47 protein-coding genes and 1 pseudogene (1 of these 48 only partly in view) are annotated in these 57,671 nt (G+C 65.4%); 27 read left to right on the top strand and 21 right to left on the bottom strand.

Features of this window, described 5'->3' with window-relative positions; genetic code table 11:
- From NMP03_RS07435 to NMP03_RS07420, 4 genes are all read left to right on the top strand, one after another.
- A protein-coding gene (locus NMP03_RS07435; protein ID WP_256507845.1) for a FadR/GntR family transcriptional regulator crosses the window boundary here: on the top strand, positions 1-165 show its final stretch. It extends 540 nt beyond the left edge of the window; only the last 165 of its 705 coding nucleotides appear in the window; its start codon lies off the left edge, out of view; the stop codon is at positions 163-165.
- A 255-nt stretch (positions 166-420) separates the two neighbouring features.
- Positions 421-3,501 carry a TonB-dependent receptor gene (locus NMP03_RS07430; protein WP_256507844.1) on the top strand — a complete coding sequence of 1,027 codons (3,081 nt, stop codon included), beginning with the start codon at positions 421-423 and terminating at the stop codon, positions 3,499-3,501.
- Between the two features lie 90 nt (positions 3,502-3,591).
- Positions 3,592-4,761 carry a mannonate dehydratase gene (gene uxuA, locus NMP03_RS07425; protein WP_256507843.1) on the top strand — a complete coding sequence of 390 codons (1,170 nt, stop codon included), beginning with the start codon at positions 3,592-3,594 and terminating at the stop codon, positions 4,759-4,761.
- 82 nt (positions 4,762-4,843) lie between these two features.
- Complete coding sequence (locus NMP03_RS07420) at positions 4,844-6,136, top strand: MFS transporter (RefSeq protein ID WP_256507842.1); 1,293 nt, start codon at positions 4,844-4,846, stop codon at positions 6,134-6,136.
- A gap of 100 nt (positions 6,137-6,236) precedes the next feature.
- Here the strand turns inward: NMP03_RS07420 and NMP03_RS07415 are convergent, their stop codons facing one another.
- From NMP03_RS07415 to NMP03_RS07400, 4 genes are all read right to left on the bottom strand, one after another.
- Entirely contained in the window at positions 6,237-6,503 is a 267-nt protein-coding gene (locus NMP03_RS07415; protein ID WP_256507841.1) for a hypothetical protein, read from the bottom strand.
- Positions 6,500-8,203: an arginine--tRNA ligase domain-containing protein gene (gene argS / locus NMP03_RS07410; RefSeq protein ID WP_256507840.1), complete on the bottom strand. Its 1,704-nt coding sequence runs from the start codon at positions 8,201-8,203 to the stop codon at positions 6,500-6,502. The genes NMP03_RS07415 and argS overlap by 4 nt, the downstream gene beginning before the upstream one ends.
- 177 nt (positions 8,204-8,380) lie before the next feature.
- Positions 8,381-8,515, bottom strand: a complete 135-nt coding sequence (locus NMP03_RS07405) for a hypothetical protein (RefSeq protein WP_256507839.1) — start codon at positions 8,513-8,515, stop codon at positions 8,381-8,383.
- An 89-nt stretch (positions 8,516-8,604) separates the two neighbouring features.
- Complete coding sequence (locus NMP03_RS07400; RefSeq protein ID WP_256507838.1) at positions 8,605-10,227, bottom strand: M28 family peptidase; 1,623 nt, start codon at positions 10,225-10,227, stop codon at positions 8,605-8,607.
- A gap of 230 nt (positions 10,228-10,457) precedes the next feature.
- Between NMP03_RS07400 and NMP03_RS07395 the strand changes: the two genes are divergently transcribed.
- Together NMP03_RS07395 and NMP03_RS07390 are read left to right on the top strand one after the other, a co-directional pair.
- Complete coding sequence (locus tag NMP03_RS07395; protein ID WP_256507837.1) at positions 10,458-10,805, top strand: DUF6152 family protein; 348 nt, start codon at positions 10,458-10,460, stop codon at positions 10,803-10,805.
- 7 nt (positions 10,806-10,812) lie between these two features.
- A complete protein-coding gene (locus NMP03_RS07390; RefSeq protein ID WP_256507836.1) occupies positions 10,813-11,280 on the top strand; it encodes a hypothetical protein in 468 nt (155 codons plus the stop codon).
- Between the two features lie 68 nt (positions 11,281-11,348).
- Here the strand turns inward: NMP03_RS07390 and NMP03_RS07385 are convergent.
- From NMP03_RS07385 to NMP03_RS07370, 4 genes and pseudogenes are all read right to left on the bottom strand, one after another.
- A pseudogene (locus tag NMP03_RS07385) lies at positions 11,349-12,380 on the bottom strand (glycoside hydrolase family 43 protein); the annotation flags it as partial.
- Positions 12,381-12,392: 12 nt separating this feature from the next.
- A complete protein-coding gene (locus NMP03_RS07380) occupies positions 12,393-13,427 on the bottom strand; it encodes an arabinan endo-1,5-alpha-L-arabinosidase (RefSeq protein WP_406698355.1) in 1,035 nt (344 codons plus the stop codon).
- A 14-nt stretch (positions 13,428-13,441) separates the two neighbouring features.
- Complete coding sequence (locus NMP03_RS07375; protein ID WP_256507835.1) at positions 13,442-14,608, bottom strand: glycoside hydrolase 5 family protein; 1,167 nt, start codon at positions 14,606-14,608, stop codon at positions 13,442-13,444.
- Positions 14,609-14,633: 25 nt separating this feature from the next.
- The gene (locus NMP03_RS07370; protein WP_256507834.1) at positions 14,634-15,767 is read right to left on the bottom strand and encodes an aldose epimerase family protein; all 1,134 of its coding nucleotides are present in this window, start codon (positions 15,765-15,767) and stop codon (positions 14,634-14,636) included.
- Positions 15,768-15,986: 219 nt separating this feature from the next.
- Between NMP03_RS07370 and NMP03_RS07365 the strand changes: the two genes are divergently transcribed.
- Entirely contained in the window at positions 15,987-18,818 is a 2,832-nt protein-coding gene (locus NMP03_RS07365) for a TonB-dependent receptor (RefSeq protein ID WP_256507833.1), read from the top strand.
- Between the two features lie 11 nt (positions 18,819-18,829).
- Positions 18,830-19,801 (top strand): family 43 glycosylhydrolase, encoded by a 972-nt coding sequence (locus tag NMP03_RS07360; protein WP_256507832.1) that lies wholly within the window; start codon positions 18,830-18,832, stop codon positions 19,799-19,801.
- Between the two features lie 118 nt (positions 19,802-19,919).
- On the opposite strand, the gene NMP03_RS07355 is transcribed toward NMP03_RS07360, so the two are convergent.
- Positions 19,920-20,315 carry a VOC family protein gene (locus NMP03_RS07355; protein WP_256508051.1) on the bottom strand — a complete coding sequence of 132 codons (396 nt, stop codon included), beginning with the start codon at positions 20,313-20,315 and terminating at the stop codon, positions 19,920-19,922.
- A gap of 164 nt (positions 20,316-20,479) precedes the next feature.
- Complete coding sequence (locus NMP03_RS07350; protein WP_319937632.1) at positions 20,480-20,845, bottom strand: hypothetical protein; 366 nt, start codon at positions 20,843-20,845, stop codon at positions 20,480-20,482.
- A 186-nt stretch (positions 20,846-21,031) separates the two neighbouring features.
- Here NMP03_RS07350 and NMP03_RS07345 point away from each other — a divergent pair, with 186 nt between their 5' ends.
- Entirely contained in the window at positions 21,032-21,637 is a 606-nt protein-coding gene (locus tag NMP03_RS07345) for an alpha/beta hydrolase (RefSeq protein WP_256507831.1), read from the top strand.
- 14 nt (positions 21,638-21,651) lie between these two features.
- Here the strand turns inward: NMP03_RS07345 and NMP03_RS07340 are convergent, their stop codons facing one another.
- The 3 genes from NMP03_RS07340 to NMP03_RS07330 all read right to left on the bottom strand — a co-directional run bounded on the left by NMP03_RS07340 (position 21,652) and on the right by NMP03_RS07330 (position 24,967).
- Positions 21,652-21,939 carry a hypothetical protein gene (locus tag NMP03_RS07340; RefSeq protein ID WP_256507830.1) on the bottom strand — a complete coding sequence of 96 codons (288 nt, stop codon included), beginning with the start codon at positions 21,937-21,939 and terminating at the stop codon, positions 21,652-21,654.
- A gap of 66 nt (positions 21,940-22,005) precedes the next feature.
- A complete protein-coding gene (locus NMP03_RS07335) occupies positions 22,006-24,051 on the bottom strand; it encodes an NAD(+) synthase (RefSeq protein WP_256507829.1) in 2,046 nt (681 codons plus the stop codon).
- A 175-nt stretch (positions 24,052-24,226) separates the two neighbouring features.
- The gene (locus tag NMP03_RS07330) at positions 24,227-24,967 is read right to left on the bottom strand and encodes a murein L,D-transpeptidase catalytic domain family protein (RefSeq protein WP_256507828.1); all 741 of its coding nucleotides are present in this window, start codon (positions 24,965-24,967) and stop codon (positions 24,227-24,229) included.
- 106 nt (positions 24,968-25,073) lie between these two features.
- Between NMP03_RS07330 and NMP03_RS07325 the strand changes: the two genes are divergently transcribed.
- A complete protein-coding gene (locus NMP03_RS07325; RefSeq protein WP_256507827.1) occupies positions 25,074-25,781 on the top strand; it encodes a L,D-transpeptidase family protein in 708 nt (235 codons plus the stop codon).
- Positions 25,782-25,925: 144 nt separating this feature from the next.
- Here NMP03_RS07325 and NMP03_RS07320 read toward each other — a convergent pair whose 3' ends face one another.
- The 3 genes from NMP03_RS07320 to hppD form a co-directional block, all read right to left on the bottom strand.
- Positions 25,926-26,306: a Rieske (2Fe-2S) protein gene (locus NMP03_RS07320; RefSeq protein WP_256507826.1), complete on the bottom strand. Its 381-nt coding sequence runs from the start codon at positions 26,304-26,306 to the stop codon at positions 25,926-25,928.
- Positions 26,303-27,583: a homogentisate 1,2-dioxygenase gene (gene hmgA, locus NMP03_RS07315; RefSeq protein WP_256507825.1), complete on the bottom strand. Its 1,281-nt coding sequence runs from the start codon at positions 27,581-27,583 to the stop codon at positions 26,303-26,305. Before hmgA ends, NMP03_RS07320 begins: the two co-directional genes overlap by 4 nt.
- A gap of 134 nt (positions 27,584-27,717) precedes the next feature.
- Entirely contained in the window at positions 27,718-28,785 is a 1,068-nt protein-coding gene (gene hppD / locus NMP03_RS07310) for a 4-hydroxyphenylpyruvate dioxygenase (protein WP_256508049.1), read from the bottom strand.
- A 138-nt stretch (positions 28,786-28,923) separates the two neighbouring features.
- On the opposite strand from hppD, the gene NMP03_RS07305 reads away from it, so the two are divergent.
- The 5 genes from NMP03_RS07305 to NMP03_RS07285 all read left to right on the top strand — a co-directional run bounded on the left by NMP03_RS07305 (position 28,924) and on the right by NMP03_RS07285 (position 37,208).
- Positions 28,924-29,700, top strand: coding sequence for an ImuA family protein (locus NMP03_RS07305; RefSeq protein WP_256507824.1), 777 nt, complete (start codon positions 28,924-28,926; stop codon positions 29,698-29,700).
- On the top strand, positions 29,594-31,147 hold the full coding sequence (locus NMP03_RS07300) for a Y-family DNA polymerase (protein WP_406698349.1): 1,554 nt from the start codon (positions 29,594-29,596) through the stop codon (positions 31,145-31,147). The genes NMP03_RS07305 and NMP03_RS07300 overlap by 107 nt, the downstream gene beginning before the upstream one ends.
- Entirely contained in the window at positions 31,144-34,554 is a 3,411-nt protein-coding gene (locus tag NMP03_RS07295; protein WP_256507823.1) for an error-prone DNA polymerase, read from the top strand. The genes NMP03_RS07300 and NMP03_RS07295 overlap by 4 nt, the downstream gene beginning before the upstream one ends.
- Before the next feature lie 93 nt (positions 34,555-34,647).
- Positions 34,648-35,322: a hypothetical protein gene (locus NMP03_RS07290; protein ID WP_256507822.1), complete on the top strand. Its 675-nt coding sequence runs from the start codon at positions 34,648-34,650 to the stop codon at positions 35,320-35,322.
- Positions 35,323-35,510: 188 nt separating this feature from the next.
- The gene (locus NMP03_RS07285; RefSeq protein ID WP_256507821.1) at positions 35,511-37,208 is read left to right on the top strand and encodes a hypothetical protein; all 1,698 of its coding nucleotides are present in this window, start codon (positions 35,511-35,513) and stop codon (positions 37,206-37,208) included.
- Positions 37,209-37,239: 31 nt separating this feature from the next.
- On the opposite strand, the gene NMP03_RS07280 is transcribed toward NMP03_RS07285, so the two are convergent.
- Positions 37,240-38,178 carry a 3-keto-disaccharide hydrolase gene (locus NMP03_RS07280; RefSeq protein ID WP_256507820.1) on the bottom strand — a complete coding sequence of 313 codons (939 nt, stop codon included), beginning with the start codon at positions 38,176-38,178 and terminating at the stop codon, positions 37,240-37,242.
- A gap of 83 nt (positions 38,179-38,261) precedes the next feature.
- On the bottom strand, positions 38,262-39,620 hold the full coding sequence (locus tag NMP03_RS07275) for an Nramp family divalent metal transporter (protein WP_256507819.1): 1,359 nt from the start codon (positions 39,618-39,620) through the stop codon (positions 38,262-38,264).
- Between the two features lie 68 nt (positions 39,621-39,688).
- Here NMP03_RS07275 and mntR point away from each other — a divergent pair, with 68 nt between their 5' ends.
- The 12 genes from mntR (at position 39,689) to NMP03_RS07215 (ending at position 51,403) form a co-directional block, all read left to right on the top strand.
- Positions 39,689-40,159, top strand: coding sequence for a manganese-binding transcriptional regulator MntR (gene mntR / locus NMP03_RS07270; RefSeq protein ID WP_256507818.1), 471 nt, complete (start codon positions 39,689-39,691; stop codon positions 40,157-40,159).
- 74 nt (positions 40,160-40,233) lie between these two features.
- A complete protein-coding gene (locus NMP03_RS07265) occupies positions 40,234-40,887 on the top strand; it encodes a DUF1275 family protein (RefSeq protein WP_256507817.1) in 654 nt (217 codons plus the stop codon).
- Between the two features lie 131 nt (positions 40,888-41,018).
- Positions 41,019-42,092, top strand: a complete 1,074-nt coding sequence (locus tag NMP03_RS07260) for an AI-2E family transporter (protein ID WP_256507816.1) — start codon at positions 41,019-41,021, stop codon at positions 42,090-42,092.
- Between the two features lie 77 nt (positions 42,093-42,169).
- Positions 42,170-42,508, top strand: a complete 339-nt coding sequence (locus NMP03_RS07255; RefSeq protein WP_256507815.1) for a hypothetical protein — start codon at positions 42,170-42,172, stop codon at positions 42,506-42,508.
- Between the two features lie 92 nt (positions 42,509-42,600).
- Positions 42,601-43,497 carry an ABC transporter ATP-binding protein gene (locus NMP03_RS07250; protein WP_256507814.1) on the top strand — a complete coding sequence of 299 codons (897 nt, stop codon included), beginning with the start codon at positions 42,601-42,603 and terminating at the stop codon, positions 43,495-43,497.
- Positions 43,498-43,513: 16 nt separating this feature from the next.
- Positions 43,514-47,101 (top strand): ABC transporter permease/M1 family aminopeptidase, encoded by a 3,588-nt coding sequence (locus NMP03_RS07245; protein WP_256507813.1) that lies wholly within the window; start codon positions 43,514-43,516, stop codon positions 47,099-47,101.
- Between the two features lie 660 nt (positions 47,102-47,761).
- Complete coding sequence (locus NMP03_RS07240; protein ID WP_256507812.1) at positions 47,762-48,781, top strand: restriction endonuclease; 1,020 nt, start codon at positions 47,762-47,764, stop codon at positions 48,779-48,781.
- Between the two features lie 121 nt (positions 48,782-48,902).
- The gene (locus tag NMP03_RS07235; RefSeq protein WP_256507811.1) at positions 48,903-50,168 is read left to right on the top strand and encodes a hypothetical protein; all 1,266 of its coding nucleotides are present in this window, start codon (positions 48,903-48,905) and stop codon (positions 50,166-50,168) included.
- Between the two features lie 100 nt (positions 50,169-50,268).
- Complete coding sequence (locus NMP03_RS07230) at positions 50,269-50,469, top strand: hypothetical protein (RefSeq protein ID WP_256507810.1); 201 nt, start codon at positions 50,269-50,271, stop codon at positions 50,467-50,469.
- A gap of 12 nt (positions 50,470-50,481) precedes the next feature.
- The gene (locus tag NMP03_RS07225) at positions 50,482-50,613 is read left to right on the top strand and encodes a hypothetical protein (protein ID WP_256507809.1); all 132 of its coding nucleotides are present in this window, start codon (positions 50,482-50,484) and stop codon (positions 50,611-50,613) included.
- 17 nt (positions 50,614-50,630) lie between these two features.
- Positions 50,631-50,834: a hypothetical protein gene (locus NMP03_RS07220; RefSeq protein WP_256507808.1), complete on the top strand. Its 204-nt coding sequence runs from the start codon at positions 50,631-50,633 to the stop codon at positions 50,832-50,834.
- 104 nt (positions 50,835-50,938) lie between these two features.
- Complete coding sequence (locus NMP03_RS07215; protein WP_256507807.1) at positions 50,939-51,403, top strand: hypothetical protein; 465 nt, start codon at positions 50,939-50,941, stop codon at positions 51,401-51,403.
- 390 nt (positions 51,404-51,793) lie between these two features.
- On the opposite strand, the gene NMP03_RS07210 is transcribed toward NMP03_RS07215, so the two are convergent.
- The 3 genes from NMP03_RS07210 to NMP03_RS16175 are packed head-to-tail and all read right to left on the bottom strand — an operon-like array spanning position 51,794 to position 56,924.
- Positions 51,794-54,928: an AAA family ATPase gene (locus NMP03_RS07210; protein WP_256507806.1), complete on the bottom strand. Its 3,135-nt coding sequence runs from the start codon at positions 54,926-54,928 to the stop codon at positions 51,794-51,796.
- Entirely contained in the window at positions 54,925-55,617 is a 693-nt protein-coding gene (locus tag NMP03_RS07205; RefSeq protein WP_256507805.1) for an ABC-three component system middle component 1, read from the bottom strand. The genes NMP03_RS07210 and NMP03_RS07205 overlap by 4 nt, the downstream gene beginning before the upstream one ends.
- Positions 55,614-56,924 carry an ABC-three component system protein gene (locus NMP03_RS16175; RefSeq protein WP_319937635.1) on the bottom strand — a complete coding sequence of 437 codons (1,311 nt, stop codon included), beginning with the start codon at positions 56,922-56,924 and terminating at the stop codon, positions 55,614-55,616. The genes NMP03_RS07205 and NMP03_RS16175 overlap by 4 nt, the downstream gene beginning before the upstream one ends.
- Between the last annotated feature and the right edge of the window lie 747 nt (positions 56,925-57,671).

Raw genomic sequence — 57,671 nt, 5'->3', positions numbered from 1 at the left:
CGAGCGCTGGAGGCCCGGTCGCCGATCGATGCGCGCAATGCCATGCGGGACCACCTCGCGCGGCTGATCGATCATCTGCTCGACGTCACCGAGACCGAGGCGGTCGAACGTGCGCGCGCCGAAACCAACAAGCGTCGGCGCGCGGTTGCCCGCCGATCGGTCTGAACCTTCCCATCGCTGTCGTCACGCGAGCATGTTCGCCAGGCTGCTCTGTCATTCCAGTCTGACGGGTCCGCGCGCCACCTAGCCAGATCGAATCGCCTCCAGCTGCCGCTTGGTCATACCCTCACGACCATCTTGTAAGACACTATTGTCATGCAGTCGGGGCTGGGGTAGCAAATCGGCAAGGCGCGGCATCAAGCCGTCTGCCAGCGAGCTGGGCACCGCATTCTGCGCAACCGGCCATAAAGGGGAGAGGGCATGATGACACCGATCAGCGGGACCAAGCGCCGATTGCTTCTCACGACCAGCGTCACGGGACTATTGATTGCGTCCCCCGCCGCCGCGCAGACGACCATAGCGGCGCCTTCGCCGACAACCGCCCAGACTGCCGAGCAACCGTCCGCCGAGCAACCGTCTGCCGCCTCGCCCGCGGGCGATACCGGCACCCAAGAAAGCGATATCATCGTCACCGGCTTCCGCGCCTCGCTGAGCAGCGCGCTGAACCAGAAGCGCAACGAAACCGCCGCGGTCGACAGCATCGTCGCCGAGGATATCGGCAAGTTTCCCGACTCGAACCTTGCCGAATCGATGCAGCGCATCCCCGGCGTCGCGCTGTCCCGCGGCGATGGCGGCGAGGGGCGCAATATCTCGGTTCGTGGTCTGGGCGCGCAGTTCACGCGCGTACGCATCAACGGGATGGAGGGCGTGTCGCAGGTCAGTGGCACTGACATTCGCGGCGGCGTCGTCTCGGGCCGCTCGTTCGACTTCGTGACGTTCCCGAGCGAGATCTTTTCCGCGCTGTCGGTGCGTAAGACCACGTCCGCCGACGTGGAGGAAGGCTCGCTCGGCGCGACGGTCGATCTGCGCGCGCCCAAGCCGTTCGACTCGACCAAGGACTTTTCGTTTTCGGCGACCGCGCGCGGAATCTACAACGACGTCAGCCAGAAGGTGGACCCGCGGGTGTCCGCGCTGGTGTCGAAGAAGTTCGGCGACACGTTCGGCGTGCTCGGCAGCGTCGCCTATACGAAGCGGCGTATCGAGGAATATGCCTATTCCGCGGTCGACATCCTGCCGACCTACGTCGCCGGCCAGTCGCGACCGGTGACGCAGCCGGGGCAGACCACGCCCACCAACATCATCTTCCCCTTTTGCACCCCGGTCGGTTACACCTATCAGGGCGTGGCGGTGACCAGCCCTGCGCCCGGCTTCGCCAACAGCGGCAATTCGGTCGGCGCCGATGCGAATAATTGCAGCACCGGCAATCCCCGCACCAGCACGCAAGCCGCCTATGACTATGTCATGAGCCGTACCGGGGTATCGGGGCGGCCCGGCGGCGGCGTGTTCCTGCCGCGCCTGCCGAGGCCAGCCAAGTCAAGTCAGGAGCAGGAGCGTCTCGCCGGCACGTTGACACTGCAATGGAAGCCAACCGACCGTACGGACATTTCGATCGACGGCTTGTATGCGCGGTTCAACGTTGACCGCCTGGACACCTATCTCGACGCGCGCTCCCTGGGTCGTACGGCGTCGAACAATGGGCAGCCAATGATGTCGATTCGCGACATTGAGGTCGATGATCAGGGTTCGCTGATCTATGCCTTGTGGGACGGCGTCGATCTGCGGTCGGAAATGCAGGACGAGCAGTTCTCGTCGACCTTCCGGCAGGTGAACCTCAATTTCGATCACCGCTTCAGCGATACGTTCCGGGTTTACGGCATGGCGGGCCTTTCGGATTCGATTTTGCAGGTCAATCGCCTGCAAGTGGCGATGGACTCCAACGACACCGACAATTTTTCGATCGATTTCCGCGACAATCCGAACGTGCCCACGCTCAGCTATGGTATCGATCCTACCAACGCCGCGCTCTTTGCCTATGGGCCACCGCTGCCCAACGGCGACCAGCGCGGCCAGATATCAAGCTTCGACCGCCGCAATTCGATCATCAGCCAGACGTTCGAACTCAATACCGAATGGGAAGCAGCGCCGGGTTTCGTCGTGGCCACCGGGGCTCAGTACCGCACCGGAAAATACACCCAGCGCACCTTCGATCTGATCCCCACCCAACGCCTGCCGCTCGCGCTGCCCGCGGGCGTCTCGCTCAGCGACCTGACCTTCACCACCACCGGCGTCGCCGACAACCTCGGCGGTGTCATGCAGGACTTCGCGGCGATCGATCCCGACAAGTTCCGCGACGCGGTAGGCTTCGATGCCAATTATGAATATTGCGGCATCGAATGCGGCAGCGGCTATGGCCTGGTCGACGAAACCTATACGTCGGGCTTCTTGATGGTGAAGTTCGATACCGAAAACATGCTGCCGATCTCGGTTCGCGGCGATGCCGGTGTCCGTTACGTTCACACCGACCTCAAAACCGAGGGGACGATCCCCACCGCCGCCCCCGCCGGATCGCGATTTCCGACGGTTGGCGTCATCTCGGCGGTCGAGCGGTCGTATGAGGACTGGTTGCCATCGGCCAACATCGCGTTCGACCTGACGTCGAATCTGATCGCCCGCCTGGCCGCGGCGCGCGTGATGTCGCGTCCGTCGTACGGCCAGCTGATCCCCAGCGGCAGCGTCAACGTCGCGATCCGCACCGGGTCGTTCAGCAACCCGTTCCTCGATCCGATCCGCGCCAACACCTTCGATGCGGCGCTCGAATGGTATTTCGCGCCGGGTTCGTTGATTTCGATCGCGTATTTCCACAAGGATATCGAGACCTATATCCAGAACACCACCCAGCTGGTGCCGTTCAGAGAGCTGGGCCTGCCGGATACGCTCCTGCTCAACAGCAACGCGACCCCCGAGGAACTGTTCAACGTCACGCGTAGCAACAACACACCGGGGGGGCCTTTGCGGGGGTTCGAGGTGAACGTGCAGTTGCCGTTCACCTTCCTGCCAGGGTTCCTCAGCAACCTCGGCGCGCTCGGCAGCTTCACGCGGGTGCGGTCGGACATCGATTACATCCTGCAGACCGACCCCGCCACCGGCGCACCGACGCTGACCCGCACCGCACCGCTCGTCGGCCTGTCCCCCGAAACGGCGAGCGGCACGCTCTATTATGAGGACGAGCGCTTCAGCATCCGCTCGACCGTCAACTATCGCGCCGGCTTCCTCACCAGCCTGCCCGGTCCGACCGACAGCGACGCCAATGGCAACGCCAGCTCGATCTTCGTCGACGCGTCGGCATCGTACAACCTCAGCCAGAATATCAAGCTGATCGCCGAGGTGTCGAACATCACCAATGAAACCAACCGGCTGTACACCGATACCACGCGGCAGGACCCGCTTTACACGTCGTATTTCGGCCGTACCTACGCATTGGCGGTCAATTTCCAGTTCTAAACCAGTCCTTGCCCTGCGCGTCGATCGCTTCGCACGATCGACGCGCAGGGCCCGATAAACTGTTCGATAAAGGGTAAGCTACCGGTGTTGATGACTCAGACGATGCGCTGGTTCGGTCCGAGCGATCCGGTATCGTTGCGCGACATCCGACAAGCCGGCGCCAGCGAGGTCGTCACCGCGCTGCACGACGTCGCCAACGGCAAAGCCTGGACGCGCGAGGCGATTGCCGCGCACAAGGCGGGCATCGAAAGCGCCGGCCTCGGCTGGACCGTGGTCGAAAGCCTGCCGGTCCACGAAGCGATCAAGACCCGCGGCGCCGATTGGCAGATGCTGATCGAGCGTTACGTCGAAAGTCTCGCCAACCTGGCGGCGTGCGGGATCCGTACCGTCACCTATAATTTCATGCCGGTGCTCGACTGGACGCGCACCGACCTCAAATGGGCGATGCCCGACGGCGCGCTCGCGCTGCGGTTCGAGCTCGATGCCGTCGCGGTCTATGATCTGCATATCCTGCGCCGGGCGGGTGCCGAGCGCGACTATGCGCCGGCCATGATCGAGAGCGCCGCCCGCCGCTTTGATGCGATGTCGGCACAGGCGCGACAGCAGCTCGAACACACGATCATCGCCGGCCTGCCGGGCAGCGAAGAGACGTTCACCACCGATCGCTTCCGCGAGGTGCTGGCGCAATATGACGACGTCGATGCCGACACGCTGCGCGCCAACCACATCGCCTTTCTCGAAGCGGTGTGCCCCGCGGCGGACGACCTTGGCGTCCAGCTGGTCGTCCATCCCGACGATCCGCCGTTCGCGCTGTTCGGCCTGCCGAGGATCGTCAGCACCGAGCAGGATGTCGCCGCGCTGTTCGCGCGCGTTCCCAACCGGTCGAACGGCCTGTGCTTTTGCGCCGGGTCGTTCGGCGCGCGGTCGGACAACGATCTGCCCGGGATGATCGATCGGCTCGGCGACCGCATCGGCTTCCTCCACCTCCGCTCGGTCGAGCACGAGGCCGATGGCATCTTCCACGAGGCCGCCCATCTGGAAGGGAGCGCCGACATGGCGTCGTTGGTCGCTGCGATCCACCGCCTGCAACAGCGCGAGGGCCGCTCGATCCCGATGCGTCCCGACCATGGTCATCAGATGATGGACGATCTTTCGAAGCGGACCCTGCCTGGCTATTCGCTGATCGGTCGGATGCGCGGTTTGGCCGAGTTGCGCGGCCTCGAGCGCGGCATCGCGTACGCCGCGGGCGTGCCGCTTTGACCGGGCTGTGCCGGCCTTGCCGGTCCAGCGGCGACGCGCGGGGCGGTCCGGCCGACAACGACAATCTGCGGGGAGTGTGAGCGTGGACGATTCCAAGAAAGCTGCGCCCCGGGCCGGCGGCAACGTACGCTGGATCATCTGCGCGCTGCTGTTTTTCGCGACGACGATCAACTACATCGACCGGCAGGTCATCGGTATCCTCAAGCCGACGCTGCAGGCCGAGCTTGGCTGGTCCGAGGTCGATTACGGCATGATCATCTTCTGGTTCCAGGCCGCCTATGCGATCGGCCTGCTAGCCTGCGGACCGATCATCGACCGGGTGGGATCAAAGCTCGGCTATGCCGCGGCGGTCAGCCTCTGGAGCCTGGCGGCGATGGCGCACGCACTGGTACGCAGCCCCGGCGGGTTCGCGATGGCGCGCTTCGCGCTGGGCCTGGGTGAGGCAGCGAACTTCCCGACCGCGATCAAATCGGTCGCCGAATGGTTTCCCAAGCAGGAACGCGCGCTCGCCGCGGGCATCCTCAACGCCGGCGCCAATGTCGGTGCGATCGTCACACCGATCCTGGTCCCCTTCATCACGATTCAATATGGCTGGCGAATGGCGTTCATCGTCACCGGCGCGCTGGGGTTCATCTGGCTCGCTGCGTGGCTCGCTTTCTACCGCGCGCCCGCGAAGCACCCCCGTCTGTCGCCGCAGGAGCTGGCGTTCATCAACGTCGACTCGGTTGCCGACGATTCCGCGCCGCCGATCCCATGGCGCAAGCTGTTCCGGTACCGCGCGACCTGGGCGTTCGTCGTCGCCAAGTTCCTGACCGATCCGGTGTGGTATCTGTTCCTGTTCTGGCTGCCCGACTTCTTCGCCCGGCGGCACGGGCTCGACCTGACCAGCTTCGGCCCGCCGCTGATCGCGGTGTACCTGATGGCCGATGTCGGAAGTATCGGCGGCGGCTGGTTGTCGTCGGCGCTGATCAAGCGCGGCTTCGGCGTCAACGCCGGGCGCAAGCTGGCGCTGCTGGCGTGCGCGATCTGCGTCACGCCGATCTTCTTTGCCAGCACGGTGTCGAGCCTGACGGCAGCCGTCGTCATCATCGGCGTTGCGGCCGCGGCGCATCAGGGCTGGTCGTCGAACCTGTATACGATGGTGTCCGACACCTTCCCGCGCAGCTCGGTGGCGTCGGTAATGGGGATTGGCGGCGCCGCGGGCGCGGTCGGCGGGATGATCATGGCACGCTATGTCGGGCAGGTGCTCGAGACCGTCGGCAGCTATTGGCCGGTATTCCTCTGGGCGGGCAGTGCCTATCTCGTCGCGCTGGTGTTCGTGCACTTGCTGGTGCCGTACCTCGACGCGCGCCCAGCGGCCGCCGGTCACGACTAAGCCGCACGCGCGCCTTCGCCAGACGAGATGCCGCGGCGGGAAGTCGGGAGCGGGCAGGGGGTCGGACTGCCCCGGTGATGCGAGCCCGCCCGAGCGAGGTTCACTCCTCGGACGTCCCCACCTGCCGAGGATCGTCGACCGGTTTCCCGCCCGCAGCGATGCGGGCGGAGAGGTCGCGCGCGGCCGCTCGCGCGATCGAAAGATGGTGGGCATGGCGCGACGCCAAGGCAGCGACATCGCCGCCGCAAAAGGGACATTCCCGCTCGCCCGGACGGGTGAACTGGCGGCACCCTCGACATAGCGGCAGTTGCTCGGCGACCCGCCCGGTCAGCGCGTTCGGTGCGGGCGCCTGTTCGGATCCGCTCATCGCGCCTCGACGACGATTTCGAAGCGTCCATGATCAAAACGGCGGCCCGGCGCGCGTTCCACCATGGTCAGCCGCTCGCGTAAGCCGCGCCGATCGAAATCAAGCGCGCCGAGCGCGGCAAGGCCGTGATCGATCAGCCGCGCGCGCCATAGCAGCGCGGTTGGCGTCAGCGAGGATCGTTGCTCCAGCGCGAGCAAGTGGCGGCAAAAGCGCACCAAAGACCGGGGGTCGTTCGCATTCGCCGCGCGCCGCACGATCGCGTTGAAGCGTTCGACTTGCAGAACAAGGAACCGTTCGACTGGGGATCCGGGATTCGGGAGCGGGAGCGGTCCGGTTCGCGCTTGTCGTGCAACCGCAGCAAGCTGCCATCCGAGATTGTCCTCCAGCCGGGAGAATGTGCACTCGGTGACATCGACGATCTGGTCGGGCGCTGCTGCAAGCATCGGCAGCAACAGCGCCGCGCGCACGCCGCGATCATCGGCCGCTTCGCCTGCGGCGCCGATCGATCGCGCACGCGCGAACACGGCGTCCAACGCTTCGTCGATCAGCAGCACATTGCCGCTGCTCGATTTCATCGTTGAGGATCCGAACCGAACCAACGCGTGATTAACCGTCGTGTAGTGCGAGCTAAAGTCGGTATCGAGCAGCCGATCGAGTACCGCGATCCGCACTTCGGTGCTGATGCGCCATTCGTCCCCCATGATATGAACCGTCGCGTCGAACGGACGCGCGGCAAGCGCGAGCCAGAGGACAAGCGCGCGTAGGTGTTCGGTCGGGAAACCGTCCGCACGTACCAGCGGGCAATGCGCATATTCCGGACGTCCGGTTGCGAGCACCACTGCGCCCGACGGCTCGACCTGGGCGAGGCCGGTGCGAACCAGTGCCTCCACCAACGCGGGCTGGCCGGGAAGCGCGATCGACTCGAGGACGACGGTATCGATCGTGACGCCCAGCCGCGCCAGCGTCGTTGCATGCTCGCGCAGGACACGATCGACCACCTTGGTCCATTGCGAGCGAACGACAGGGTCCTGCGCGCGCCAACGGTCGAGTATCCGATCGGCTTCGTCCCGGTGGAGGTCCAGTTCGCGGGCGATCATGCGATCGGCCGCATTGCCGCGGGTCTCGTCCACCGCCGCGGCGGTGACGTAGCGCGCGTATAATTCGCCGAGTTGGCGGTCGAGTCGACCCGCGACCTCGTCGGGGTCGCTCCAACCCGCGCGGTTCAGCCCGGCGAGCGCTTCGGCCATGTTTCGCCCGATGTCGCATGCCACGCTCTGCGTGGAAACCGCGGCGCCGGTCCAGCGCCACAGCCCGGCGATCGCGGTGCCGAGCGCGATGTTGCGCAAATGGCCTGCGTGCAGCGCCTTGTTCAGGTTTGGATCGCAGAACGCGACGCGAACACGCTGCGGCGCGCTGGTCTGTGCTTCGACCGCAAATCCATTGGGCTCTGCCAAACGGGCGGCATGCTCGGCGAGAAACCGGTCGCGCAGACGAATCTTAACTTCGTGCGACTTGAGCACCACACTCTCGACGACATCGCTCGAGGCTAGCGCGGCCGGGACGCGCGTCAGCGGGTTGACCAGGGTCAAGACAGCGTCGGGGACCCCGGCGGGCGACTTGCGAAATTCGACCGCAACGATTTCATGCCTGAAGGTTTCCGCAACCTGGTCAGCAATGATATCGGCAAGGTCCCGCCGCATGTGACGTCCGCCTCCGGTAAATATTCGCCTAGGATTCGTGCTAGTGCGGGAATGAAAACCATCTAAGCGGTAAATACAAACCTATTTGTGTCATTATCAAGTGGCCAGAAAGATAGTCCAGCTTCCGTATAGAAATGGTCTACCGACAAATGGTGTTCACCAAGATGAGCGAAATCGCTAGAGCCCGGCGTTCGCTTCCAGATCGGTAAATCGCCGATCGATATCGCCCGATCCCGGCCTCGCAGCCCGTGCGGCGTCGGCGACGATCCGTCGCTCGTCGATCACGATGATCCGGTCACGCGTGATCAGCAATATGGCCGCTTCGGCCTCGTCGCGTTCCGTCGTCCAAAGCCGTCGCCTCCCGGCGGTCTTTGCGAAATCTCGGGTCGCCCATTCGGGCGTTAGCGACGCCGATCGGGGTCGCTCTTCGCACGCGCCGCTGCGAAGTCGCTGTCGGCGCGCCAGGCGGGCCAACGCGCGCTGTTCGCGATTTCCGATGCGAGGCCGTGGACCAGCGCACCGTCTTGTGCCGCCGCCGCCATGTCCCAGCTTTCCTGGAACTCGTCGCAGCGCTGGTGGTAGCATTGCGAATTATACTGCTCGACCACCGCGTCGGCGCGCCCGCCGCCGGCAAGGTCGCGACCTGCGCGGAAATAGAGGCTGGGCACCCCGGCCTGCGCGAAGGCATAATGGTCCGATCGCTGGTACCAGCCCGCCTCGGGCGCGACTTCGGGTTCGATGCGGCGGCCCTGCGCCTTCGCCAGCCGGGCGAGATCGTCCTCCAGATCGACCCGGCCGGCGCCGATCAATTCGATCGAACGCGTCGCCGGGAGCGCCAGATGCGGATCGAGGTTGAACACCGCCGCCGTGGTTTCGAGCGGGCGGATCGGATTGGCGACATAATGATAGGCGCCGAGCAGCCCGTCCTCTTCCGAGGTATAACCGATGAAGAGCAACGTGCGCTGCGGACGCGGCCCTCGCGCAAACGCACGTGCCACATCGAGCATGGTCGCGGTTCCGACGGCGTTGTCGACCGCGCCGTTGCGGATGGTGTCGCCCGTCGAGTCGGCGGGCCCTGCGCCATAGCCATCCCAGTGCGCGCCGAACACGACCGTCTCGCCGGCGCGCGTGGTGCCTTCGAGCTTGGCGACGAAGTTGCGCGTGGTCATCGGCGAGGCGGTGGCCGTCGCCGACGCGGTGACGCTGACGCCGGGGACCCCGACCGCGCGGAAGCCCGGCTGCTGCGCCTGCTTGATGAGCGTTTCGAGGTTCAGGCCGGCGCGCGACAGCATCGCCGCGGCGAGATCGCCCGAGACATAGCCGGTCACGCGCGGGGTACCGCTGGGGGTTGGCGCCGAGGCGAGCCGGAAGGTCGGGTTGGGGTCGCTGTTCCACAATTGTTGCCAAGGCCAGCTGGTGAGCGCCTGGCGGTGGATCTGGATCACGCCGACCGCGCCGCGTTCGAACGCGGCGCTTGCCTTCCCGCCGGCGTAGCGACTGCGCTGCCGCCCGCCGAAGCTGCCGCTCGGCTGATCGAAATCGGGGTCGTTGGGCAGGATCAGCACGATCTTGCCGCGCACGTCGGCGCCGGCGTAATCGTCCCAGCCAAGCGCGGGTGCATGGATCCCGAAGCCTGCGAATACCACCGGGGCGTCGGTTACCGTCGCGGTGCCTTCATGCGAGGGCGCGATCGAAAAGTCGCGCGCGCGCGCCGTCGCGATCCGCTCTCCCGCGGCGGTCACGTCGAAGGCGGCCGCGCCCTTGTCGAGACGAATGAGCGGGACCTCCTGAAACCACGATCCGTCGCGGCCCCCCGGCTGGAGCCCCGCGGCTTCGAACTGCTCCTTCAGATAGGCGAGCGTCATCGTTTCGCCGCGCTCGCCCGGACCGCGGCCCTGGAACGCATCGGAGGAAAGGACGCGGACATCCTCCTTGATCGCCTCGGGCTGGATCGGGGCGGTGGCGGTCTGCGCGCAGATCGCGCTGGGCAAAAGCAGCATGGCGGCGGTGAGGATGTGGCGCATGATCCGACGCTACCGCCGGCTCGGCCCGAACGCCAGCCGTCATGCGGTACGCTGCCGTCGTTACTCGGTGGTCGCTCGCTGCAGCAGGCGATGCCTACCCTCGGCGCTTGGGCCATGGCCTTTCGAACGATGGGGTGGGATAAGATCAGGTGGCGGACAGGGGTAGCTGCGATCGGAGCGAAGTTCCCCTTTGCGCGTATTCCACTGACTATTGCACCAGGAGATAGCCGATGTTCCGATACATTGCCGCCGCTACCGCCCTCGTCGCGATTCCTGTCGCTGCGATCGCGCATCATGGTTGGAGTTCGTACGACGAAACCAAGCCGATCACCGTTTCGGGGCCGTTGCAGACCGTCGTCTGGGGCAATCCTCACGGCACCGCCAAGATGATGTATCAAAAAAGGGCGTGGGACGTCGTGCTCGCACCGACCAGCCGAATGATCGCGCGCGGATTGGATGCCAATTCGATCAACAAGGGGCAGCGGGTGACGCTGACCGGCTATGCACGGCGCGACGGCACGGCGGAGATGCGGGTCGAGCGGATCACCGTGGGCGATACGACCGTCGAACTGCGCTAGAGCGCGCATGGAGGCATCGATCCTATCCGCCGCGCTCTGGCTCGACGCGATCGGGGTCGGGCCTTGGGTTCGGGGTTCTGCGAACATCTATCCGTGGGCGAACGTCGCGCATGTCCTCGGTGCGATCGCCTTGGTTGGAACGATCGGCGTCGTCGATCTGCGGCTGGCGGGCCTGTGGCGCAGCCTGCCCACCGAACCGCTGGTGCGCGCGCTTACGCCGGTCGCCGTCGGAGGCTTCGCGGTGATGTTGGCCAGCGGGTTGCTGCTGTTCGCGTCCGACGGACCGGCGCTCGCGCGATCGATGACCTTCCAAGTGAAGCTCGCGCTGATTGCGGTGGCGGCAGCGAACGCAGCGATGTTCCGTTGGCGGGCGCAGCGCGGGCACGCGCTTGGCGCAACACGGCTGCTCGCGCTGGTTTCGTTGGCGCTTTGGACGGCGATCGTCGTCGCGGGGCGGATGATCGCGTATAGTTGAGCCGTGGCGCGACCCGCTTCACCTTTTGTGCCGCGATCTTCGGGCTAGCCGTTCGCGCGCCCGACGACGCCGTTCCTTGCAGGCTCGCCGAATATCGGGATTCCCGCGGGATCATACCCGAAATACTGCGCCCGCGTGTGCCGATTGGGATCGAACAGCGGATCGCCCTTGATCGCTTCATAGTCGCGCGCGTGATAGACCAGCACGTCGCGTCCGCGGTCGTCGACGGTGAAGCTGTTGTGGCCGGGGCCGAACACGCCATTGGCGCGCGACGTCGCGAAAACCGGCGTCGGCGACTTGGTCCAGCTTGCGGGGTCCATGATATCGGCATCGTCGCGCGCGCGCAGCATGCCCAGGCAATAGCGCGCGTCGGTGGCGCTGGCCGAATAGGTCATGAACAATTGCCCATTGCGCGCGAGCAGCGCGGGGGCTTCGGCGACCTTGAACCCCTGAATTTCCCACGGCAGCGTCGGCACCGTCAGCCGCGCGGGTTTGGCGGCGAGCGTCAGCGGATCGGCGAGCGGCGCCAGATACAGGTTGCTGTTGGTGTCGATGCCCGGCTCGCGCTGCGCCCACGCCAGATAGCGCGTGCCGCGATGGACGAAGCTGGTGGCGTCGAGGTTGAAGCTGTCCCACGGCGTCTTGAGCTGGCCGAGCACGCGCCACTTGCCCGTAAGCGGATCGGCGCCGTCGCACACTAGCGCATAGGTGCGGATGCGGAACACGTCCTCGCCGCCGCCGCTGGGACCGGCGGCGAAATAGACGATCCAGCGTCCGTCGATGAGGTGGAGTTCGGGCGCCCAGATGAAGCCCGACAGCGGCCCGCTCGCCAGATGCCGCCACAGCACCACTTCGCGCGCGGTCGCCAGCCCCGCCAGGGTCGGCGAGCGACGCAGGATGACCCGGTCATATTCGGGGACCGATGCGGTCATGTAATATTGGCCGTCGTCGTGCCGGAAGATCTGCGCGTCGGCGCGCTGGCGCACCAGCGGATTGGTGATCGCCGGGGCGGGGCGTCGCCGCTGCGCCGCGGCCGCGGGGAGGGCGACCGCTGCGGCAAGCGCGCCGCTGACGAAATGACGACGGGTCCAGGGTAGCATCGTTCAATTCTCCTATCGGGCTTCGGCTATCGGCCAGCCATCGGCGCCCCAGCGCAACCGTGCAATGCGAAGCGTCGCCGCGCCGCGCGCTTCGCGGTCATAGGCGTGGTAGACCAGCCAGTCGGTACCGTCGCCGTCGCGGAACTGCCCGGCATGGCCCGGTCCGCGAAAGCGATCCTGTTCGGGCAGGTCGGCGCGCAGCAGGATAGTGCCGCCGCCTTCGAGCATCGAGCTGCCATCCTTGCCGCGATACGGACCCTGGACGCTGCGCGAGCGCCCGATCACGGTGTAATAGGTGCTCGCCGCGCCCTTGCAGCAATAATCATAGGACGCGATCAGCCAATACCAGCCGTCGCGCGCGAACAGGAAGGGCGCTTCGATCGCCGCCGGCGCGCCCGCGGGGGCAGGCCGCGACGCGAGCGCGAGCGGCTTGGCGGTGGGATCGAGCAGCTTGCCGCTTCGCGGATCGAGCCGAAACAGCTTGAGCCCGCTCCAGAAACTGCCGAGCGCCAGCCAATGCCCACCGTCGGCATCTGCCATAAACGCAGGGTCGATCGCGTTGAAATCGTCGCCGGGGCGCGATTCGACCACCGACCCCTCGTCGCGCCAGCCATAGCCAGGCGCGGCGGGATCGAGCGACGCGCTGGTCGCCAGCCCGATCGCCGACCGGTTCGAGCCGAAGGTGGAGACCGAATAATAGAGCCGGTAGCGGCCATCAACGAGGCTGATGTCGGGCGCCCACAGGTTGCGCGCACCGGGGATCGCCTTGGCGGCCCAATCGGGGATCCGGTCGAAGGGCGCCTTGGCCTTTTGCCAGTCGACCATGTCGCGCGAGCTTCTAGCGGCAATCAGCCCGTGCGGTCCCTCGCCGAAGCCGGTCGAGAATATATGCCAGCGATCGCCGGCGCGGATGATCACCGGGTCGTGGACGGGGGTTGTGTCGGGCGCGGGCGGGCGCGGCGCTTGCTGCGCCGACGCCCCGGTGACCAGGCCCAGCAACCCGCTCAGCACCAATGCCGAGCGGGTGGGCCGGAATGCGCGGCGCAAGGCGGCGGCCGGGTTCAGCGACGCCGCCGCGCCGGAGGCGGCGCAGCGGCCGCGGCTACCGGCACGACACCATTGGGCGCCGCGGCCAGACGGCGGATCAGGTCGGTTTCGGCGGTGCGATAGGGGGTGCCGTCGGCGCGGAACACTTCGTGGAACCAGATGGTCGGCTCGGCGAGCACATAGGGTTTCTGCCAGCTGTCCCACGGGAAGCGCGTCTGTGTCTTCCCGTCGACGAAGCCCCAGTTCATCATCGCGACATTGTAGCGCTTGGCGATCGGCAGCGAGCCGTCGAAGGTCGATCCGTTGCCGCGCGCCATATATTCGGTGCACAGGATCGGGCGGTTGTAGGGTAGCAACTGGCGGATGCGCGCCTCGAAGTTCTCGGGCCAGCTATAATCGTGGAAGCTGATCACGTCGGACTGGCCGAGCTGGAGCTTTTCCATCGCGGTCAGCTTGCCGCCGGTCGGGGTCCAATCGTCGTGCCACCATACGCCTGAGGTGATCGGCTGGCTGGGGTCGGCATCGCGCGCCCATTCGAACACCTGCGCCAGCAGCGCGCGTACCAGCGGCTCCTTGCCCTCCTGGCCCTTATATTGGTCGGCGCCATTGTCGGGTTCGTTCCAGACGTCCCAGCTCAGCACGCGCTCATCGCGGGCGAAGGCCGAGACGACGCCCTGGACATAGGCCTTGTAGCCGGGATGGCGGCGCTTGTCGCGCAGCCCCGCCATCCCCGGACCCTGCACCCAGCCCGAATTATGCACCCCGGGGATCGGCGGGTGCTGCGGTCCGAGCTTGGGATCAGGATCCCAGCAGCTATCGAACAGCACGAACATCGGCTTTATGCCGCGCCGCGCCGCGATCGTCAGGAACTGGTCGATACGGCGCTTGAAGCCTTCGGAATCCTGTTCCCACAGCTGATCGTGCAGGAACACGCGCATCGTATTCATGCCGATGCCTTGCGCCAGCGCGAGCTCGCGATCGATCCGTTCGGGATCCCAGGTCTCGGCCTGCCACATCTCGAGCTGGTTGATCGCGCTGGCGGGGGTGTAGTTCGCGCCGACCAGCCAGGGCTGCTGCTTGTACCAGCCATTGGCCTGCGCTTCAGTCCAGCGCTCGCGCGCCGCCGCCGGCGCCGCGGCGAGCAGGGTCGAGACCAGCAGCCCCGCAAATAGCTTCTTCATCGATCGTTTCCCTTGAATTTGGTCTTCAGCGTTCGACGAACAGACGGTACGACATGACATTCCGATAGGTCTGGCCGGGGGCGAGCCGTACCGACGGGAAGCCGGGCTGGTTCGGCGCGTCGGGAAACAGCTGCGGCTCCATGACGATCGCGTCGCCCATGCGATAGATCTGACCGTTCTTGCCCTTGATCGTGCCGTCGAAGAAATTGCCCGAATAGAATTGCAGCCCCGGTTGGTTCGACCAAAGCTCGAAGCCGCGGCCCGATACCGGATCGACGACGCGCGCCATCAGATGCTCGCTGGGGGTGACCCGCGCACCGATGACCCAATTATGGTCGTAGCCGCGGCCATATTCGATCTGCGGATCGCGCGCGTCGCGCACCCGGTCGCCGATCACGCGCGGCTGGCGGAAATCGAACACCGTGCCGGCGACCGGGGCGTGATTGCCCAACGGGATCGAAGTGGCGTCGGTCGGAGTGTAGCGCTCGGCGGGAATGGTCACGACATGCCCCATCGCGCCGCGCGGATTGCCGACACCGGCGAGGTTCCAATAGGCATGGTTCGACAGGTTGACGACGGTCGGCTTGTCGGTGGTCGCGCGATATTCGATCGTCAGCTTGTTGGCCTCGTCGAGCGAATAGGTGGCGTAGGTGGTGAGCTTGCCGGGATAGCCCATGTCGCCATCGGGGCTGACATAGCGCAGCGTCACCGACGCGGTGGGGCCGCTCTTCACCTCGGTCACTTCCCACAACACCTTGTCGAAGCCGGCGGTGCCGCCATGCAGCGAATTGACGCCGTTGTTGACCGGCGTCGAATAGGCCTTGCCGTCGAGCGTGAAGCGCCCCTTGGCGATGCGATTGGCGACGCGGCCGACCGTCGCGCCGAAGAATTCGGGCTTGGCCAGATAGCCGTCGATCGTGTCGTAGCCGATCTGCACGTCTTCGCGCTTGCCCTGCTTGTCGGGCATCGTCAGCGCCTGAATCGACGCGCCGAGCGCGATGATCGTCGTCGATACGCCGCGTCCGTTCGACAACGTGACCGCTGGAACGTCGCGCCCGTCGGGCATCTTGCCGAAGCTCGATCGCTTCGCGTCGGCGGCAAGCGCCGGGCTCGCCAGGGCGATACTCGCGACCGTTGCCGCCACTGCCGAAATCCGCATCCTCTTTCCTCCCATGTCCCCGGCTATCCGCCGCGGGTGATGATCGCCGCGGCCTCGCCGCTTGTCCCGACCGACCCTAGCGAGGGAGGGGCGTGTCATTCAAGTCGCACTTCGGAATAATATGATAAATGCATATTGCCTGTTGCGGATCGCGGGGATAGTCGATCGATCAATAGCGCACGCGGAGGGCCGACGGAGCGTAAAACGGGGAGACGGTTGATGGGAAGAAAGGCACATTTTTGGGCGTCGGTGTCGCTGATCGCGACGATGTCGCCCTCAGTTGCGTATGCCGGACCGCTGACGTCCGAGCCTGAACCGCAGAACGCGCAAGAAACGCCCAAACCCGTCACCGCGTCGGATCAAACCGCCAATCCTTCGGCGCCCGCGCTGTCAGAGCAAATCAGCGAAACCACCGAAGGCGACATCGTCGTTACTGGCCTCCGCCGCAGCCTGGAATCCGCGCAGCAGGTGAAGCGCAATTCCGACGGGATTGTCGATGCCATCGTAGCCGAGGATATCGGCAAGCTGCCCGACACCTTTGCATCGGCAGCGCTTGCACGGGTTACCGGGGTGCAGGTGACCCGCGGCGGCGGCGAGGCCGCTGGCGTGCAGATCCGGGGCCTTCCCGACATCAGCACCACCTATAACGGTCGCGAGATATTTACGGCTGAAGGCCGGTTCGTTCAGATTCAGGACTTTCCCGCCGGTACCGTCGCTGCGCTCGAGGTCTACAAGTCGGGGACCGCGAACCTGATCGAGGGCGGCATCGGCGGCCAGGTGAACGTGCGCGGCAGGCGGCCCTTCGACTTCAACGGCTTCGAACTCTCGGGATCGCTCAACGGCGTCAATTGGGAGCAATCGGGCGAGTTGTCGTGGAACGGCAACCTGCTGATCAGCGATCGCTGGGAAACCGGCATCGGTGAAATGGGCCTGCTGGTGAACGCCAGCTATGTCGGCATCAACTTCATGGACGCCACCCGCGAACAGTCGCTGGTGATCGGCACCACCAATCCGGACAATGCGCCCGGCACCACTGGCGGCGTTCGCTATCCCGACGCGCAGGGCCTGTTCTATGGTTATGGCGATCGCTTTCGCCCGTCGGCCAATGCCGCGTTCCAGTGGCGGCCGACCCCCGAACTCGAAATCTATGTCGATGGTCTGTTCCAGGGCTATCGCGGCAAGGACGAGAACCGGTTCCTGTTCTTCCCGATCTTTGGTGGCCCCGATTTCCAGCTGACCAACATCCAGCTACGCGACGGTACCAACATCGCGCAGAGCGCCACCGTCACCGGCGCCAATGCTCCGGACGGCTATTATGGATCGGCTGAGGGCAGGACCGATACCTATCAACTCGGCGGCGGCGCGATCTGGAAGCGGGGCGGGCTGCAGATTTCGGGCGACATCGCTTATACCGACAGCACCTACAGCTTCGATCTGGTCAACGTCGACCACGCCTTTGCCAGTTCGCCGGTGCGCGATGTGGTGTTCGAGGTCGATGGCAACGATGGCGGTCCCAGCCTGAACTTTCAGAATTTCGACGTCACCGATCCGGCAAACTTTCTAAGCCGCGGGTTCTTCCAGGAAAATCTGCGAGTCAGCGGCAAGGACGTACAAACTCGCTTCGACGCGCAATATGACTTCGATGGCGGGTTCGTGAAGCGCATCCAGGCAGGTGTGCGCTATAACGACCGCGATGCCGCGCGCGATCGCGGCACCGCGTATATCTTCAACCTACCCGCCGGCATCCCGATCACCGCGCTGCCGGTAAGCACCGAGTCTACCCGCGCGGGCTTCGCCTATAACGATGCCTTCCCGATCCGCACCTTCGCTGCGATTCCTTCGAGCAGCATCCGCGAAAACCTACCCGAACTGCGCGCGTTCTATGGCGCGCCCGAGGGGCAGCCCGCGTTCAACCCCACCGAGAACTTCACCGCGAACGAGAAGTCCTATGCTGCTTATGCGCAGCTGAAATATGGGTTCGACGTCAGCGACACGATGACGATTGACGGGTTGATCGGCCTGCGGGCGGTCAAGACCGAGACGACGATTACCGGCTTCGTCCAGGAGGAACCGACCCCCGGCACCTTCACCTTCACGCCAACGACCGCCGAAAACGACTATGTCGATTATTTGCCCAATGTTAGCGCACGGCTGGGCTTCACCGAAGAACTCCAGATGCGGCTGAACTATACGCAGACGCGCACGCGGCCCAATTTCTTCGACCTCAATCCGACGCTGACGGTCGGGCCGCCGCCCACGATCGATCCGAACAATCCGCCCAATCCCAACGACCCGAACAGCAACCTGCGCAACATCACCGGCGGCAACCCCGATCTCAATCCGCTGACGTCGGATAATTACGACATCAGTCTCGAATGGTATTTCTCGCGCTCGGGGTCGCTAACCGCAGCCGTGTTCCGGCGCGACGCGCAGGGCTTCGTCTCGCGCGTGGCGATCGCGCCCGTCGATGTTGGCTTTGGACCATCACGGCTCGATCTGCCCGAAAATACCGGCAATACCCGCTTCCAGGGCGCCGAATTGGCCTTCACCAGCTTTCTCGATATCGAAGGCCTGCCCGAATGGGCCAAGGGCTTCGGCATCCAGGCGAACGCGACCTACGTCGATTCGCAGGGTGACTTGGCACAAGGCCTAGCCGCATCACCCAATGTCGCCGGACAGCAGGTGCGCTTCAACGGCGTATCCGAATGGTCGGGCAACGTCGTCGCGCTTTACGAGCGGCCGTTCTTCTCGGCGCGCGCGGCGTATAATTATCGTTCGGACTTCGTGCAGTTCTACAGCATCGAACCCCTCGACGTCGGCGCAGATGGTTCGCCGCGCACGCGCGGCGTAGTCGAAAAGGGGCGTGGACAGCTCGACTTTTCGACCACCGTTACCCCGGTGCCGAACATGACGATCGCGTTCGATATCGTGAACGTCCTCGGCAATCCGTTGCGGCGATATCGCGAGTTCAACGATAGCGCCGACCAATTCGCGCGCCAGATCCTGTATCTCGAGCGAACCTACTCGCTCGGCGTGCGGTTCCGCTTCTGATGAGGCCTGTCATGAAACATCGCTTCCTGCCGCTTGCGCTGCTGTGCGGCCTGTCGCTTGCCACTGCGGCATCGGCGGACAATCCGCAGCTCCAGGGTGCCGATCCGCACGCGGTGATGATCGGCGACGAGCTTTGGATTTTCCCCACCGGGGGGCCGGGCGGCAGCTGGGCCGCCGACCGGTTCGGCGCCTTTTCGTCGCGCGATCTCAAAACCTGGAAACCGCGCGGCGAACTGATCCGCCGCGACCAGATCAAGTGGATCGGCGACGACGGCGCCCCCGAGCATTTCCTGTGGGCACCCGGCGTCGCGACCAAGGGCGGCAAATGGTATCTCTATTTCTCGGTCGGGCCGCAAAACCCTACGCCGAGCCGGATCGGCGTCGCCGTCGCCGACCAGCCGCAGGGGCCGTATCGCGATAGCGGCCGGCCGCTGGTGACGGGCGGCAAGGGCTTCGAAGCGATCGATCCGCATGTCTTCACCGACGCGCGGTCGGGGATCAGCTACCTCTATGCCGGGGGCAGCTCGGGGGCGACCTTGCGCGTCTGGGAGATGGGCGCCGACATGATCAGCCTGAAGCGCGAAGTGAAGGTCGCGCAGCCGCGCATGTTTACCGAAGGCGCGTTCATGCACGAGCGCCGGGGCACCTATTATCTGTCGTACAGCCATGGCCGCTTCAACGCCGACGATTATTCGGTGCATTATTCGACCGCGTCGTCGCCGACCGGACCCTGGCGTTATCGCGGGCGCATCCTGGGAAGCGATGCGCGGCACAAGGGGCCGGGCCACCACAGCTTCGTCAAGACACCCGCGGGCGAGGACCTCATCGTCTACCATCGCTGGGAAAACCCCGCCGGCCCGCCGCCCTTTTCGGGCGAGCGCCAGGTCGCGATCGATCGCGTCAGCTATGCCCGCGACGGCCGCATTCTGCCGATCGTCATGACCGACGGCGCCGCGGCGCCAACGCTGAAGGTCGCCCGCTAAGACCGCCGATCGGCCCTCGCCAAGGCCGGAACCCGTAGCGACGCATGGGGCCGGATATCACCGGCCCCATGGCCGGAAAGACGCCAGGCATATCGGGCCAGCACATGGCCCGGGCGCCTTATGCGGGGATGTAGATCCCGCAAAGCTTGTTGCCGTCGGGATCGCGAACATAGGCCAGGTGGATCGTCCCCATCTGGGTCTCGCGCGGACCCGGCAGATCCTCGATCGAGGTGCCGCCGTTGGCGATCGCGGTGGCGTGAAATTGTTCGACCTGCTCGGGCGAGCTGCATGCAAAGGCCACGGTGCTGCCGTTGGCGACCGTTGCAGGCTCATCGTTGATCGGTTGGGTGACGACGAAGTTCGTCCCACCCTCATTGCGGTAGAACAGGCGGGTATGGCCGCTGCCCGCGATGTTCAGCGTCGCTTCGCCATGGCCGAGGATTCCGAGCACCGCGTTGTAGAAACGTTTGGATCGCTCGATGTCGTTCGACCCTACCATCGTGTGAAACAGCAAATTCACTCTCCTCGTTGCTATCGACGCTATCGGCGAATGTGCCGCTCGATCCGCGACGTCGCACAGGGTACGCTAGACCGACAAGCTCCGCGCATCCATCCCATCGCGCCGCCTGCTGGCGATCCGCGTCGGCCCGACCCGGCAAGTCGTGACGTGGCGCGGCGTCAGCCCTGATAGCGCAACGTGTTGGCGAAGCCGTCATTGGCCTTGGTCATCTTGGCAATTTTTCGGAGGTTGGCGCGGACGCTGCGGTCGAAGCGCCGGTCATCATAGATGCCCGTGATCGGATATTCATCGCGAGCCAGCAGCGCCTTTAGCAGTCCGGCGAACGCTGCCTGGTCATCGCCAAGCGCGGCGGCCTGCAGGGTCCGGCAGACCCACTCTTCGGCAGCGGCTTTGTCGAAGTCGTCCTGCGCCGCATATCCGCGCTGGTCCGCCGCCGCTTGGTCGAGCCGCGCAGCCTTGAGGCGGCTGTCCAGCCATCGACCAACGAGTTCACCATTCCAAGCTTTCGACGCGTCGCCCATCATCTTTTCCCATCCTGATCGCGCGCTGCCTATCCGAAAGCTGAGCGGCTGGACACAAGCAGAAAGGGCAAATCGGAACCTCGATGCAAGTCTGGTCGCGACAGGGTGGAAGCTCGAGGCGCATGCGGCGGCGGTGCTTCCCATCGGTTTCCAAAAAGCATATTCTGCGGATACTGCAGGAGACGATCGATGACGGCCACCGCGTGGGTACCCGACATGACCCGACCCTTTGTCATCGGTATCGGACCCGATCTGGGCGGCCTCGCCGAACGCCTGGGAAGCTTCAGCGGACTGCCGCGTTTCGATTGTCAGATCGCGCTGGGCGCGGGCTCGGCGGCGGCGCGCAGCCGCTTCGCCTATCGGCTCGACGCCGCGGTGCGCGAGGCCGATCGATCGGTGTTGCTGATGGGGGCGGGGGTCGCCTGCTCGGCGATTGCTTGGTGGGCGCGCCTCTCGCCGCGGCAATATACCAGCCGGATCGTGGGAGCGTTGTTCCTCGCCCCCGAAGACGGCGATCGCGCCGCTCGCGATGCGTTCGTGTCGCCGCGCGAAAAGCTCGGCTTTCCCTCGCTGATCGTCGACGGACTGGCGATCGACGCCGGTCACGGGCACGCCGCCGCCTTCGCCGATTCATGGGGGAGCCGGATGCTGACCTATGTCGCCGACGAAGCGCCCGCGCTGGGGGCATCGACACCCTGGACCTGGCTGGGGCGCACGATACGCGATTGGACCGGCTCGGTGGTCGAGCACGACGTCAGGCTGGCGGCGTCGCTGGCGGGTCGCTCGCCCGACTGAGCTGGGCGCGCGACCTACCCTAGCCGCTTGCGGTTCGCCGCCACCTTCTTCTTGTAATGCTTCAGCGTCTTCTGCGTCCCCGACAGCGCGGTGGTGCCAAGGCCGCCGGTGAGCATCTGCATCTGCAGCTCGGCCATCGCCTGCATCTTTTCGCTCACCATCAGCTGCGCTTCCTTGTCGGCGGCGGCGCCGCCCACCGCCATCTTGGCCATCCGCATCCCGATGACGGTCGATGCCTCGGCGCCCAGCGTCCAGGCATCGATGCTTGCCTGCGTCCACGCTGCATAGGGCCATTTATACATTTGGGGTTCCCGTGCCGCATGATGCGGCGTTCTCATAACGATCGGCTGCGCGGATGGTTCGCCGGGTCATGGCAGCGCGGCGCGCAATTCGTCCAGCCACACCGTCGCGGTACCGTCCGAAGGCGCACGCCAGTCACCGCGCGGCGACAGCGCACCGGCGGCGGCGACCTTGGGGCCGTTGGGGATCGCCGATCGCTTGAACTGGCTGGTGCGAAAGAAGCGGTCGAGAAACGCCTCAAGCCATTTGGCGATTGTCGGCAGGTCGTACGCATTGCGCGATTCGGCCGGGAAATGCGCGGGCCAGCGGCCGGCATCGGCATCGTGCCAGGCATGTAGCGCCATGAACGCGATCTTCGACGGCGCGAGCCCGTGGCGGACGACATAGTGGAGGAAGAAATCGTGCAGCTCGTACGGCCCGATCCGGTCCTGCGTTGACTGGATCGCGCCATCGGCGCCGGCGGGCACCAGCTCGGGCGAAATCTCGGTCGCCAGGATGGTGTTGAGCACGCGGTTGGTCGCGTCGTCATATTGGCCGGTGCGCTCGGTCCAGCGGATCAGATGCTGGATCAGCGTCTTGGGCACGCCGGCATTGACCGCATAATGGCTCATCTGGTCGCCGACGCCATAGGTGCACCAGCCGAGCGCGAGTTCGGACAGGTCGCCGGTGCCGACGACGATCCCCTCGCGCTGGTTGGCGAGGCGGAAGAGGTAATCGGTGCGGAGCCCCGCCTGCACATTCTCGAAAGTCACGTCATAATGCGGCTCGCCGTCGGCGAAGGGATGGCCGAGATCGCCCAGCATCTGGCGCGCGGCGGGGGTAATGTCGATCTCGGCGCCGGTGATCCCCAGCGCGCGCATCAGCGCCCAGGCGCTCGCCTTGGTCGCCTCGCCGGTCGCGAAGCCAGGCATCGTGAAGCCCAATATCTCGGTGCGCGGCCGCCCCAGCCGATCGAACGCCTTGGCGGCGACGAGCAGCGCATGGGTCGAATCGAGTCCGCCCGACACGCCGATCACCAGCCGCTTCGATCCGCTCGCGACGACTCGCTTGCGCAGCCCCTCGACCTGGATGTTGAAGGCTTCGTAGCAATCCTCGTCGAGCGTCGCGGGGGTATTGGGCACGAACGGAAAGCGGCGGATGTCGCGGCGCAACCCAACATCGGCGAAATCGGGGGCGTGTTCGAACGCGATCCGGCGGAAGCGCGTTTCGGGATGGCCCGCGGCGGCGGCGGCATCGTTGAAGGTGCCCATCCGCATCCGCTCGAGCCGCACCCGCCCGGCATCGACATCGGCGACGACCAGCTCGGTCGCGAGGTCGAAGCGGCCCGAGGTCGCGAGCAGCTCGCCCAGTTCGTGGACCATTCCCTGGCCGTCCCAGGCAAGGTCGGTGGTGCTCTCTCCCGGACCGGTCGCCGAATAGACATAGGCGCACACCGCGCGCGCGCTTTGGGCCGCGCACAGCAGGTCGCGCTCGCGCCCCTTGCCGATGACGATGTTCGATGCCGACAGGTTGCAGCAGATCAGTGCACCCGCGAGCGCACCCGTGGTCGAGGGCGGGGCGGGGGCCCAGAAATCCTCGCAGATCTCGGCGTGGAAGATGAAGTCGGGCAGGTCGCTCGCGGCGAAGAGCAGGTCGGTGCCGAACGGCACGGTCTGGCCGGCGACGTCGATCGTCAGGCCGCCGAGGCCAAGTCCCGAGGCGAACCAGCGCTTCTCATAATATTCGCGGTAATTGGGCAGGAAGCTCTTGGGCACCACGCCGAGGATCCGCCCGCGCGCGATGGCGACCGCGGTGTTGTAGACTCGCCCGTTGCGCCGAAGCGCCGCGCCGACCAGCAGCACCGGGTGAAGCTCGGCGCTCGCCGCGACCACCGCGGCCACCGCCGCCTCGCTCGCCGCGAGTAGCGCGTCCTGCAGGTGCAGGTCGTCGATCGCGTAGCTGGTGAGGTTGAGCTCGGGATAGACCACCAGATCGACGCGCTCGCGGTTCGCCTCCTGCGCCAGCGCGATCGTCGAGGCGGCGGCGGCCATCGGATCGCCGACCATCGCGGCAGGGGTCGCGGCGGCGACGCGGACGAAGCCATGGGTGTGGTGCGAGAAGAAACGGTGGCGCATGCTGCGGGTTTAGGCGCGGGCGTGGCGCAGGCCAAGACAAACCACACCGTTCGTGTTGAGTAGCCGCTGAGCTCGTCGAAGCGGCGTATCGAAGCATCCGCCCGCTTGTGGCAGGGTCCTTCGATACGGGCCTTCGCCTTCGCTCAGTCCCTACTCAGGACGAACGGAAGTGCTCTCAAGCCTTCGCGGCGTAGATCAGCGCGCCTTCGCCCAGATGGTTGAACACCTGCTGCAACCGCGCATCGCCCACCGCGAAGCAGCCCTGGCTGCGCCCCAGCTTGCCGTGGATCGCCAGCATCTCGGCCTCGGCATACCAGGCACCGTGGACGACGATCGCGCGCGCCAGCGCATTGTCGTTGGTCGGATCGAGCCCGAGCAACCGCTGCGATCGGCCATGCTTGCCGACATAATAGTCGCTCGTGGCAAACGCGCCTTCGCACGATGCGTTCGATCCATCGACGTTCGAGAAATGCTGCAGGAAGCCGGTGTGGCGGGGGTCCGAGCCGCTGCCATGCGCGACCAGCAGATCGGTGACGCGGCCATTGGCGACATCGACCAGGTGCATCCGCGGCGCCGCCGACCCCGCGCCGAAATCGACGACCGCGATCCGGTCGCGCTTGGTGATGCTGCGGCGATGCGTGTCGCGCGCCGCCAGCGCGCGTTCGAGCAGCGGTCGCCGCACCCCCGCGATCCGGCGCGGATCGAACTTCGGTGCGACATAAGGAGCAGGGGCGGGAGGCCTCGACGCCAGCGGCTCGATCCCGCGCCCCGCCATGCGATCGACCGGCGCGCGGACGCAGCTCGGTACCGCCAACACTGCGCCTGCCACCAGGCTGCCGCGTAAAAGCGTGCGCCGCGAGGCCGATTTGGTTAGCAGGTTGTTTACCTCTTCCGAGGTTTGATTTACGCCATACATACGGAGGCTATAGCAGATGAAGGTAAAGCCTTTGGGTGGTTTCGCGGTTTCGTTGCGCGGTCTGGCGGGTAACCACCACGGCTCGTCTCGCCCGCAACGACTTGGCATGGTTAATGCGTTGTTCATTGCGATCGGCTTGGTCGCAGCGCCGCTCGACACGGTGCGCGCACAAACCAACGTCGAATCGCGCGCTGCGGCCTTGCAGGCGGGCGAATATGTCTGGCGCGAAGACGCCGCCACCACCGGCGATGTCGCGATCGTCATCAGCCTGCCCAGCCAGCTCGCCTATGTCTATCGCGGCGGCAAATTGGTCGGCATCTCGACGGTATCGACGGGCAAGCCGGGCAAGGATACCCCAGTGGGCGCCTTCACGATCCTGCAAAAGAAGGTGTTCCACCGCTCGAACCTCTATTCGGACGCGCCGATGCCCTTCATGCAGCGGCTCACCTGGACCGGCATCGCGCTCCACGCCGGCGATCTGCCCGGCTATCCGGCGTCGCACGGCTGCATCCGCTTCCCCGCCGCCTTTGCCGAGCGGTTGTTCGACCTAACCAGGATGGGCGGCAAGGTGCGGGTGATCGATACCGCAGTCGACGGCGTACTTCCGCGCGCCGCGCCACCCGAGATTGCGGTGCCGCCGGTGCTGATCGCCGATCGCGGCGTCCTCACCGGCCCCGGTGCCGACGATCGCGTGCTGGCAAGAGCGGCACCGTTGCCGCGGATCGAGCTGGCGAACGAGGATGTGCGGTTCGCGGTGTATGATGCGGTGTTCGCCAAGGGCTATGGCGCCAAGGGCGGCGCGCGGAAGCGGTAAGCCTGTGAGGGGGAGGATAACCTTTCCCGTCCGTTCGCCCTGAGCCTGTCGAAGGGCCGGCCCGAACTCTCCCAGCGCGTGACCGCCGAAAGCGCAGGACGACCCTTCGACAAGCTCAGGGCGAACGGGGAAGGGAACAGCGCGCTATCCAGTCGCCGCCACCCCCGTCACGATCATCCCCGCCTCGACCACCAACGGCCACGCCCCCAGCCGCGCCCCCACGCACGGCCCGCCGACGCATTCGCCATCGTCGATCCGAAACAGCGCCCCATGCCAGGCACACGCGATCAACCCGCCATCGGGGGTCAGATACGCATCCAGCGACTGCGCCAGCGGCACCTGCATATGCGGGCAGCGATCGACATAGCCGACCACCTCGCCCCCCCGCCGCACCGCAAAGCCATGAAACCGCCCTGCGCGCATCTGCACGACGAAGCTGCGCGCCGCGCCATCGGCGATCAGGTCGAGCGCGCCCAAAGTCACCCCCGCCGGGGTCGCGAACACCCGCGTATCGGCAGCGCTCACTGCGGCAGCTTCGCCTTGGGAAAGTCGTTCCACACCGCGTCGTAATCGAGCTGCGCGCGATCGAGCGCGGTTTGTGTCGGGCGATATGGCCAGCAGCTTTCGAGCATGAACGCCATCGTGCCGTCGATCTTGTGCGGCTTCAGTTCAGCCGCGCTCGCGGCCTTCCACGTCGCGACATCGGGGCCATGCCCCGACATCAGATTGTGCAGCGAAATGCCCCCCGGCTGGAATCCCTCGGCCTTGGCGTCATACGCCCCCTGGATCAGCCCCATCGCTTCGGACATCACGTTGCGGTGGAACCAGGGGGGGCGGAAGCTGTCCTCGGCCACCATCCAGCGCGGCGGGAAGATCACGAAATCGGCATTGGCGCGGCCCGCCACGTCGCTGGGCGAGGTCAGCACGGTGAAGATCGACGGGTCGGGATGGTCGAAACTGACGGTGTTGATCGCGTTGAACCGCGCCAGGTCATAGCGCCAGGGGCCAAGATTGCCGTGCCACGCCACCACGTCGAGCGGCGAATGGTCGATCGTCGTCGTCCACAGCGATCCCATGAATTTCTGCACCACCTCGAACGGCTCGTCGCGATCCTCGTACCAGGCGACCGGCGTCTCGAAATCGCGCGGGTTGGCCAGGCCATTGGCACCGATCGGCCCCAGATCGGGCAAGCGAAAGAAGCTGCCGTGATTCTCGCAGACATAGCCGCGCGCCGCGCCATCGGGCAGCAGCCCGCGAAACCGCACCCCGCGCGGGATCAGCGCGATCTGCCCCGGCGCGACGTCGATCCGCCCGAGTTCGGTCAGCAGCGCCAGCCGGCCATGTTCGGGGACGAACAGCATCTCGCCGTCGGCGTTCATGAAGACGCGCGCGTCCATGTCGCGGCTGGCGGCATAGACGTGCAGCGCGACGCCGTTGAGGCTGGCGGGGTCGCGGCTGGCCATCATCGTCGTCATGCCGTCGATCAGGTCGACCGGGGCTTGCGGCAGCGGCAGCGGGTCCCAGCGTAGGCGATTGGGCGCGAGCGGCGCATCGCTGGTACCGGGGGCGAAATCGGCCGCGCCGGTGTAGCGCACGAACGGCGGATGTTCGGCGGTCGGCCGCATCCGATACAGCCAAGATCGGCGATTCTCGTGGCGCGGCGCGGTGAAGGCGGTGCCCGACAATTGCTCGGCATACAGCCCGAACGCCGGCCGCTGCGGCGAATTGCGCCCGATCGGCAGCGCGCCGGGGATCGCCTCGGTCGAGACGTGATTGCCGAAGCCGGGGAGGTAATGGGTCATGGTCGCCTCTCTATCACCCGCCGGCCCGTCGGTCCCGGCAAAGCCGTGCCCTATGGGCCGGCTCTGCCGTGCCGGCCGGTCGACGGCGGCGCCTGCGCGCCGCATCTCGCGCCAAGCTGCGCTTGGCACGTCGATCAGGCGTCGACGGTCACCACACCCCGGCGGATCTGGTCGAGCTCGATCGACTCATACAGCGCCTGGAAATTCCCCGCGCCGAAGCCTTCATTGCCCTTGCGCTGGATGATCTCGAAGAAGATCGGCCCGAACATATTCTCGGTGAAGATCTGCAGCAAAATCCCCTCGTCGCCGGTGTCGCCGTCGATCAGGATGCGGTTGCGCTTCAGCCGCTCGACATCCTCGCCATGCCCCGGCACGCGCTTGTCGATCAGTTCGTAGTACGTCTCGATCGTGTCCTGCAGCTTCACCCCGCGCGCGCGAAGCTTTTCCACCGTCGCGTAGATGTCGTCGGTGGTGAAGGCCAAATGCTGGATGCCTTCGCCATTATATTCGCGCAGATATTCCTCGATCTGGCTCTTGTCGTCCTGGCTTTCGTTCAACGGGATCCGGATCGCCTTGTCGGGGGCGATCATCGCCTGGCTGAACAGCCCGGTCGCCTTGCCCTTGATGTCGAAATATTTCTGCTCTTCGAAGCCGAAGATCGCGGCATAGAATTGCGACCATACCCGCATCTGCCCGCGCCGGACATTGTGGGTGAGGTGATCGAGCAGGTCGAGCCCGACGTTGTTCGCCGCCTCGGCCTCCGCCGCCCCCTCGACCGGGGTCCAGTCGTCATACAGGCTGCCGCGCGCGCCGTGGCGATCGACCAGGTACAGCATCGATCCGCCGATCCCCTGCAGCGCATAGCCTTCGCCCAGCGCGCCCTCGGCGGCATCGGCCGCGCTCGCGCCGCGCTCGATCGCTGCATCGAACGCCGCCTTGGCGTCCTGCACGCGGAACGCCATCCCGCTGGCCGATGGGCCGTGCGCCGCGCGGAACTCGGCGGCATGGCCGGTCGCTTCGCGGTTGAGCAGGATGTTGATCCGCCCCTGCTTGTATCGAACGACGTCGCGCGTCGGATGCACCGACGCCGCGACGAACCCCATCGCTTCGAGCTGGCCCGCCATCCGATCGGGATCGGCCGAGGTGAATTCGCAAAATTCGAAGCCGTCGAGGCCCATCGGGTTCACGTCCATATGATCCATGGTCGGCATCGCTCCTAAACTGGTAACAGTTGTTACTATATGCCCGTTGCGGCGGCGGGGGTCAATCGCCCGCGCGGGGGCAGGGCGCGATTGACTCGGCTCGGCGATCGGCGCGATAAGAACATATAGTGAACAATTATGACCGAGTCGTCCGCCTTGAGCGACCTGCGCCGCAGGATCGCCGCGATCGAGCCACCGCCCTCGATCGCGTCGACGTGCGTGGCGACCGGTCATGCCGCGATCGACCTGGCGCTGGGCGGCGGGCTGGCGCGCGGGCGGGTGCACGAGGTGTTCGCGCTCGATGCCGCCGATGCGAGCTGCGCGGCGGGGTTCGCGGCGATGCTGGCGCGGCGGCTGGGCGGCGGGATCGTGTGGCTGCGCGAGGAAACCGCCGATCGGCAGGGCGGGCAGCTCCATGCCGCGGGGCTGGTCGAGATCGGTATCGACCCCGACCGGCTGATCCTGGGGCTGCTGCCCGATCCGCTCGCGGTGCTGCGCGCGGCTGCCGATGTCGTGCGCTGCCCCGATGTCGGGATCGCGCTGATCGAATTGTGGCGCGATCCGCGCCGGCTCGATCTCACCGCAAGCCGGCGGCTGGCGCTGGCGGCCGAGGAATCGGGGGTCACCGCGATCATCCTTCGGATCGCCGCCGAACCTTCGCCCAGCGCCGCGCAGACTCGCTGGGCGGTGCGCGCGGCGGCATCGGTGCCGCTCGCCGCCGATGCGCCGGGGCATCCCGCGCTCGAAGTCGAATTGTTGCGCCAGCGTGGCCGCGCCCAAGGCGGGGTCTGGCGAGTGGAGTGGGATCGTGAACAAGCAAGCTTCCGCGCGCCGGCGCTATCTGGCGCTGTGGTTTCCCTTCCTGCCGGTCGATCGGCTGGTGCGGATGGGGGTGCCCGATTGCGACGTGCCTGATGATTCGCCGTTCGCGCTGGTCGAAAAGGATCGCGGCGCGATCCGCCTTGTCGCGGTCGATCCGCGTGCGCAGGCGCTGGGGCTCGCCGCCGGGCTGTCGCTCGCCGATGCCCGCGCGCGCGTGCCCGAGCTTGCGGTGTTCGATGCCGATCCGGTCGCCGATATCGGCTGGCTCGAACGGCTGGCCGACGGGTGCGAGCGCTACACCCCGATGGTCGCGCTCGATTCGCCCGACGGGCTGACGCTCGACATCACTGGCGCGGCGCATCTGTTCGGCGACGAGGCCGGATTGCTCGCCGATGTCGAGGCGCGGATGGCGCGCTGGACCGGGCATCTGCGCCATGCCTTCGCCGGCAGCCCCGAAGGCGCGCAGGCGCTCGCGCGCTTCCAGACCGCGCCTGCGGCGAGCGAGGATGCGGCGCTGCGCCGGCTGGGGGTCGAGGCGCTGCGGCTCGACGACGAGACCGAGACCGCGCTTCGCCGCGCCGGGCTCAAGACGCTGGGCGATCTGGCGGTGCGCCCGTCTGGTCCGGTGTCGGCGCGCTTCGGCAAGGACACCACCGACATGCTCGCGCGGGTGCTCGGCTCGTCCGACAGCCGCATCTCGCCGCGCCGCCCGCCGCCAGCGATGCTGTTCGAGCGCCGCTTCGCCGAGCCGATCGCGCGGACGCAGGATGCGCTCGCGGCGATCGGCGATCTGGCGCAACAGGCCGCGACCGAGCTCGAGGAGCGCCACATGGGCGGCCGCCGCTTCGCCGTCCGGCTGTTCCGCAGCGATGGGCGGGTGTTCGATCTCGCGGTCGAAAGCGGCCAGCCGCTGCGCGATGCCGCGATGCTGGTGCGGCTGTTCGGCGAGCGCGTCGATTCGCTCGCCGATCCGATTGACCCCGGCTTCGGCTTCGACATGATCCGCCTGGCGATCCCCGCGATCGAGCCGCTTGCGCCGACCCAGCTCCAGCTCGAAGGCGGGACGATCAGCGAAGAGGCGATGGCGGCATTGGTCGATCGCCTCAGCGCGCGGCTGGGGCGCGGGCGGATCCGCCGCTTCGCCACGCGCGACACGCATATCCCCGAGCAAGGCGTGCTGACGCTCCCCGCGGTCGATACCGGCACCCCTGCCGCCTGGGACAGCCCCGAGCCCGGCGAGCCGCCGCTTCGTCCGCTCCACCTGTTCGATCCGCCACAGCCGATCGAGGTGATGGCCGAAGTCCCCGACGGCCCGCCGCATCGCTTTCGCTGGAGGCGCACGCTGCACGACATCACCCGCTTCGAGGGGCCCGAGCGGATCGCCTCCGAATGGTGGCGGCGCGCCGACAATGGCGGGCTGACGCGCGATTATTACCGGATCGAGGATTCGCGCGGCCGTCGCTTCTGGGTGTTCCGCCACGGCCTCTATGGCCGCGAAGCCGCCGATCCGCGCTGGTATGTTCACGGCTTATTCGCATGACCGGGTTCGCCGAACTCGGGGCGGCGACCAACTATTCGTTCCTGCGCGGCGCGTCGGCACCGTCGGACATGGTTGCGCAGGCCTTCGCGCTCGGCATGGCGGGGATCGGGATTGCCGACCGCAACAGCGTGGCGGGGGTGGTGCGCGCGCACGTCGCGCTCAAACAGGCGCGCGCCAAGGCTGCCGAGGCGGGGCTGGGTGAGATCGACTTCCGCCTGGTCGTCGGCGCGCGGCTGGTGTTCGCCGACGATACCCCCGACATCCTCGCCTATCCCGCGACGCGCCACGGCTGGGGCCGGCTGACCCGGCTGCTGACCTTGGGCAATCTGCGCGCGCAAAAGGGCGGCTGCGTGCTGCGGCTCGAGGATCTGCTGGCGTATAGCGAGGATCTGCTGCTGATCGTGATGGCGACCCCAACGCTCGGTCCCGTTCGCGCGCCACCCGTCGAACCCAAACTAACCCTGCTTCGTCACCCCGGACTGGTTCCGGGGTCCACCTCTCCACCACCCACGCCAGCGGTTGGCGCACGCTGGACCCCGGAACTAGTCCGGGGTGACGATGGGGTGGGGGGCCAGGAACGCATCCTCGCCGCCCTCCAGTCCGCCGCCCCCGGCCGCGTCTGGATCGGCGCGACCATGCACCGCGCGGGCCGCGACCGCCGCCGCCTCGCCGCGCTGATCGACCTCGCCGCGCGCACCGGGCTGCCGCTGCTCGCCACCAACGATGCGCTCTACGCCACCCCCGATCAGCGCCAGCTCCACGACGTCCTCACCTGTATCGAACAGAAGACGACGATCGCCGCCGCCGGGCGCCGCCTCGCCGCCAATGCCGAACGCTATCTCAAGCCCGCCGCCGAAATGGCGCGGCTGTTCCGCGATTGCCCGCAGGCGGTGGGCGAAAGCCTGGCCCTGCTCGCCCGCATCGTCTTCACCCTCGACGATCTGCGCTACGAATATCCGCACGAGCCGGTGCCCGAGGGCTGGCAGCCACAGGCATGGCTCGAGCATATGGTCGTCGAGGCGGCGCACCAGCGCTACGGCGCCGATCTGCCCGCCGATGTCCGCCGCCGATTGGCCGAGGAATTCACGCTGATCGCCAGCCAGAACTACGCCTATTATTTCCTCACCGTCCACGATCTGGTCCGCTTCGCGCGCACCCGCGATCCGCCGATCCTGTGCCAGGGGCGTGGCTCGGCGGCCAATTCGATCGTCTGCTTCCTGCTCGGCGTCACCTCGGTCGATCCGACCGAGCACGACCTGCTGTTCTCGCGCTTCGTGTCCGAGGAACGCCACGAGCCCCCCGATATCGACGTCGATTTCGAGCATGAACGCCGCGAGGAGGTGATGCAGTATATCTATGCCCGCTATGGCCGCGAGCGGGCAGGGATCGCCGCGACCGTCATCCATTATCGCCCGCGCAGCGCCGTCCGCGAAGTCGGCAAGGTGCTGGGCTTTTCGGAGGACGCGACCGCGCGGCTGGTCGGCACCGTGTGGGGCAGCTTCGCCAGCCGCATGGAGGAGCGCCGCTTCACCGAATCGGGCTTCGATCCCGCCAACCCGCACGTCGCGCGGCTACGCAGCCTGGTCGACCAGATCCTCGAATTTCCCCGCCATCTCTCGCAGCATGTCGGCGGCTTCATCCTCACCCAGAACCGGCTCGACGAGACCGTGCCGATCCACAATGGCGCGATGGCCGACCGCACCTTCATCGAATGGGACAAGGACGATATCGACGCGCTGGGGCTGATGAAGGTCGACGTCCTCGCGCTCGGCATGCTCACCTGCATCCGCAAGGCGTTCGCGATGATGCGCGAGCACGGGCTTGGCGATCACGACCTCACCGTCGACATCAAGGCCGACGACCCCGCAGTCTACGAAATGCTCGACAAGGGCGACAGCATCGGCGTGTTCCAGGTCGAAAGCCGCGCGCAGATCAACATGCTCCCGCGCCTCAAGCCGCGCTCGCTCTACGACCTCACCGTCCAGGTCGCGATCGTCCGCCCCGGCCCGATCGAGGGCGACATGGTCCACCCCTATCTTCGCCGCCGCAGCGGGATCGAGAAGGTCGATTATCCCTCGCCCGCGCCGCCGCACGACCCCAACGAGCTTCGCACCCTGCTCGGCAAGACCTTCGGCGTGCCGCTGTTCCAGGAACAGGCGATGAAGCTGGCGATCGTCGCGGCGGGCTTCACCCCGGGCGAGGCGAACCAGCTGCGCCGCGCGATGGCCACCTTCCGCAACCATGGCGGGATCGACAAGATGAAGGACAAGCTCGTCGATGGCATGACCGCGCGCGGCTACGAACGCGCCTTTGCCGAGCGTTGCTATCGCCAGATCGAGGGGTTCGGCAGCTATGGCTTTCCCGAAAGCCACGCGCTGTCGTTCGCGCGGCTGGTCTATGTCTCGTCGTGGATCAAATGCCATCAGCCCGCGGTGTTCACCTGCGCGCTGCTCAATTCGCAGCCGATGGGCTTCTACGCCCCCGCGCAGCTCGTGCGCGACGCGCGCGAACACGGCGTCGAGGTGCGGCCGATCGACATCAACGCCAGCATCTGGGACAATGATCTGGAGGGCGGCCTCAGGCAGCCGGGGCAGGGCGCGCTCGCGATCCGGCTGGGCTTTCGCCAGATGGACAGCTTTCGGCAGGCCTGGGCGCAGGCTTTGGTCGCCGCCCGCGCGCATGGCCGCTTCGACAGCGTCGAGGCGCTCGCGCGCCGCGCCGATCTGCCGCAGCGCGCGCTTCGCCTGCTCGCCGATGCCGATGCCTTCGGCTCGCTGGGGCTGGGGCGGCGGCAGGCCTTGTGGGAGGCGCGCCGCACCCCCAGTGGCGAGCTGCCGCTGTTCGCCGCCGCGCGCGCGCGCGAGCTTGCCGACGAACCCGATATGGCGCTGCCCGCCATGGCGGCGTCGCAGGAAGTCGCGATCGATTACCAGACGCTTCGCCTGTCGCTGAAGGATCATCCGATGACCTTCGTGCGGCGCACGCTCGATGCCGAGCGCGTCGCCACCTGCGCGCAGACCAGCGCGGCCAAGGCGGGCACAAGGCTTCGCACCGCGGGAATCGTGCTGGTCCGCCAGCGCCCCGGCAAGGGCAATGCGATCTTCGTCACGATCGAGGACGAAACCGGCGTCACCAACGTCGTATTATGGGCGCGCCTGTTCGAAACCTATCGCCGCGAGGTGATGACCGCGCGGCTGATGCTGGTCGAGGGCGAGGTCCAGCGCAGCCCCGAGGGCGTCGTCCACCTGATGGGCGCCCGCGTGATCGACCGCACCGCATTGCTCGACACGCTGGGCGACGCCGCGCCCCCGACGACGCTATCGCGCGCCGACGAAGTCGCGCGGCCGGTGTATGATCGGCATCCGCGGGATGTGCGGGTGCTGCCGAAGTCGCGGGATTTTCATTGAGGTGGGGTAATGTCCTGTGGGAAGCGGGCAGATCAAGTACCTGCCTTCTAAAGCGCCGAACGCCTGTAAATCGGTTAAAAAGGGTTTACACTGATGGCCATGAGCAATGACAGCGACCAAAACTTTGCGACCGCAGCCGATCTACAGACAGCTGACCGGCCGCGAGAATTCGGCGACTATGTTAAGGAACGTCAGGCCGTGCAGGCTGCCATGGTTGCGGTGATTGGAGCGATCACACAAACACGAATGAACGAGATCGTTCCCGAAGAAAACGTACGCCGTTTTATGCATGGGAGAGGCTGGAGTTCGCCCGCCGTACCGGAACGCGCACCTGAAGAAATGGTCACCATTCAAGACGAGTGGGCCATTGCTTGGCAGGATATCGCCGACCACGATCTCACTATCATACCCAAGACAATCCTTGGTGTTGCTGGAAGTATGGCTGAACAACAGATACAACACGTTTTCCAATCCGTATCTCGCGTCTGCGAAGAAAGTGGAAACACTGTCCAGGGGGGCAACCGTCCTTTGCCGGATGCCTTTATGGAAATGCTTGAAAAGATAGAGTTCGGTGTTGGTCCAGACGGTGATATTTCTATGCCCTCGATTTATGTGGCGCCCAATATGGGTCAGCGCATTCTCACTGAATTGCAAAGCCAATCCCCGGAGTATCAGGCCAAAGCGGAAGCGTTGATCGAAGGAAAAAAGGCATCAGCTATTGCTAAGGAGCAGGAGCGACTTCAGCGATTTAAGGCTTTTCGACCGTGAACCGGCGATGCTTAATCGCTATAGGGTGTGACCAGTACGACGAGGAAAACCTGTTATCAGGTGCGGAGGGAGACGCCTGCCGCGTTTTTAACATGCTTATGATGCCGGAAGTCGGAGATTATGACCCCTTATGGTCACGCTTGCTAATATCTCCCACCCTATCAGAGGTACGCGTAGCGATTCGAGAGGTGTTAGACTGGCCAGAACAGATAGAAACGCTGACTGTATTTTTCGCTGGTCATGGCGGTGTAAAGGCTGGCACATTTTACCTGCTACCGCGCGACGCATCGTCGCGGTTATTATCTGCCACTGCGTTGTCGGCGAGCGAGCTGCTTTCTATTATTGCTGAAGCAGCTCCCCTTCAAACCAACCTTATTGTCGATGCGTGTCAAGCCGGGGGCGTATCGGGTGATATTAGGGCGTTGCTGCGACCCGAAGACCTTGGCGCAAAAAACACTCCGGGCGTTACTGTTTTGGCAATGGCGGCGCGCGATCAGTCGGCCATGGAGGTTGATGATGCCGGTATTGGCACTTTCGCATTCCTAAACTGCATTGAAGGTAAAACGTTCGTTTCAGACAATCGGCCTACGTTAGATTTGCTGGAGATCGGCACACGTGTAGCTGAAGTTTTAGCAGCAGCAGGAGAGCAGTCGCCTGTCCTTTGGGGGCTCAACCTATTTGGGCCGAGACGGTTTTGTCGCAACCCATCTTTCGGAGGAGGAGGCGGCCCGCTGAGAGCTACATTAGGCGATTGGCTCGATTCTGACACTCAAGTAGCGGTGGAAGCTGCGATGTCAGACCTATGGCGCATATGGGACCGCCTCGACAACGCGGAATGGTCGCCGCGTGAGGTTATCGACGGCTTGGGCCGAGTGTTAGCGACGCTTCCGACAGGCAACAGTCGCGCCCAACTGTTGGAGAGGCTCAACGCTGCGGGAAAGCTAAAAGCCGATAGCTCACTGGATCGCCTTCGCACCTTAGATGTCACCGCCTCAATCATTGTTGCGGCCCTACGCCATGCCGGTGAGGCTGCAGTTGCGGCTTCAATAAAAAGCTTGGCCACTGAGGCTGCGAACGAGGCGGAGCGGGTGGTGGCCGAAGCAACCATCGCAGTTTGCGCGGACCGCTACGCGCTTCTCACGCGAGCTGGGGGTATTCCAGACCTCTTTTTACTCCCGTTACGTCTCACGCGCCTCTTGGGGTGGGCTGCAATGGTCTATCATATCCGAAGCGAGAACGACGAAGTTGCGGATTGCGATTTGCTTCGGCGATACATTAACGCGATTTTGGAACAGCTTCCGTCATCTGTCGTGGCGATCAGTGATGCCCAAGCCGCTCCCTTAGTGTGTGCACTTTCAGCCGCTTTTCAAGGTGGTGCTACCGCTGAGGCCGAGATGCTCTTGGGAACTCTCTTCAATTCTGCGATTCGTTATAAGGGTCTCTTTGCATCGCCGAGCATCGACCCGAAGGAAATTCTTCGATTTCTTATTGCCCGCCAAACGGGGGTCGCTGATCAAGTTCGGCCGTCACTGGCTCGGCCTACGGAGCTTTTGACCATATTGTTGCGAGGGGCTGCGCTATTTGGCTTGGAAGACGCGTTCGATCCTTGGCTGATTCAGTTTGATGGCACGGACCTCAATGCCTTCCTTCCTGCAGCATATGAAGAATTCGGCGACGACACGATAAGGGGCGGTGTGAATGCAGGATACCGCATTGGCACAGACATTTTTACGGTGAGCGAATTGGAAGCAGTTTGGCAATCTGCGCCCACCCCTATCAAAGGCGAGGGCCTGATCGCTGTGTTTGCAGCATTACTGCTACCTGATCGAACCCCTTGGTTCCTGATGCCTAAGCAACTGCCTTATTCTGCCAAGTCAGTCCTGTAGGTAAATTTAAAGTCGTCTGTCGCCCCCCCCATCACTCCCCCACCACAACCCGCGGCAGCGTCTTGATCGGCTCCACCGTGATCCCCCGGAACCACGTCTCGGCCCCTTCGGACTGCAACTGGATCTGGCCATGCGTCAGCGGCACGCGGGTGCCGTCGGGGGCGATCGTCGCCAGGTCGCGGACCTGCGCCACCGGCACGCCGTTGACGACATGCACCGCGCGGTCGCCCACCACGTACAGGTCGAGCGTGTTCCACTCGCCCACCGGGCGCTCGGCGTCGGTCGCCGCCTCGACATTCCAGGTCGGGGTGCCATTGACGATGTCGATCTCGGTGCCGCCCGCGCGGTAGCGCAGATGCGGCGCGATCAGCGTCGGATCGAAACTCACATTGGTGCGCCCGCGCAGCTTGCCGCCCACCGCGACGATCATGCCGGTCGATCCGGTCATGATCTCGAACTCCGATGATGGCCGCCAGGTGCCGAACACTTCGCCGGGCGCGCCATGCGTGTGATAGAGCAGGCCGTTGTTGCGCGGCAGCGTTTCGCGCGGCGCGAAGGTCTTGGCCCCCCATTTGAACTCCAGCCGCAGGTGATAGTCGCGCAGGTCCGCGCGGTGGACCAGGCTGCCCCAGGTCTCGCCCTTCACCCAGATCGCCGGCGCCCCGTCGATCTCGCGCACCGCGAAATCGCTTTTGGTGTCGCGGGAGGTGCCGATCGGCGTCGCGCCGGGCTTGGCCTGATAGGTGATCGCGGGATCGGCATAGCCCAGCCACGCCGTCCACCCGTCTAGGCTGCGCCCGTCAAACAGCGCGATCGGCTTGCCCGTCGGCTCGGGCAGGTCGGCGAGCGTCAGCCGCTGCGGCGCGGCGACGGGCTCGCCCGCAATCGCGCGCGCCTGCTGCTGCGAATCCTGCGCCAGCGCCGGTGTGCCAAGCGCCAGCAGCGCCGCGAATGCCCGATGAACCCGCATATTCGTCCCCTCCGCCCTTCGCCCGACGGCGATTATGGCAAGAAGCATAGCGCGGTAACGCTAACAGGCGAAAGCGTTTTGCTTCAGATCATCGCCGCGAAATCGATCAGCAGCTTCACGTTGAGGGTCACGATCACCGCCGCGACAATCCACGCCGCCCATTTGAGCGCGGGGCGGTTGGCGAAGCCGCCCATCTTGGCGCGATCGCTGGTGAAGGCGACCAGCGGGATCACCGCGAAGGGCAATTGCATCGACAGCACCACTTGGCTGAACACCAGCAATTGCGCGGTGCCGCTGTCGCCATACAGCGCCGCGACGGTCACCGCGGGGATGATCGCCAGCAGCCGGGTGATCAGCCGCCGCTGCCATGCGGGCAGGCGGATTCGCAGGAATCCCTCCATCACGATCTGTCCGGCGAGCGTCGCGGTGATCGTCGAATTCTGCCCCGACGCCAGCAGCGCGACCGCGAAGAGCGTGCTGGCGACGCCCACCCCCAGCATCGGTGCGAGCAACTGATACGCATCGCCGATCTCGGCGACGTCGGTGCGTCCTGCGGTGTGGAAGGTCGCGGCGGCCAGGATCAGGATCGCCGAATTGATCAGCAGCGCCAGCATCAGCGCGATCGTGCTGTCGAGCGTCGCGTATTTGATCGCCTCGCGCTTGCCCCGCTCGTCGCGCTCGAACGCGCGCGTCTGGACGATCGACGAATGCAGATACAGGTTATGCGGCATCACCGTCGCGCCGAGGATGCCGATCGCGACGTACAGCATCGCCGGGTTGGTCACGACCTGCGTGGTGGGGATGTAGCCGCGCAGCACGTCGCCGATCGCGGGCTGCGCCAGCGCGAGCTCGACTGCGAAGCACACGCCGATCACGATCAGCAGCGCGATCACGAACGCCTCGAGCTTGCGGAAGCCGCGTTGCTGCAGCAGCAGGATCAGCAGCACGTCGAACGCGGTGATGACGACGCCCCAGACCAGCGGGATGCCGAACAGCAATTGCAGCGCGATCGCGGTGCCGATCACCTCGGCCAGGTCGCAGGCGATGATCGCCAGCTCGCACGCCACCCACAGCATGAACCCCACCGGGCGGCTATAATGGTCGCGGCAGGCCTGCGCCAGGTCGCGGCCGGTGACGATGCCGAGCTTTGCGGCAAGCGCCTGCAACAGGATCGCCATCACGTTCGACAGCAGCACGACCGACAGCAATGTATAGCCGAACTGCGATCCCCCCGCGAGGCCGGTCGCCCAGTTGCCGGGGTCCATGTATCCGACCGCGACCAGATAGCCGGGGCCGGAAAACGCGCCCATCTTGGTCCAGAAGCGCGCATCGCGCGGGATCGGGATGCTGCGGAACACCTCGGGCAGGCTGTCGCCCGATTGCGTACGCCAGCCGCGCGGCTTGGCGGGGCTGGCCTCGGGCTCGATCGCGTCGTCGGTCATGCAGGGCGTCTCCGGTCGCCCAGCCTATATGCGCGCGCGATCAAGATTAGCTAGGGCTAATATTTGGAATGTCGGCATTGCCATGGCAAGGGTGCGGCGACGTACAGGAGCTGCCCGCCGTGACCTTGCCCGAACCCCAGGAACATGCGCGCCGCTTCGCGCGCCTGCGCTCGGCGCACCGCACCGAAACGCAGGAGGATTATGTCGAGCTGATCGCCGATCTGATCGCCGAAACCGGTGAGGCGCGGGCCACCGACCTCGCCGAACGGCTGGGCGTCACCCCCGCGACGGTGGCGAACACGCTGACCCGGCTCAAGCGCGACAGTCTGGTCGAGATGCGCCCCTACCGCTCGATCTTCCTGACGGATGAGGGGCGCGCGCTGGCGGCACGATCGAAGGCGCGGCACGACATCGTCGTCGGCTTCCTGCTGCGGCTGGGCGTATCGAGCGAAATCGCCGAGATGGACGCCGAGGGGCTCGAACATCACCTGAGCCAGGAAACGCTCGACGCGATGCAGGCGTTCGGCACGAAGCGATAATTCTCCGTCGGTTTAGCCGTGGCTCGTCCGAGGATATCGAACGCCGACCCACCGCTTCGTGCTAAGCCCTGCCGATGGTCCGATACGACATGCGCATCAGGTTGCTGGCCGCTTCGCTGTCGGCGCTGGCGGGGTTTGTCGACGCGGTCGGCTTCGTCCACCTGGGCGGCTTCTTCGTCTCGTTCATGAGCGGGAACACCACGCGGATCGGGGTCGGGTTGAGCGAGCGCGGCGGCGACGCGGTGGTCGCCGGCGGGCTAATCCTGAGCTTCGTTGCGGGGGTCGTGTTCGGATCGCTGGTGGGGCGGCGTTTCGGCACCGCGCGGCGATCGGCGGTCCTGGCGTTGGTGGCGGCGCTACTCGGGCTGGCGGCGTTGCTCGCGGCGTGGGGCTATCATGGCGCCGCCGCGGTTGCGATGGCGCTGGCGATGGGGGCCGAGAATGCGGTGTTCGCCGAGGGCGCCGACATCCATATCGGGCTCACCTATATGACGGGAACGCTGGTGAAGCTGGGCCAGCATATCGCGATCGCGCTCGGGGGCGGCGATCGCTTCGGATGGGCGCCGTATCTGCTGCTATGGGCGGGGTTGCTTGCAGGCGGCGTTGCGGGCGCGGCGAGCTATGCCGTTGCCGGAATGGGCGCGCTGTGGGCTGCGGCCGCGGCGGCGGGCATTGCCGCGATCATCGCCGCGCGGATCGGGTCGGGGCAGCGGTTCGAGGGTCGCTGATCCGGGCGCTCCCGCGGCGCGGACCAAAAGCGCCAGGTAGGGGTTTGGACGACGTCGTTCCGAATTCGGACGTGCGTGTCCGCCGCAGTTGGCGCATGCAAAGCATCAACTAGCGCAAGGCAAGCTCCCCGATGGCGGTGAATCGTGAACGCGTTGAGAATGGCGGCCTGATCGCGCTGGTCGTGCTGGTCACGCTGGCGCTGCTGCTGGTGGTGGCGGACTTTATCGGCGCGTTGCTGTGGGCGACGCTGGCGGCGATCCTGTTCCAGCCGCTGTTCCACCGGCTGCTCGCGCGCTTTCCCGATCGGCGCAATACCGCCGCGGCGCTGACGATCCTGATCATCACCGTCGCGGTCGTCATCCCCGCCATCGTCATCGCCAGCCTAGTCGTCGACCAGGCCGCGGGGGTGTATAGCCAGATGCTGTCGGGGCAGATCAATTTCGGGCTGTATTTCGAGCAGGTCCACGACGCGCTGCCGCTTCGGCTGCAGCGGCTGGTCGACAATTCGGGCTTCAACAGCCTCGAGCAGGCGCAGGCGAGCCTTGCCCGCGCGGTCGGCAGCAGCGCGAGCATGCTCGCCACCCGCGCGCTGTCGATCGGCGCCAATGCGGCGGGCTTCCTGCTCGCCTTCGGCGTCGGGCTGTACATCACCTTCTTCCTGCTGCGCGACGGCGACGACATCGGGCCGGCGATCGTCCGCGCGATGCCGCTCGAGCGGTCGGTCGCCGAGCGGCTGGCCGACAAGTTCGTCGCGGTGGTGCGCGCGACGATCAAGGGCTCGGGGATCGTCGCGCTGGTGCAAGGCGCGATCGGCGCGGCCACCTTCTGGGTGGTAGGGCTGCCCGCGGCGTTGCTGTGGGGGGTGCTGATGGCGATCGCCGCGCTGCTGCCCGCGATCGGCCCCGCGCTGATCTGGGCGCCGGTCGGCATCTATCTGCTGGCGACCGGCGCGATCTGGCAGGCGGCGATCGTGATCCTGTCGGGGGTGCTGGTGATCGGGCTCGCCGACAATATCCTGCGCCCGATCCTGGTGGGGCGCGACACCGGCATCCCCGATTGGCTGGTGCTGGTGACCACGCTCGGCGGGATCAATCTGGTCGGCTTGAGCGGCATCGTCGTCGGCCCGCTCGCCGCGGGGTTGTTCATCGCGGCTTGGCAGGTGCTGACCGAGCAACGGCTGGGCGATACGCCCGGTACCGGCTGATCGCGCGTCATGCGGCGGTGGTAAGGCGGCGCTTGCTGCGATAGGGGCGCAACCAGCTTTCAGGAACCAGATCGACCATGGCGCGCAAACATTCGAAGCATGATCCCTATGGCGATGCCGACCGCGAGGACGAGGCACCAGCGGCGTCGGTAGTATGCTGGCTGTGCGGCCGGCCGACCGGCAAGACGATCGTCTGGCATCATCCGGTCCCCAAGAGCCGGGGCGGGCGCGACGTCGTGCCGATGCACGGCATCTGCCAGCAGACGCTGACCGCCAACTTCACCAATTCCGAGCTGCAGCGGCACGGGATGGACGTCGAAGGGCTGCTGGCGAACCCCAATGTCCGCAAGTTCGTCGATTGGGTCGCGAAAAAGGACCCTGATTTCACCGCTACCATCACCAAGAAGCAGCGCTGACCTGCCCACCGAGGCTATCGTCGGCTATTCGTTTATAGTGCTTTGCCCCTGCAATACACCGTGTTAGGCTTCGCCTCTGACCGGGGGGTAAGATGCTCGAACTCAACAACATCAGCCATGTCTATGCCAATGGCACGCGCGCGCTCGACGGCGTCAGCCTGTCGATCCCCAAGGGGATGTACGGGCTGCTAGGCCCCAATGGCGCGGGCAAATCGACGCTGATGCGCACCATCGCCACGCTCCAGACGCCGACCGAGGGTACGATCAGCTTCGGCGACATCGACGTGATCGCCCAGCCCGAACGACTGCGCCGCACGCTCGGCTATCTGCCGCAGGATTTCGGGGTGTATCCGCGCGTATCGGCCTATGACATGCTGGATCACATGGCGGTGCTCAAGGGCGTCGCCTCGGCCGCCGATCGCAAGGCGACGGTCGAGACATTGCTCAACCAGACCAATTTATGGTCGGTGCGCAAGAAGGCGATCGCGGGCTTTTCGGGCGGGATGCGCCAGCGCTTCGGGATCGCGCAGGCGCTGATCGGCAATCCCGAGCTGATCATCGTCGACGAGCCGACCGCCGGGCTCGACCCCGAGGAGCGCAACCGCTTCCTCAACCTGCTTGCCGAGATCGGCGAGAATGTCGTCATCATCCTGTCGACGCACATCGTCGAGGACGTCGCCGATCTGTGCCCGCGCATGGCGATCCTGGCGGGCGGGCGGATCCAGCGTGAAGGCGCGCCGCACGATCTGATCGCGCAAACCCGCGGCAACATCTGGGCAAAGACGATCGCGCGCGACCAGCTCGACGCCTATCGCGAGCGCTATGAGGTGATCTCGACCCGGCTGTTCGCCGGCCGGACGGTGATCCATATCCTGGCGCCAGCAGATCCCGGCGACGGCTTCACCAGCGTCGACGGCGGGCTCGAGGACGTCTATTTCTCGACGCTCGCGCACAGCCGCCGCACGCCCTTGCCCGCGCAAGCCGCCTGAGCGGGGAGCGCAGCGCATGTTCGCCCGCATCGCCGCCTTCGAGCTTCGCTACCAGCTCGGCAGCCCCGTCTTCTGGGTCGTCGCTATCCTGTTCTTCCTGCTGACCTTCGGCGCGACGACGATCGACCAGATCCAGATCGGCAGCGGCGGCAACGTCCATGTCAATTCGCCCTTTGCGATCGCGCAGACGCATCTGATCCTGTCGATCTTCTTCATGTTCGTGACCACCGCGTTCGTCGCCAACGTGATCGTGCGCGACGACGAAAGCGGCTTCGGGCCGATGGTGCGATCGACGCGGGTGGTGAAGTTCGACTATCTGATCGGCCGCTTCGCGGGCGCGCTCGGCGCCGCCGCGATCGCCTTTGCCGCGGTGCCACTCGCGATCTGGCTCGGTTCGCTGATGCCCTGGCTCGATGCCGAGACGCTGGGGCCGAACCGGCTGCGGTATTACGCCTTCGCCTATTTCGTGTTGGCGCTGCCCAATGTGGTGCTGACCGCGGCGATCTTCTTTGCCGTGGCGACGCTGACGCGGTCGATGGTGTACAGCTATCTGGGGGTGATCGTCTTCCTCGTCGGCTATTTCGTGCTGATCGGCGTGATCCAGGCGCGTCCCGAATGGCGCGACACCGTCGCCTATTTCGAACCCTTCGGCATCGGCGCGTTCGGCGTGACCGCGCGATATTGGACCGCGGCCGAATCCAATACGATGATACCCCCGATCGAGGGCGCATTGCTCGTTAATCGCTGCCTGGCGTTCGGCGTCGCGGGGCTCGCGCTGCTGCTGGCCTATGCTCGGTTCAGCTTTGCCGAACGCGGCATGTCGAAGCGTCGGATGCGGCGGCAGGCCAAGCGCGAGGCCAAGCTCGCAGCGCAGCCGCCGGCGATCGTGGCCAAGCTGCCCGCGACGAATCCCGAGGCCGCCCGCGGCACCCAGCTTCTTGCGCGGTGCCGGTTCGAGATCGGGCAGGTGCTCAAGAGCCCCGCCTTTTTCGTGCTGCTGGCGATCGGTCTCGCCAATGCGGTGGGCGGCCTGCTCGGCGCCAACCAGGCCTATGGCACCCCCGGCCGGCCGCTGACCTTCGCGATCCTCGAAGTGCTGTTCGGCAGCTTCGCGATCATCCCGATCGTCATCGCGATCTATTATGCGGGCGAAGTCGTATGGCGCGATCGCGATCGCCGGATGCACGAGATCGTCGATGCCACCGCCTTGCCCAATTGGGCGTATATGGTGCCCAAAACGCTCGCGGTGGCGATCGTGTTGTTCGCGACGCTCGCGGTATCGGTCGTCGCGGCGATCCTGGTCCAGGTGATCCGCGGCGGCGCCAGCATCGAGCTTGGCCAATATCTCGGCTGGTATCTGGTCCCGCTATCGATCGACATGCTGTTGATCGCGGTGCTGGCGGTGTTCCTCCAGGCGCTCAGCCCCAACAAATATGTCGGGTGGGCGCTGATGGTCGTCTATCTCGTCGCAACGATCACCTTGTCGAACATCGGCTTCGAACACCCGCTATATCTGTACGGCAGCACCGGCACGCCGCAGCTTTCGGACATGAACGGCGATCAGGTTGGCGGGCCGGCGGGGTGGTGGTTGCGGCTCTATTGGGGCGCTTTTGCCGTCATTCTGGCGGTGCTGGCGCATTTGCTGTGGCGGCGCGGTACCGAGACGCGGCTCAAGGCACGGCTGGCGCGGCTGCCCGCCCGGCTCAGGGGCGCACCCGGCGCGATCATCGCCGCCGCGTTGCTGGTCTTCGGCGCGACCGGCGGGTTCCTGTACTGGAACATGAACGTCCTCAACGACTATCGCACCCGCGACGACAACAACGCCAAGCTCGCCGACTATGAGAAACGCTATCTGCGCTACGAGACCGTGCGCCAGCCATCGGCGACGGCGATGCGCATCAAGGTCGATCTCTATCCCGAGCGTCGCCGCATGGAGGCACGCGGCCGCTTCTGGCTGATCAACGACACCGGTGCGCCGCTCGAGACGCTGCACGTCCGTGCCGCCGATCCTTCGATGCGGATTACCGGTATCGGCGTGCCCGGCGCCCGGCTGGCGACCGACGACGCGAAGAACCAATACCGCATCTACCGCTTCGATACCCCGCTCGCGCCAGGGGCGCGCACCGTGCTCGACTTCACCACGATGCGCGAACAGCGCGGGCTTCGCGCTAATGGCGATGACACCCGGCTCGTTGCCAATGGCAGCTTCCTCAACAACACCGAATTCGCGCCGCAGATCGGGATGCAGCGTTTCGGCTTGCTCACCGACCGCGCCGAGCGGCGCAAATACGGGCTGCCCGCCGAGCAGCGCATGGCCAAGCTCGAAGATATGTCGGCAACGCGGCGCAACTATATCGCCAATGCCAGCTGGGTCATGAGCGACATCACGCTGTCGACCAGCGCCGATCAGGTGCCGATCGCGCCCGGCCGCCGCGTGTCGGACACCACCGCCGGTGGCCGCCGCACCGCGCGCTTCGTGTCGACCGCACCGATCCTCGCCTTTTTCTCGGTCCAGTCGGCACGCTATGCCGAGGCGACCGCACGCGCGGGCGATGTGGCGCTCAGCGTCTATCACCACCCCGGCCATGCCTATAACGTCCCGCGGATGCTGGCGGCGATGCAGCGGTCGCTCGGCTATTTCGAACGCGCGTTCGGCCCCTATCAGTTCGATTATGCGCGGGTCATCGAATTTCCGGGCTATGCCACGTTCGCGCAGGCGTTTGCCGGCACCATTCCCTATTCGGAAAAGATCGGCTTCATCGCCGATACCCGCGATCCCAAGGCGATCGACTATGTGACCTATGTCACCGCGCACGAGCTGGCGCATCAATATTGGGCGCACCAATTGATCAGTGCCGACATGCAGGGCGGCACGATGCTGGTCGAGACGCTGGCACAATATGGCGCGCTGATGGTGATGAAGGACATGTATGGCGACGACCGCATCCGCCGCTTCCTGAAATACGAACTCGACAATTACCTGCGTTCACGCGGCAGCGAGGCGATCGAGGAGCTGCCGCTCAATCGGGTCGAGAACCAGGGGTATATCCATTACCGCAAGGGTTCGCTGGCGATGTACCTGCTGCAGGACCGGCTGGGCGAAGACCGCGTCAACGCAATGCTCGCGGCGTTGCTCGACCGCTATCGCTTCAAGGGTGCGCCCTATGCGCGATCGACCGATCTGGTCGAAGGCTTTCGGGGGCTCGCGCGCAACGATGCCGAGCGGCAGCTGGTCGCCGACCTGCTCGAACGAATCACCATCTACGATCTCAAGACCACCGCAGCGACGGTTCGCCCGATCGCCGGCGGGCGGTTCGAAACGACGCTGACCGTCGCAGCGGGCAAGGCCTATGCCGATGGCAAGGGCGTCGAGAAACAAGCGCCGCTGAACGACATGATCGAGATCGGCGTGTTCACCGCACGCCCCGGCGTGGGCGATTTCGCAGCGCCCAACGTCGTGTCGATCGAACGCCGCCCGGTCCGCAGCGGGCAGCAGCAGATTCGCATCGTCACCGCGCGCCGCCCGACCTTTGCCGGCGTCGATCCGTACAACAAATATGTCGATCGCAACTCGGACGATAACGTGGTGGCGATCACGGACTAATCGCGGCGGGGGGGGCGGCGAGGCCACGCCCCGGGGCGCTCGCGCGCAGAAATGCGGTGAAAAGCTGGCTGGGGCGGCAGGGGCCCCAGCCAAATATAACGCCGGCTAAGTGCTTGATATTACTGGCGCGCAGATACCGTCTGCGCAGTCTCTTGTTACAGTGCATTGGCACAGCGTGCAACGCCTGCAGCACTCGGCGGTGCTTCTTTGAATCTTGATCGGTCACCGTCGTATCCGTTGTGCGCTTTCGACATGCTAAGCGTAAAAACATGGGACGCGAGCCTGACTCGGCGCAGACTACGACCACCCTTTGGGGGCCATCGAGCCGTCCTCTGGCGTCAGCAAAGACCCATTTGCCGTCACTCAAGCTGGGTTGGTCACGCCCCGAAACCGGTCATCCGTCAATGTGCTTTCCGACTGGAACTGGGCCGTCAGCGGACTTGCGGCTTTCGTTTGAAAGTCGCGTGAAGCGGACATCAGATGTGAAGCTAACGGATTTCTGGAACTGGGCCGTTGGGGAGCCTGCGTTTTTAGTAAGGCCACTCCGTAGGTGAGACATAGACGCGGGCGGCATAATACTTGAGCGCGCCAGCGCGATTCCCCTGTTTTTCGCGAGGCGACGCGCTTAGGCTCGGACGGGAACAAGGGCCAGAACGCGACGTGCACGACAAGGACAGCTTTGAATACTGGCTGACACCTCCCGATCCGGTTCCAAAGGGCTGGTACCAGCGCCGTGGTTTTGCGCTCGAGCGGATCATCTCCCGTATCCTGTTGGCCGAAGGGTTGGAACCCAAAACTCATATTCGCCCCAGCGGAGAGGAAATCGACGGGTCGTTCCTGTTCGCGGAACGAACCTTCCTGCTTGAGGCGAAATGGAAGGCCGAGCCGGTTCCGGCGTCCGACTTCTATGCCTTCAAGGGCAAGGTCGATGGCAAGCTCGTCGGCACCATCGGCGTGTTTGTCTCGATGTCCGGCTTCTCGCCGGACGCCGTCGACGCGCTCAAGTTCGGCAAGGAGATCAACCTGATCCTGTTCAATGGCAGCGACTTCCAACTCGTTGCCCAAGGCCATCTGACGTTCATCGCCGCCTTACGAGAGAAGCTGCGCTACGCGGCCGAGGAGGGCCAGCCGTTTCTGCCGCTCAGCGCCGGGCCCGACGCGGCGGCGGCAGCAGCCAAGGCAACATCGGTACCAGTCGGAAACGCGGCATCGTTCAGGACGGGTCTCGCCAATATCATCGTCGAGGGCGCCGCAGACCAAGAAGCATTGCAGATCCTGTTTGGCCGCGTCGATGCCGGTATCGCCGCGGCGACCCGCGTCTGGCCAGCTGGCGGACAGCTCAACGTGGCGAGCCTTTTGCGACAGCTCCATGCCGCCGGCGTGCCAGGGCTCGCTGCAGTCATCGAGAGCGACATGCCAATGGAGCGCCTCGCGGAGGTACACGACACGCTTTCCACGATGGGAGGGCATTTACTTGTCCTGACACCGAGCCTGGAGGACGTTCTCGAGAACGCCTGCGATGTCGATTATATCAATCTTGTGCCGCCCACGGGCAGCAAAATGAAAGCCGCCCGCCGCGTCGCCCGCAACGCCGATATCGAACGGCTTATGTCGCAGAACCGAGATTTCGGAAAATTCATGGACTGGATGCGCGGCACCGTCGCCAGGGGGAAAGGATGATCGGCAGGGCCAATCGTGCCGGACCCAAGCATGGCGGCACGGCGTTGATGGCGGTAAACTTTCGGCCGGCCTGGGCACCGCCGAAGCTCAAGGTCGCTTGCGCCAGGCAAGGCGTCAGCTGATGCTGGCGATCGACTTCCCGCAGATTTCCGCCGCGTTGCGCGTATTGCCCGGCGGCCTCGTACCAATCTACCCGAATGGCAGATTGTCGCTGGCGGTGAAGCTCTCCAAGGAGGCCCTGCTCGCGATCCGCCAACATCGTGGTTTCGCGGTCTATGTGGTGCCGTTTGGAGCGAAAGATGGCCTGTCCTTCGGCTTCGTCTCTGCTTTCTTCGACGATGCCGACGAGCCGCTTGTCGTCCGCACACCGCTGTTCGGTGACGACGATACCTCGCTCGCCTTGGTCGGAATGATGCTGGCGCCCGAAATCGATGTCTATTTCGTTGACGATCTCGGCCGCGACCGGATGGCGTATCGCTGCACGGTCGAAGATCCCGGCAGCCATCTGCAGACGCAGGAGGAACTGCGTCTGCCTCCGCAAAGCCACGCCAGCGGGACCGACATTCTCTATTGGCTGCAACATTGGTTCGGACATCGCACCTCCGAGGACGATGCCCGCGCGATTCGCGTCCGCTTCGCCGAGCCGCTCTGGCCCGAGGATCTCGCGATCCTCGACGTGCGCGAAGGCGTGCACAACTATGTCGGTTCGGACGGCTATGCGATCTCGATGCTGGAGCGCGACTCGCGGCGACCCGGCTATTTCCAGGAAAGGGATATTGCCGAGGCGCTACGGCGCTTCATGGCGCCCCAGCAGATCATTCTCAATCCGTTCAAGCGCGGATCGGACAAGGAGTTCGTCGATGTCGTCGCCGCGACCGGAAGCGCCATCCTGCTGATCCAAGCCAAGGACAGCCCGAATACGGCCGAGAGCCTCGCGCGGACCATCGATCGCAAATTGCGCAAGTCCCAGAGCCAGATCGCCGAGGCGGTGGCGCAGGGTAAGGGCGCGCTGAACTATGCCGGGACCGCCGACCCCATCCTGCTCACCGTCCTCCGCGAGGATATCGATTTGCATCGCGCCGGGCGGCCGCTGATCAGCGTCGCTATCGTGAAGGAGATTTTTCCGTCGCAGGCGGAGAGCGTTGCCGACCTGATGCGGGCAGCGCACGCGCGCGGCGAGCCGCTCCTCATCCTCGACTACATGGGATTCAGCGCGTTCGCCCATTACGCCACCGACGAAGCGCGATTCGTCACCGAGCTGGAGGCATGGGCTAAGGCCTTTGTTGGCGGCAGCGCCACGGTCGAGCCACGTGCCTTTCTCGTCGACAGGTATCTGGCGCGCCTGAATGACGGCGGAGCAGGTGATGCGGGAGCAGCCGGTCAATGAACTGCTTCCCTTCGCCCGAACATAGTGTCGTTCCAACGCCTGCCGGCGCGCATTACGCGCCAACCGAGCCGAGGGTTAGGCTCGTATCTGGCAGGACCGAGTGCCCGAGACAACCGAGCAGCGGCTGACCCGCATCGCCGGGGTCGGCGACTGGGTTATCAAGCTCACGGAGCTTGAGGGACAGGATGGCCAGCCCGCGCGGTCGATCAGCTTCGTCGGGATCGAGTTCCTGCCGCCGCTCGGCTACCGGCAACTGGCCGAGGCCCGCCTGCATGTGCCGGTTACGGTCCCGCTCGACTGACATAACGCAAGGGTGCTCGAAACCGACATTCCCGGCGTCGATATCGACAAGATCGCCAAGGGCCATGCCACCCTGGAGAGCGTCTTGTCCTCGATGACGGTGAGTCTGCGCGTGGCGGCTGGTTGCCCTCCGGGCTTGCCGTGAGTCGGCCCGGGGTAACCGTGCTTCTCGACCGCAACGCCGTCTCGCAGATCAGGGCTCGCTACGAGGGCGGCACGGTGGTCGCGGAAGAGCGCGATTTTCTCGACATGCTTGCCGACGTCGACGTCCGCATCAATCCGCTGCTCTTCGCCATGGAAGGCAATGGCCGCGGCAACCCTGCCCCGCGCTGCTCGCGGCCCAGCTCGAGGAAGCGGCCGCACTGATCGGCAAGGCGCTACCCAAAGCCACGCTCGCGATCGGCGACCAAAGCATTGCCGGCGCGCTGGGGCTGATCGAGGACACGCGTCGCGGACTTGCCCGCAAGCAGGTGTTTCTCATTGATATCGCGCCGGCTCTCGTTTCGCCGACCAGCCGGGCCTTGCTTGATACTCGGTGGCAAAAGCTGCTGGAGGCCGCGGACCGGTACCAGGTGCCGCGCAACTCGCTCGTCGTGCTCGCCGCGCTGAGTGCGGTGGCCGTGCCGAATTCCGGCAGCCCGGCGAAGAAATTGCTCAAGTTCCGATCCGATTACAGCGCCGGCGACGCCTATAACGCGCTCGCGGATCTGAGATCACTAGAGATATTGATCAACCTGTTCGCGCTGTTTCCCAACGAGCGTGTGGCACTGTTCACTGCGGACCGGGCGCTCGCATTATTCTGGACCGGCATCCAAGCGCATGACTTCCGCCGTGCGGGCGAAAGCGCCCATTTCGAACTCGCTCCGGTCGAGGCGTTGTTGCCGGGGGCCAGTCTCGATCGCTGGCGACAGGCCGTAGTCGACCACCCGGCATAGCCGCTACCGGCGGAGTGAGGATCGCCCGCCTTCTCGGCTTCCGAACGAACGGCAGCTTGCGGGAAAGTTCTAGTCGGTTTCGAGCGACTGAGATTGGGCGCAAAGCCGAACGGCAGCCATGCGGCATCACGACCCAAAAGTGGACTTTCGGGCGCTCCATGGCACCTGGCAAAAGCAGACCCCCCCTTCGTCGCCGCCTCGACGACAGCTACGCGCACTAACATCGGTCGTTTAGTTCCGACTCCAACGACCCTGAAGGCTGCCACTCGCGAGGTGGCTAGCCGACACATGATCTCAACGATTATCCGTTCAGGCGGAAGCGTCACTGTTAATGACTACAATGCGGTGAGGTGAATGCTGGCCGCTAAGCTTCAGGTCACCATATGAAAATCAGCCGTTACTTGCGCTTTGCGCGGCGGCATCTCGACGCAATATACGGTTTGCGGCTGGATTTTGCTCGGGTTCGACCCACACGACTCCCTTGTCGGACGGTGCCGTCAGCAACACCGTCGTACAGGGTAGCCCGGCCGCGTCGAATTTGCGAGCGATGAAGTCGCTTTCACCGCGATCATGGCTCGACATGATCAGCTGGTAGCCGTTCATTTCCACCATATTGCGCATCACATCGACGAACGCCGCGGTGTGGATGATGTCATTATGCTGGAGCGGGTCGTCGAGCAGCAGCGCGCGCCACCGCGACCAGGGGTAGGCGGTGCTCGCCGCACAAAGGATGCTGAAACCATTGGCCGCGAGCTGACCTTCGCTCAGCACTACCTGCGGCGGCAGATCCTTTACCGCCTCGATCGCGTTTTCGACCTTCTCGCGGTAGCGCAGCGCCATCCCGAACGTCGTCGCGTCTACACGGGTATCGGCTCTGAACTGGATGCTCTCGCCCGGAGTGCTCAGCATCGCTTCGTTGAAATCGTCGATCACCGTGTTGAGCGGGTCGAGCACACGTGTAGAAAAGTCGTTGGCCTGCGCCTGCAGATCTTCTGAATAGCGTTTGACGGCATTACGCGCCGCGGTCGTTAGCTTGACTGTGGCTTTGGCAGAGGCGAGCTTCGACTTGAGGTTGGCCAGGTGAGCCGTAGGGTCGCCGGCACTTTCTTCGCCACCCGCCAGGCGCAACGCGGACACGATCTCGTCGATTTCGGTCTGCAGCAATGCGTCTTCATTGTCGCGCGCCAGTATCAGCTGCCGCTCGGCAAGCGAGCGCAGGCCGACGAGCGTCGCATCGACTGCCGCTACCCCTTCATCATAGCCCGCCTGGCTAGGAATGCCCGGTAGCCCCGCCTGTGTCCAGCGCAGCTGAATTTGACGCGCGCCCTGTTCGGCAGTCGCACGCGTCGCTTCCGTCGCCGCGAGCGCCGCTTTCCCGGTGTCGACCGCCGCCTGTTCGCGCTGCGACGCCGCCACCGTAGCGCTGGCCGCCTCGACCAGCTCGGAGAGGCGCGCTCGCGCCGCTTCGGCCTCGCCGCGTACCGATGTCAGCCGTGCCTCGATATCGGCCAAGGTCGCATTCGACAGGTTGCGCGCGGAAATCCGGTCCGCGCAGGCGGCATCCTCACTCTCGAACTGCGCGACGCGCGCGCCGAGCTGGCTTTCGCGCACGATAAGTTCGTCGAGGCGGTTGGCTGCCGCCGAGCGCTGTTCGCTCGCCGCTGCGGCATTTGCGGCCATCAGATCGAGCGCCGCCTCCGCCGTTGCCAGCGCGGTCTCCGCATCGCTCCGTCGTCGTGCGGCGAGCGGCGCGAGATCACTGTAGGCAGGCACGTCGAGCGAGAGGGCAACCGCCTCCCGTGCATCGCTCGCTGCACGAGCTGTCGTATCGGCTGCGCGAACGAGCTCGTCGACAACTGCGACCTGCGCCTTCAGCGCGTCGATCTTGCTAGTCAGGTCACTGCGGTTTGCCCGCAGTGCTTCAACCACTTCGTCCGCCTGCGCGAGCCGACCGTCGCTCCCGACCGCGGCGGCATCGGCAAGCGCCTTAAGCACGCCAGGCGCAAATGATGTGTTGCAGACCGGGCAGTCCGTGTCGTTCGCGTGAAGATGACTAGCAAGCTGCGACAGCGCCGCGCTGATAGCCGTGGCATGCCGATCGGCCTCCGCACGGTCACGCTCGGCATCGCCGATGCGGCGGTCGACCCCAGCCAATTGAGTCTCGAGCGCGACAATCTGGACGGTCACAGGCCCGGCAACCTCGCGGCCTTGCGCCAGCGCTGCCGAAGCTTTTGCGGACTCCGCTTCCAGATTCAGATAATCCGCCATCGCTTCGTCGAGCGCCCGGGCGGATGCCGCGAGGCTGCGCAGGCGCGCCACCTCCGCCGCCGCCTCTGCGTGATTGCCGATCGTGCCGTCGGCTATCTGGATAGTTGCCCGATTCGCCGCGATCGCCTCGACCAGCGCCGCGCGATCCGCCGCGTCGGTGGCGATGAGCGCAAGGAGCTGCTGACGGCGCGCGAGATCAGTGCTGCCCGCCTCAAGCACCTGAATATTGTGGCCGATCGTCGCGATCGCCGCCTGCTGTGCGGTCACGGCGTTATTTGCCGTGCTGACGAGCGGCAATGCCCGGCCGAGCCGCGCTTGCGCATCGCTAACCTCGCCACGCAATCGAACGAGTGCCGGCGTATCGAGGCGGCTCTCCGCCTGGCTGATCGCATATTGCACGGCGAGCGGCGCCAAAGCCTCGAGCCCTGCCTTGCGCTCGCCCATCAAGCGGAGCGCGTCGCCGATCCGGTCGCCCAGGGCTGCGAGCCGTCGCCCGACATCCTCCCCGGTGATCGCAAGTGGCTGTCCCGTTATGAGCTCGGGCAGATCGGTCTCCAGCTGGTCGATCCGCTCGGTGACCTCGGCCGCCGTCAGCGCGCCCGTCGCGCGGGCGGCCGAACGCAGCCGCTCGAGGCGCGTCAGCCAGCCTTGCCAGTCGGCAATCTGTCGCTCGAGCGTCGTGACCACCGTCTGCTGCGTTTCTATACGCCGGTTGAATGCCGTCACCGTCGGACGCCCGCGCAGCCCAGCTCGAATTCGCTCCAGCCGATCGATGCCGCTCGGCCCCTTCAATGCCTGCCACTGATCGCGCGGGTCGCGACTGGTGAACCGTTGCTGCGCCGCCTGTCCCAGGAAATGCGTCAGGGCGAGATAGGTGCCGAGATCATTGATCGCCCGACGGTCGGGCCGGGCGAGCCGAGCCACAATGTCGGCAGTCGCCGTGCCGGTGCCTGCCGCGCGCACGATCGGTTCCTCGCCAGAAAAAGTCAGTGATACACGGTGCGAACCGGGCTCGGCGCCTCGACGGGTGAGATAGTCCTTCTCGGCGAGCCTCTTCTTGCCCTTCTGGACATAGGGTTCGAAGCGCCGGATCGTGTTTGTCAGACCCCATTCGATCGCATCGAAAAAGCTGCTCTTTCCAAGACCGTTGGTCCCGGTGAGCAGCACCAGGCCAGGCGCTGCCGGTATCTCGATCTCGAAATCGCCGAACGTTCGGAAATCATGGGTGCCGATGCGAGACAGAAAAATATCGCTCATGCCTGACCTCGCCGTTCCCAGGCCTTCACCAACGCAATGACGATGTCATCCGGCGACTTCTTCTCGTCGAGTGCGATCCGCTCCCATTCCTCGGCTAGTGTCCGCGGCAATCCCGGTTTGGGCACGCCGCCACTCAATTCGTCGAGCGCTGCGTCCTCGAAATCATCCTTGTCAACTTCCCATGGGCGGGCGAGGAACGTTCTTTTGAGAAAGTCGGCGAAGCTCGCCTCGTCGCTGTCGTCATCCTCGGGACGGAGCCACGCCAGTTTTCGGGCTACGCGATCGTCGCGCTCGACCATGAGGGCGAGCGCTCGCCATGCTTCCTGCCGCTCGCTCGCACGCGGACCAAGCAACATCAGCTGCAGGTCAAGCGCTTCGTTGCTGGCGAGATAGGAACGCGCAACGACGCATTGGTTGCGGTAGCGCCGCAAAGTCTCGCGCACCGCTTCAAGGGTTGCGATGTCCGGCAACAGGCCGAGGACGATGTTGAAGCGATCGATGCGGACGGCATGGCTTTCGGCGGGCAAGTCGGCTGGACTGAGCAAGGTCGATTTGGTCGAGCCGCCGTTGAAGGTCGAGCTGGCCAATTGCGGCCGGTCCGAAACCGTGAGACCAACTCCACTCGCTGCCTTGCGCAGACGGTCTGTGAAGTCGACCAGTTTGGAAGACAATTTCACCCCGTCGGTCATGCTGCGCCGCCTTTCTCGATCGCCTTGTTCAACACCTCAAAATGCCGCGCCTCGACCGCCGCCAGCAGGTCGCGAAGAGCGCCAAGGCCAGCCGCGACCGCGTCCGAGAAATCGCGGTTGATCGACATGATCACCGGACCCGCACCATCCGTTTCGCTCAACGCCGGCTGATCGGAGTCGATCTGGGCAAAGGCACGTTCAGCCCCGCGTGCAACTTCGATCATGCCCTTGACGATCAGGATGACGAACTGAGTCTGCCACATATAGGAGGCTGCGCACAGCGCCATGTCGTTCCCGTTGATCAAGTTAGCGGCACAGCCGTGACCCGCCCAGGCACTATCGCCGTCACGCTCGCGGATGAGGTTGCCCGGGCCAGCGCCCTTGGGGGAGGTGGTTTGCCAGGCAGCCGCGATCGCCAGCGACACCGCTGTGCCGCGAATGATCTCCTTCCTTTTGGTCGGCCCAACCAGCACCTGTGCGGCATCGCGATTATCACCGTCTTCGACCGCGCAAATCATCAGCCGCAAGAAATGGTTGAGTAGTCCGGGGTCATCGGCGAACGACGCCCGCCAATCGACCCAGGTGGCCGCCATAGCGGCGCGGAGATCGTTCGCAACGGTCAGTCCGACCGGCCGGCCAGGGTCGGCGTTGCTGGCAAAGAAGGGCTGAAGGTGCGCGTTGAGTTTATCGAGAAGCCAAGCGTCGAGCGCGCGATGAATTCGCCGCGCCAAGATATCAGGGGCGACCTCGACCGGATTTTGTGCCGCACCACCGGGATTTCCGCCAGTTATGGTCGGCATCGTCATACCCTCGGCGTGCAGGGAGTCGAGGCTCAACGCCCTGACATGTTGGGTCCACAACGCTGGCGTGGCATGCAGTCGGCTGACGCGGCTGTGGCACGCTACCCGAAGGATCGCGCCGGCCGCCGCGCCGAACTGATCGGGGCCGTCGGGCAGGATGATCTCAAACGCCTGATCATCGCTCCATGCGCGCACGAGCTCTTCGGCCGCAATGGCCCCGGACCAGCGCAAGCGGTCGGCACTACGCCGGACCTGAATCGAGATCGGCAGTTGTTGCTCGGTGTGCCGCTGCCATCTGGGCGCAAGCGGAATGCCGGCTTTGCGGGCCGCTTCCAGAAACAGCGTCCGAGCATGACCCGACAATTTCGGGATCAGCGTCGCATTCCCGTGACGAGCTAGCCACTCCTTATGTACGTCATCATGGCCGGCCAGATGCGGCTCGAAGGGACCGCGTACCGCGGCGCGCAAAGGACCGCGACGCACAATCACGGAATCGGCGGCGACCATCTCGCCTGCGCAGTCGAGCCAGAATGGTGCCGCTGGCTCGTGGGCGGGGTCGGGTGGATCGATTCGCACCACCGCGTCGCAGTGGAGATGACGAAAGCTTCGCTGTGCATCGGCATCGCAGGCCTTAACAGTCAGATAGGCGGCGAGACGATTGAGGGTCGACGTCGAGACTTCGAACATCTCGGCACGCTGCGTCTGCAATGTCAGCCGGACGCCGGGCCGCAGTTGTTGGGTCACGGCAGCGACCAGCCCGATCGCGTTGAGCCGAGCGAATAATTGCGCGTCATACGCCGCCATGAAATCGTACCGCGCGCCTGCCGCGTCGGCGGTGCGAGCCTCGATGTCGATCGCTGCCAGTACGGCGGAAAGCTCGTCGATTCCCGGATGATTTGCGATCATGCCGATCATGCCAGCGTGATCGAAATTTGTTGCCCCGGCAGCAACGAGGTCGATCAAGCCACCATCGCCGGCACCGCTGACAAAGAAGCGCGGAGTCGGGCGCCCCTGAAATTCGGCGACGGGCACGCCGGCGTCGGACCAATAACTCGCGCTCTGGATGTTCTGGACCGGCTCATCGGGTTCGAGGCCAAATCCCACAGCGAGCAACACCATATTGAAACGCTCGGTCGGCTCCTGCCCCGGTTCCGGCGCGTCCAGGTCGAGGTAGCGGACGGCATAGCCGTCTGCTGCGAGGTCCAGCCCAGTCACGCTGTGACGTGGACGCTTCTGCAGCCGCGGGGCGACGCG

It is taken from the genome of Sphingomonas qomolangmaensis, from assembly GCF_024496245.1.
GTDB classification, from domain to species: domain Bacteria; phylum Pseudomonadota; class Alphaproteobacteria; order Sphingomonadales; family Sphingomonadaceae; genus Sphingomonas; species Sphingomonas qomolangmaensis.
This window is presented reverse-complemented; position numbering and strand designations above follow the sequence as displayed.

Excerpts from the sequence above, each read along its gene's own strand:
- NMP03_RS07330 (WP_256507828.1), bottom strand. The coding sequence starts at position 24,967 with ATGTATGGCGTAAATCAAACCTCGGAAGAGGTAAACAACCTGCTAACC.
- NMP03_RS07375 (WP_256507835.1), bottom strand. The coding sequence starts at position 14,608 with ATGAAGAAGCTATTTGCGGGGCTGCTGGTCTCGACCCTGCTCGCCGCG.
- NMP03_RS07305 (WP_256507824.1), top strand. The coding sequence starts at position 28,924 with ATGACCGAGTCGTCCGCCTTGAGCGACCTGCGCCGCAGGATCGCCGCG.
- NMP03_RS07360 (WP_256507832.1), top strand. The coding sequence starts at position 18,830 with ATGAAACATCGCTTCCTGCCGCTTGCGCTGCTGTGCGGCCTGTCGCTT.
- NMP03_RS07290 (WP_256507822.1), top strand. The coding sequence starts at position 34,648 with ATGGCCATGAGCAATGACAGCGACCAAAACTTTGCGACCGCAGCCGAT.
- NMP03_RS07415 (WP_256507841.1), bottom strand. The coding sequence starts at position 6,503 with ATGAGCGGATCCGAACAGGCGCCCGCACCGAACGCGCTGACCGGGCGG.
- NMP03_RS07280 (WP_256507820.1), bottom strand. The coding sequence starts at position 38,178 with ATGCGGGTTCATCGGGCATTCGCGGCGCTGCTGGCGCTTGGCACACCG.
- NMP03_RS07345 (WP_256507831.1), top strand. The coding sequence starts at position 21,032 with ATGACGGCCACCGCGTGGGTACCCGACATGACCCGACCCTTTGTCATC.
- NMP03_RS07335 (WP_256507829.1), bottom strand. The coding sequence starts at position 24,051 with ATGCGCCACCGTTTCTTCTCGCACCACACCCATGGCTTCGTCCGCGTC.
- NMP03_RS07295 (WP_256507823.1), top strand. The coding sequence starts at position 31,144 with ATGACCGGGTTCGCCGAACTCGGGGCGGCGACCAACTATTCGTTCCTG.
- NMP03_RS16175 (WP_319937635.1), bottom strand. The coding sequence starts at position 56,924 with ATGGTCGCCGCCGATTCCGTGATTGTGCGTCGCGGTCCTTTGCGCGCC.
- NMP03_RS07430 (WP_256507844.1), top strand. The coding sequence starts at position 421 with ATGATGACACCGATCAGCGGGACCAAGCGCCGATTGCTTCTCACGACC.
- NMP03_RS07205 (WP_256507805.1), bottom strand. The coding sequence starts at position 55,617 with ATGACCGACGGGGTGAAATTGTCTTCCAAACTGGTCGACTTCACAGAC.
- argS (WP_256507840.1), bottom strand. The coding sequence starts at position 8,203 with ATGCGGCGGGACCTTGCCGATATCATTGCTGACCAGGTTGCGGAAACC.
- NMP03_RS07255 (WP_256507815.1), top strand. The coding sequence starts at position 42,170 with ATGGCGCGCAAACATTCGAAGCATGATCCCTATGGCGATGCCGACCGC.
- NMP03_RS07350 (WP_319937632.1), bottom strand. The coding sequence starts at position 20,845 with ATGATGGGCGACGCGTCGAAAGCTTGGAATGGTGAACTCGTTGGTCGA.
- NMP03_RS07370 (WP_256507834.1), bottom strand. The coding sequence starts at position 15,767 with ATGCGGATTTCGGCAGTGGCGGCAACGGTCGCGAGTATCGCCCTGGCG.
- mntR (WP_256507818.1), top strand. The coding sequence starts at position 39,689 with ATGTCGGCATTGCCATGGCAAGGGTGCGGCGACGTACAGGAGCTGCCC.
- NMP03_RS07390 (WP_256507836.1), top strand. The coding sequence starts at position 10,813 with ATGGAGGCATCGATCCTATCCGCCGCGCTCTGGCTCGACGCGATCGGG.
- NMP03_RS07400 (WP_256507838.1), bottom strand. The coding sequence starts at position 10,227 with ATGCGCCACATCCTCACCGCCGCCATGCTGCTTTTGCCCAGCGCGATC.
- NMP03_RS07260 (WP_256507816.1), top strand. The coding sequence starts at position 41,019 with ATGGCGGTGAATCGTGAACGCGTTGAGAATGGCGGCCTGATCGCGCTG.
- NMP03_RS07340 (WP_256507830.1), bottom strand. The coding sequence starts at position 21,939 with ATGTATAAATGGCCCTATGCAGCGTGGACGCAGGCAAGCATCGATGCC.
- NMP03_RS07235 (WP_256507811.1), top strand. The coding sequence starts at position 48,903 with ATGCTGGCGATCGACTTCCCGCAGATTTCCGCCGCGTTGCGCGTATTG.
- hmgA (WP_256507825.1), bottom strand. The coding sequence starts at position 27,583 with ATGACCCATTACCTCCCCGGCTTCGGCAATCACGTCTCGACCGAGGCG.
- NMP03_RS07275 (WP_256507819.1), bottom strand. The coding sequence starts at position 39,620 with ATGACCGACGACGCGATCGAGCCCGAGGCCAGCCCCGCCAAGCCGCGC.
- uxuA (WP_256507843.1), top strand. The coding sequence starts at position 3,592 with ATGACTCAGACGATGCGCTGGTTCGGTCCGAGCGATCCGGTATCGTTG.
- NMP03_RS07365 (WP_256507833.1), top strand. The coding sequence starts at position 15,987 with ATGGGAAGAAAGGCACATTTTTGGGCGTCGGTGTCGCTGATCGCGACG.
- NMP03_RS07245 (WP_256507813.1), top strand. The coding sequence starts at position 43,514 with ATGTTCGCCCGCATCGCCGCCTTCGAGCTTCGCTACCAGCTCGGCAGC.
- NMP03_RS07210 (WP_256507806.1), bottom strand. The coding sequence starts at position 54,928 with ATGAGCGATATTTTTCTGTCTCGCATCGGCACCCATGATTTCCGAACG.
- NMP03_RS07265 (WP_256507817.1), top strand. The coding sequence starts at position 40,234 with ATGGTCCGATACGACATGCGCATCAGGTTGCTGGCCGCTTCGCTGTCG.
- NMP03_RS07395 (WP_256507837.1), top strand. The coding sequence starts at position 10,458 with ATGTTCCGATACATTGCCGCCGCTACCGCCCTCGTCGCGATTCCTGTC.
- NMP03_RS07325 (WP_256507827.1), top strand. The coding sequence starts at position 25,074 with ATGGTTAATGCGTTGTTCATTGCGATCGGCTTGGTCGCAGCGCCGCTC.
- hppD (WP_256508049.1), bottom strand. The coding sequence starts at position 28,785 with ATGGATCATATGGACGTGAACCCGATGGGCCTCGACGGCTTCGAATTT.
- NMP03_RS07250 (WP_256507814.1), top strand. The coding sequence starts at position 42,601 with ATGCTCGAACTCAACAACATCAGCCATGTCTATGCCAATGGCACGCGC.